At 73.7% G+C, this 57,671-nt stretch carries 47 protein-coding genes and 1 pseudogene (1 of these 48 running past the window's edge); 14 read left to right on the plus strand and 34 right to left on the minus strand.

The features are described 5' to 3' along the window. The 3 genes and pseudogenes from Voc01_RS26730 to Voc01_RS26740 all read right to left on the minus strand — a co-directional run. A pseudogene (locus tag Voc01_RS26730) lies at positions 1-871 on the minus strand (hypothetical protein); the annotation flags it as partial. After that, positions 868-1,206: a hypothetical protein gene (locus tag Voc01_RS26735; RefSeq protein ID WP_203930315.1), complete on the minus strand. Its 339-nt coding sequence runs from the start codon at positions 1,204-1,206 to the stop codon at positions 868-870. The pseudogene Voc01_RS26730 and the gene Voc01_RS26735, both read right to left, overlap by 4 nt. A gap of 760 nt (positions 1,207-1,966) precedes the next feature. Then, positions 1,967-3,733: a hypothetical protein gene (locus Voc01_RS26740; RefSeq protein WP_203930316.1), complete on the minus strand. Its 1,767-nt coding sequence runs from the start codon at positions 3,731-3,733 to the stop codon at positions 1,967-1,969. Positions 3,734-3,864: 131 nt separating this feature from the next. Here Voc01_RS26740 and Voc01_RS26745 point away from each other — a divergent pair, with 131 nt between their 5' ends. Both Voc01_RS26745 and Voc01_RS26750 read left to right on the plus strand, forming a co-directional pair. Continuing rightward, the gene (locus Voc01_RS26745) at positions 3,865-5,001 is read left to right on the plus strand and encodes an endo-1,4-beta-xylanase (RefSeq protein WP_239160508.1); all 1,137 of its coding nucleotides are present in this window, start codon (positions 3,865-3,867) and stop codon (positions 4,999-5,001) included. Then, positions 4,998-5,990 carry a glycosyltransferase family 4 protein gene (locus Voc01_RS26750; RefSeq protein ID WP_203930317.1) on the plus strand — a complete coding sequence of 331 codons (993 nt, stop codon included), beginning with the start codon at positions 4,998-5,000 and terminating at the stop codon, positions 5,988-5,990. Before Voc01_RS26745 ends, Voc01_RS26750 begins: the two co-directional genes overlap by 4 nt. Here Voc01_RS26750 and Voc01_RS26755 read toward each other — a convergent pair. The 5 genes from Voc01_RS26755 to Voc01_RS26775 all read right to left on the minus strand — a co-directional run bounded on the left by Voc01_RS26755 (position 5,960) and on the right by Voc01_RS26775 (position 15,256). Continuing rightward, positions 5,960-8,869 (minus strand): glycosyltransferase, encoded by a 2,910-nt coding sequence (locus Voc01_RS26755; RefSeq protein WP_203930318.1) that lies wholly within the window; start codon positions 8,867-8,869, stop codon positions 5,960-5,962. The two genes, Voc01_RS26750 and Voc01_RS26755, sit on opposite strands and share 31 nt — an antisense overlap. Then, positions 8,866-10,422, minus strand: a complete 1,557-nt coding sequence (locus Voc01_RS26760; protein WP_203930319.1) for a lipopolysaccharide biosynthesis protein — start codon at positions 10,420-10,422, stop codon at positions 8,866-8,868. The genes Voc01_RS26755 and Voc01_RS26760 overlap by 4 nt, the downstream gene beginning before the upstream one ends. A 69-nt stretch (positions 10,423-10,491) precedes the next feature. After that, the gene (locus tag Voc01_RS26765; protein WP_203930320.1) at positions 10,492-10,743 is read right to left on the minus strand and encodes a phosphopantetheine-binding protein; all 252 of its coding nucleotides are present in this window, start codon (positions 10,741-10,743) and stop codon (positions 10,492-10,494) included. Continuing rightward, the gene (locus Voc01_RS26770; protein WP_203930321.1) at positions 10,740-13,757 is read right to left on the minus strand and encodes a non-ribosomal peptide synthetase; all 3,018 of its coding nucleotides are present in this window, start codon (positions 13,755-13,757) and stop codon (positions 10,740-10,742) included. The genes Voc01_RS26765 and Voc01_RS26770 overlap by 4 nt, the downstream gene beginning before the upstream one ends. Continuing rightward, on the minus strand, positions 13,754-15,256 hold the full coding sequence (locus Voc01_RS26775) for a class I adenylate-forming enzyme family protein (RefSeq protein WP_203930322.1): 1,503 nt from the start codon (positions 15,254-15,256) through the stop codon (positions 13,754-13,756). The genes Voc01_RS26770 and Voc01_RS26775 overlap by 4 nt, the downstream gene beginning before the upstream one ends. A 48-nt stretch (positions 15,257-15,304) precedes the next feature. Here Voc01_RS26775 and Voc01_RS26780 point away from each other — a divergent pair, with 48 nt between their 5' ends. Continuing rightward, on the plus strand, positions 15,305-16,453 hold the full coding sequence (locus tag Voc01_RS26780) for a glycosyltransferase (protein ID WP_203930323.1): 1,149 nt from the start codon (positions 15,305-15,307) through the stop codon (positions 16,451-16,453). On the opposite strand, the gene Voc01_RS26785 is transcribed toward Voc01_RS26780, so the two are convergent. Next, complete coding sequence (locus Voc01_RS26785) at positions 16,435-18,018, minus strand: tryptophan halogenase family protein (RefSeq protein ID WP_275423758.1); 1,584 nt, start codon at positions 18,016-18,018, stop codon at positions 16,435-16,437. The genes Voc01_RS26780 and Voc01_RS26785 overlap by 19 nt on opposite strands. A gap of 193 nt (positions 18,019-18,211) precedes the next feature. Between Voc01_RS26785 and Voc01_RS26790 the strand changes: the two genes are divergently transcribed. Next, complete coding sequence (locus tag Voc01_RS26790; RefSeq protein ID WP_203930325.1) at positions 18,212-18,838, plus strand: DUF6875 domain-containing protein; 627 nt, start codon at positions 18,212-18,214, stop codon at positions 18,836-18,838. Here the strand turns inward: Voc01_RS26790 and Voc01_RS26795 are convergent. The 6 genes from Voc01_RS26795 to Voc01_RS26820 are packed head-to-tail and all read right to left on the minus strand — an operon-like array spanning position 18,768 to position 28,928. Then, positions 18,768-20,255, minus strand: coding sequence for a cation:proton antiporter (locus tag Voc01_RS26795; protein WP_203930326.1), 1,488 nt, complete (start codon positions 20,253-20,255; stop codon positions 18,768-18,770). The genes Voc01_RS26790 and Voc01_RS26795 overlap by 71 nt on opposite strands. Beyond that, positions 20,252-20,824 (minus strand): flavin reductase family protein, encoded by a 573-nt coding sequence (locus Voc01_RS26800; protein ID WP_203930327.1) that lies wholly within the window; start codon positions 20,822-20,824, stop codon positions 20,252-20,254. Before Voc01_RS26800 ends, Voc01_RS26795 begins: the two co-directional genes overlap by 4 nt. Then, entirely contained in the window at positions 20,821-21,894 is a 1,074-nt protein-coding gene (locus Voc01_RS26805) for a class I SAM-dependent methyltransferase (protein ID WP_203930328.1), read from the minus strand. Before Voc01_RS26805 ends, Voc01_RS26800 begins: the two co-directional genes overlap by 4 nt. Before the next feature lie 4 nt (positions 21,895-21,898). Next, on the minus strand, positions 21,899-23,266 hold the full coding sequence (locus tag Voc01_RS26810; RefSeq protein ID WP_203930329.1) for an MFS transporter: 1,368 nt from the start codon (positions 23,264-23,266) through the stop codon (positions 21,899-21,901). Further along, on the minus strand, positions 23,263-27,549 hold the full coding sequence (locus Voc01_RS26815) for a non-ribosomal peptide synthetase (protein ID WP_203930330.1): 4,287 nt from the start codon (positions 27,547-27,549) through the stop codon (positions 23,263-23,265). Before Voc01_RS26815 ends, Voc01_RS26810 begins: the two co-directional genes overlap by 4 nt. Beyond that, positions 27,546-28,928, minus strand: coding sequence for an FAD-dependent oxidoreductase (locus Voc01_RS26820; protein ID WP_203930331.1), 1,383 nt, complete (start codon positions 28,926-28,928; stop codon positions 27,546-27,548). Before Voc01_RS26820 ends, Voc01_RS26815 begins: the two co-directional genes overlap by 4 nt. 495 nt (positions 28,929-29,423) lie before the next feature. On the opposite strand from Voc01_RS26820, the gene Voc01_RS26825 reads away from it, so the two are divergent. Further along, a complete protein-coding gene (locus tag Voc01_RS26825; protein WP_203930332.1) occupies positions 29,424-30,764 on the plus strand; it encodes a condensation domain-containing protein in 1,341 nt (446 codons plus the stop codon). Positions 30,765-30,816: 52 nt separating this feature from the next. Here Voc01_RS26825 and Voc01_RS26830 read toward each other — a convergent pair whose 3' ends face one another. After that, complete coding sequence (locus tag Voc01_RS26830) at positions 30,817-31,593, minus strand: hypothetical protein (RefSeq protein ID WP_203930333.1); 777 nt, start codon at positions 31,591-31,593, stop codon at positions 30,817-30,819. 69 nt (positions 31,594-31,662) lie between these two features. Between Voc01_RS26830 and Voc01_RS26835 the strand changes: the two genes are divergently transcribed. Beyond that, on the plus strand, positions 31,663-32,100 hold the full coding sequence (locus tag Voc01_RS26835) for a hypothetical protein (protein WP_203930334.1): 438 nt from the start codon (positions 31,663-31,665) through the stop codon (positions 32,098-32,100). Between the two features lie 2 nt (positions 32,101-32,102). Continuing rightward, on the plus strand, positions 32,103-32,234 hold the full coding sequence (locus Voc01_RS54160; protein ID WP_275423759.1) for a hypothetical protein: 132 nt from the start codon (positions 32,103-32,105) through the stop codon (positions 32,232-32,234). Between the two features lie 16 nt (positions 32,235-32,250). Here Voc01_RS54160 and Voc01_RS26840 read toward each other — a convergent pair whose 3' ends face one another. Beyond that, positions 32,251-32,583, minus strand: a complete 333-nt coding sequence (locus Voc01_RS26840; protein ID WP_203930335.1) for a hypothetical protein — start codon at positions 32,581-32,583, stop codon at positions 32,251-32,253. 120 nt (positions 32,584-32,703) lie between these two features. Here Voc01_RS26840 and Voc01_RS26845 point away from each other — a divergent pair, with 120 nt between their 5' ends. From Voc01_RS26845 to Voc01_RS26860, 4 genes are all read left to right on the plus strand, one after another. Continuing rightward, positions 32,704-35,820 carry an AfsR/SARP family transcriptional regulator gene (locus Voc01_RS26845; protein ID WP_203930336.1) on the plus strand — a complete coding sequence of 1,039 codons (3,117 nt, stop codon included), beginning with the start codon at positions 32,704-32,706 and terminating at the stop codon, positions 35,818-35,820. An 84-nt stretch (positions 35,821-35,904) separates the two neighbouring features. Continuing rightward, positions 35,905-36,816 carry a hypothetical protein gene (locus tag Voc01_RS26850; RefSeq protein ID WP_203930337.1) on the plus strand — a complete coding sequence of 304 codons (912 nt, stop codon included), beginning with the start codon at positions 35,905-35,907 and terminating at the stop codon, positions 36,814-36,816. Between the two features lie 94 nt (positions 36,817-36,910). After that, positions 36,911-38,137 carry a hypothetical protein gene (locus tag Voc01_RS26855; RefSeq protein WP_203930338.1) on the plus strand — a complete coding sequence of 409 codons (1,227 nt, stop codon included), beginning with the start codon at positions 36,911-36,913 and terminating at the stop codon, positions 38,135-38,137. Next, the gene (locus Voc01_RS26860; RefSeq protein WP_203930339.1) at positions 38,134-38,973 is read left to right on the plus strand and encodes a patatin-like phospholipase family protein; all 840 of its coding nucleotides are present in this window, start codon (positions 38,134-38,136) and stop codon (positions 38,971-38,973) included. Before Voc01_RS26855 ends, Voc01_RS26860 begins: the two co-directional genes overlap by 4 nt. A 5-nt stretch (positions 38,974-38,978) precedes the next feature. Here the strand turns inward: Voc01_RS26860 and Voc01_RS26865 are convergent, their stop codons facing one another. The 3 genes from Voc01_RS26865 to Voc01_RS26875 form a co-directional block, all read right to left on the minus strand. Beyond that, positions 38,979-39,524 (minus strand): TlpA disulfide reductase family protein, encoded by a 546-nt coding sequence (locus Voc01_RS26865; protein WP_203930340.1) that lies wholly within the window; start codon positions 39,522-39,524, stop codon positions 38,979-38,981. Positions 39,525-39,531: 7 nt separating this feature from the next. After that, positions 39,532-40,080 (minus strand): carboxymuconolactone decarboxylase family protein, encoded by a 549-nt coding sequence (locus Voc01_RS26870; RefSeq protein WP_203930341.1) that lies wholly within the window; start codon positions 40,078-40,080, stop codon positions 39,532-39,534. A gap of 101 nt (positions 40,081-40,181) precedes the next feature. Next, on the minus strand, positions 40,182-40,793 hold the full coding sequence (locus tag Voc01_RS26875; protein ID WP_203930342.1) for a MarR family winged helix-turn-helix transcriptional regulator: 612 nt from the start codon (positions 40,791-40,793) through the stop codon (positions 40,182-40,184). Between the two features lie 49 nt (positions 40,794-40,842). Between Voc01_RS26875 and Voc01_RS26880 the strand changes: the two genes are divergently transcribed. Then, positions 40,843-41,610 (plus strand): SDR family NAD(P)-dependent oxidoreductase, encoded by a 768-nt coding sequence (locus Voc01_RS26880; RefSeq protein ID WP_203930343.1) that lies wholly within the window; start codon positions 40,843-40,845, stop codon positions 41,608-41,610. Positions 41,611-41,662: 52 nt separating this feature from the next. Here the strand turns inward: Voc01_RS26880 and Voc01_RS26885 are convergent, their stop codons facing one another. The 3 genes from Voc01_RS26885 to Voc01_RS26895 are packed head-to-tail and all read right to left on the minus strand — an operon-like array spanning position 41,663 to position 44,242. After that, positions 41,663-42,145 carry a phytanoyl-CoA dioxygenase family protein gene (locus tag Voc01_RS26885; protein ID WP_203930344.1) on the minus strand — a complete coding sequence of 161 codons (483 nt, stop codon included), beginning with the start codon at positions 42,143-42,145 and terminating at the stop codon, positions 41,663-41,665. Between the two features lie 7 nt (positions 42,146-42,152). Further along, the gene (locus tag Voc01_RS26890; RefSeq protein WP_203930345.1) at positions 42,153-43,676 is read right to left on the minus strand and encodes a glycerol-3-phosphate dehydrogenase/oxidase; all 1,524 of its coding nucleotides are present in this window, start codon (positions 43,674-43,676) and stop codon (positions 42,153-42,155) included. Beyond that, positions 43,673-44,242 carry a TetR/AcrR family transcriptional regulator gene (locus Voc01_RS26895; protein ID WP_203930346.1) on the minus strand — a complete coding sequence of 190 codons (570 nt, stop codon included), beginning with the start codon at positions 44,240-44,242 and terminating at the stop codon, positions 43,673-43,675. The genes Voc01_RS26890 and Voc01_RS26895 overlap by 4 nt, the downstream gene beginning before the upstream one ends. A 17-nt stretch (positions 44,243-44,259) precedes the next feature. Between Voc01_RS26895 and Voc01_RS26900 the strand changes: the two genes are divergently transcribed. Continuing rightward, complete coding sequence (locus Voc01_RS26900) at positions 44,260-45,798, plus strand: FAD-binding oxidoreductase (RefSeq protein WP_203930347.1); 1,539 nt, start codon at positions 44,260-44,262, stop codon at positions 45,796-45,798. Between the two features lie 126 nt (positions 45,799-45,924). On the opposite strand, the gene Voc01_RS26905 is transcribed toward Voc01_RS26900, so the two are convergent. The 5 genes from Voc01_RS26905 to Voc01_RS26925 are packed head-to-tail and all read right to left on the minus strand — an operon-like array spanning position 45,925 to position 52,349. Next, positions 45,925-46,572, minus strand: coding sequence for a VOC family protein (locus tag Voc01_RS26905; protein WP_203930348.1), 648 nt, complete (start codon positions 46,570-46,572; stop codon positions 45,925-45,927). 29 nt (positions 46,573-46,601) lie between these two features. Further along, on the minus strand, positions 46,602-48,194 hold the full coding sequence (locus Voc01_RS26910; RefSeq protein ID WP_203930349.1) for an FAD-dependent oxidoreductase: 1,593 nt from the start codon (positions 48,192-48,194) through the stop codon (positions 46,602-46,604). Next, complete coding sequence (locus Voc01_RS26915) at positions 48,191-49,423, minus strand: MFS transporter (protein WP_203930350.1); 1,233 nt, start codon at positions 49,421-49,423, stop codon at positions 48,191-48,193. Before Voc01_RS26915 ends, Voc01_RS26910 begins: the two co-directional genes overlap by 4 nt. Further along, complete coding sequence (locus Voc01_RS26920) at positions 49,423-51,543, minus strand: MMPL family transporter (protein WP_239160509.1); 2,121 nt, start codon at positions 51,541-51,543, stop codon at positions 49,423-49,425. Before Voc01_RS26920 ends, Voc01_RS26915 begins: the two co-directional genes overlap by 1 nt. 23 nt (positions 51,544-51,566) lie before the next feature. After that, a complete protein-coding gene (locus Voc01_RS26925) occupies positions 51,567-52,349 on the minus strand; it encodes an alpha/beta fold hydrolase (RefSeq protein ID WP_203930352.1) in 783 nt (260 codons plus the stop codon). Positions 52,350-52,463: 114 nt separating this feature from the next. Between Voc01_RS26925 and Voc01_RS26930 the strand changes: the two genes are divergently transcribed. After that, complete coding sequence (locus Voc01_RS26930) at positions 52,464-52,667, plus strand: 2TM domain-containing protein (RefSeq protein ID WP_203930353.1); 204 nt, start codon at positions 52,464-52,466, stop codon at positions 52,665-52,667. 27 nt (positions 52,668-52,694) lie between these two features. Here Voc01_RS26930 and Voc01_RS26935 read toward each other — a convergent pair whose 3' ends face one another. The 6 genes in view from Voc01_RS26935 to Voc01_RS26960 are tightly spaced (at most 44 nt apart) and all read right to left on the minus strand, a layout consistent with a single transcriptional unit that may run on beyond the window. Beyond that, entirely contained in the window at positions 52,695-53,486 is a 792-nt protein-coding gene (locus Voc01_RS26935; protein WP_203930354.1) for an MBL fold metallo-hydrolase, read from the minus strand. Beyond that, positions 53,476-54,267, minus strand: coding sequence for an alpha/beta hydrolase (locus Voc01_RS26940; RefSeq protein WP_203930355.1), 792 nt, complete (start codon positions 54,265-54,267; stop codon positions 53,476-53,478). Before Voc01_RS26940 ends, Voc01_RS26935 begins: the two co-directional genes overlap by 11 nt. Next, positions 54,264-55,097, minus strand: a complete 834-nt coding sequence (locus Voc01_RS26945) for an alpha/beta fold hydrolase (protein ID WP_203930356.1) — start codon at positions 55,095-55,097, stop codon at positions 54,264-54,266. The genes Voc01_RS26940 and Voc01_RS26945 overlap by 4 nt, the downstream gene beginning before the upstream one ends. A gap of 2 nt (positions 55,098-55,099) precedes the next feature. After that, on the minus strand, positions 55,100-55,903 hold the full coding sequence (locus Voc01_RS26950) for an alpha/beta fold hydrolase (protein WP_203930357.1): 804 nt from the start codon (positions 55,901-55,903) through the stop codon (positions 55,100-55,102). Positions 55,904-55,911: 8 nt separating this feature from the next. Continuing rightward, positions 55,912-56,595, minus strand: a complete 684-nt coding sequence (locus tag Voc01_RS26955; protein WP_203930358.1) for an alpha/beta fold hydrolase — start codon at positions 56,593-56,595, stop codon at positions 55,912-55,914. Positions 56,596-56,639: 44 nt separating this feature from the next. Then, positions 56,640-57,671 carry the 3' portion of an ATP-binding protein gene (locus Voc01_RS26960; RefSeq protein ID WP_203930359.1) on the minus strand. It continues 1,614 nt past the right edge of the window, so the window shows 1,032 of its 2,646 coding nt (coding positions 1,615-2,646); its start codon lies beyond the right edge, outside the window; it ends in the stop codon at positions 56,640-56,642.

Here is a 57,671-nt window from a genome sequence, read left to right on the forward strand (position 1 = left end):
CTACCGGCACCCTGTGCTCGGCCAGCAACTCGGCCACCTGCCGGGCCGGGACCGGTTCGGCCTTCCCCTCGGTCGCCGTCTCGAAGAACAACATCCCCTGCTGACCGGCGAACGTCGGAATGTCCACCGGGTCGAAGGTCAACCGCCCGGCCCGGCGTCCCTGCTCCAACGTCCGGTGGTCCCCGAACAGGCCGTGAACGTCGAAGTGCACGACCTGGAACCAGCCCGTCCCGTGCACCTGCGACCTGGCCTGCAACGCCGCCCGCAACGCCGCCCAGGTGCCCGGCCGGACGAACTCCACCGTCACCGGCACGTGGGCCTGCCGCAGCGCCTCCAGCAACGGCCGCGACACCGTCCGGTACCCCACATCCTTCGGCCCGTCCGGACGTGCGGTCACCACCAGGATGTTCACCGCAGGCCGGTCGGCCGGCAGGTCGAACCGGTCCTCGAAACCGGCCACCCGCCGGATAACCGGCATCCGAACCCCCAGCGGCGTGTCCAGCTCCGGATCGCGCAGCGTCTCCCAGTGCAGACGCTGTAAGCCGGCCGAGCCCACCACCTCGATCCGGCAGCCCTCGAACGCCACATCTTTCAGCCGCCGGTAGCGGTACCGGGCCGCCTCCGACGCGAACACCTGCCCGAACAACACCCGCCCGTACTCGACCACCGCGGCTGCGGCGTTGTCGCGACGGTCCCAGTCCAGGAACGGAAACCGAAGATGCTCCTCGAAGTACCAGACCAGCTCCTCCTCCCTGGCCGCATCGAACGGATCCGACACCACCGCCTCGAACACCGCACCGTCGATCGACACCTCGACCGTGAACGAGCCGTCCGTACCAGCAGACCGCTCCCGGATCTGAATGATTGTCACGACTGGGCCGAACGCGTCCGCACCACCAGCACCCGATCACCGTTCGGAGTCGTCGACTCGATCAACTCCAGATCCAGCACCGGCGCCGGCTGCGCCGACGACCGCACCACCAACCGCCGCACCAACTCATACAAGGCCGTACTCGCTAGATTCACCGCCAGCGGCACCACCACCAACTCAACTAGACCGGGCACGAATACCCGCCCGCCCGAGCCGCCGTCGCCGACCGACGCCGGACCCACCGCCGCCGCTTCCGGATCATCCCGCCACACCGCAGCAAGATCCTCCGCACGCACCCCAACCGCGGAATCCACCGCCACCAGCAAACGATCCACCAAGACCTCCCAGAAACAAACCAGCCACCCACCCAACCACCCGGCAACAGCCCACAGGAAGGCTCATCACTCCACCGATACCAACCAGACGACCATCAACCCACGCCGATCATCCCGACCAGACATCCGCTCATCGGCATGAGCGGAAGGCGGCGATGTGCCTTGGTGATCGGAGCCGGGTCCTGATCGTCGCTGTCCGTGGCCGGCGGCGGCCAGTTTGAGCATGCCGCCCTGATGCCGTGGCCAGGGTGCGTCGAGACAAGCAGTCGGTGACTATCGAGGTGATGTCGGGGTATTCGGCCGGAGTTTGTGATCACGGCGACGAGTACGCCGACCAGGATGAATGGTCCGACTGCGATGTGGTCGGTTGATATTTTTCGCGTCCGGCGAGCGACCCCAAAGTCAGGATCAGTGCGAGGGCGAGGGGTGGTTGTGACGAGCGCGTCGAGTCCGAGCCCTTTGAGGTTCAGGCCGACCACGACGGCCAGCATTCCGTCGCCGCGACCCCATTCCCAAGGTCTTTGAGAGGATCGGAACCAGGTAGAGCACGCCGGGAACGAGGCCGCCGAACAGGGCCAGCCACAACCTCGCGGATGTCGGCGGCGATGGCTGCGGGACTGAACGGGCCGAGGCTGCCGAGCCAGGCTGCGAGGGTGAGTGTGTCCGGTAGTCGGAGGACTGCGAGGTCGATCAAGGCGAGCGCAATGCTGAGTACCCAGCTCGATGTCGCTGCTGGTATCAGTCCGAGGAGTATTGCTACTTAGGGGGTCTGCGAGCGGACGTCGTTGAGCGTCTTCAGGACCGGGTCCTGCAACGGCTTGGACGTGTTGCCCTGCACGATGACCACCCACTGCAGCGGGCCGCCGGCCGTGGTGCCGAAGTAGTGCACCATCGTGAACTGCACGCGCCCGTCGCCGTAGTCGACGGCGACGAACTTGGTCGTCGGATCGGTGGGAGCCAGCACGCCGTCGGGCTTCCAGGGGGTCATCGTCTCGAACTGGGCCTGCTCGGTGGCGTCGCAGCTGTTGACGCAGCGCCGGACCACGAACGCCATCACGGTGTGGTTCGGCTGCACGCCCCAGGTGCAGTTGTGCGCCTTGTAGCCCGGTTCGCCGACGAAGTACTGGCAGGCCGCGTCGGCAGGCGTGCGGAACGCGAACGGCCAGGTCTCGAAGTCCTGGACCCGCGTCGCCTCGCCGGCCTGCCAGGTGCCGCCGAGCACCGCCACCGGTGCCGCCGCCTCCTGGAAGGTCGGCCGCGGGATCGGCGTGGGGCTGGGCGAGGGTGACGGCGACGGGCCGGCCGTCGGGGCCGTCCCGCCTCCGGTGTCCGTGGCCCGGCCGGGCAGGACGAAGGCGGCGGTCGCCGCACCGGCGGCGAGAAGAAGCACCACCCCGGCGACCACCGCCATTCGCATGCGGTTGCGGGCCCGGCGGCGCCGCCGGTCGGCCAGGTCCTGCGCGGTCGGCAGCGGCGGAATGTCGGGCGAACGCACCGGTTGGCCCTGCCCGTCCCAGGGCTGCGGCGCCACGCGGACGGTCTGCTCCTGCCCCCACGGCGGGGCGGGCTCCGCGGGCGGGGTGGCGGGCCCGTGCTCAGCGCCGGCGGCGACCGGGGTCGCCGACTGCTGACCCCACGGCAACGGCGGGGCATTCGCGGGCGGCGCCGGCGCCGGGTCGGGCACCTGCCCCCACGGCGCCGCCTGCTGCGGGACGGGCTGCGCGGCCGGCTGCGGGGCCGGCTGCTGCGGGATCGGCTGCGGGACGGGCTGTGCGGCCGCCGGCTGCGGAACCGGCGGCGGAGTGTCGTGGACGGGAGCGGTCATGGGTTGCGCCGGGGGAGGGGGCGCGACCGTGGACGGCCACTGCGCGGCAACGGGCGACCCGGGCGGAGCCACAGGCGCTGTCGGAGGCACGGGCGCTGTCGGAGCCACGGGCGCTGCCGGAGCCACCGGTGCACCCGACCCGCCCGGCGAGGCACCCGGCATCCACGGCATCGCGGCCGGCGATCCGGTCGGCGTGACAGGAGCGATGGGAGACCCGGCCGGCACCACCGGCGACCCCGGCGGTGCCACGGGCGACCCCGGCGGTGCCACGGGCGACCCAGGCGGTGCGAAGGGCGCCCCCGGCGGCGGGACCGGCATCACCGGCGACGCCACGGGTACCGCCGGCGCCACCGGCGCGATCGGTGAGCCGGGCGCGGCCGACGGAAGCGCCGCGGCCAGTTCCAGGAGCCGTTCGACGAACGCGTGGCTGCGAGGGTCCGCCGCGAGGGCCGCCCACGGCTGCACGCCGATGGCGTCCTCGGCCAGCACGGTGACGTCGGTGACGTCGGGGCGCTGGGCCCACCGGACGGCGTCGACGAACAGGGCGCGTGCGGCCGGGTTGTTCATCGCGGCGGGCGTCACCAGCACCATGATCGCCGGCTGGTCGCTGGCGGACCGACCGTCCCAGACCTCCACGGTCGCGGCCTGACGGACCGGGCGAACCCACTGGAACGTCTGTCCGACCTGCCCCGATGACTGCATCCCCGCCTCCAACGCACCCCTGTCGGATATTCTCTCTCATCGACGCCATCCACCGACATGGACGACCGTGCGTTGAGGTGCCGAAACGGCCGGACGAGCCTACCCGCCGCCGCAAGGTATGGTCGCTGTCGATGCGTGTACCGATGCCACCGCGCCACCTCCGGCTTCCGGTGTGGGCGCTGACCAGCGCGACGGTCGTCGTCGTGCTCATCGGTGCGGCCGTCGGCGTCGCGCTGCTCAGCGGGGCGGCCATGACCTCGGAGACGACGCGAAGCAGCCTCAACGAGCGGGCGACCGGCCTGGGCAACGGGCTGCGGCACCGCGCCCACGCGAGCGGCCTGAAGATCGGCGCTGCGGCGCAGCCGACGGCGCTGGCCGGCAACGAGGGGTACCGGACGGTGCTGTCCCGGGAGTTCGACAGCGTGACGTCGGAGAACCAGCTCAAATGGGACATCATCGAGCCGTCCCGCGGACTGTTCGACTGGTCGAGCGCCGACGCGTTGATCGGGTTCGCCGAGGCCAACGGGCAGAGCGTCCGGGGGCACACGCTGGTCTGGCACGACGCGCTGCCGGGCTGGCTCGCCAACGGCAGCTTCAGCCCGGAGGAACTCCGGAACCTGCTGCGTGACCACATTCACGCCGTCGTCGGCCGGTACAAGGGCCGCGTCGACGCGTGGGACGTCGTCAACGAGGCGGTGGCCGACAACGGAGGCAGGCTGCGCCGGTCACCCTGGATGGACGCGCTCGGACCCGGCTACATCGCCGACGCCCTGCGCTGGGCCCACGAGGCCGACCCCGCGGCCAGGCTGTACATCAACGACTACGCCGTGGAAGCGGCGAACATGAAGAGCGACGCGCTGTACAACATCGCCGCGGGACTGCGCCGCGACGGCGTGCCCCTGCACGGGGTCGGGTTCCAGTCGCACCTGGCCCTCGGCGCCGACCTGACCACCCTCGGCGCCAACCTCCGTCGCTTCGCCGACCTCGGCCTCGACGTCGCGATCACCGAGATGGACGTGCGGCTGCCGCTGCCGGCCACGGCGGCCCAGCACGCCGAGCAGGCCGACCTCTACACCCGGGTCCTGCAGGCGTGCCTGGCCGTGGAGCGCTGCGTCTCGTACACGGTATGGGGCTTCACCGACCGGTACTCGTGGGTCCCGTACGCCTATCCCGGCTGGGGTGACGCGTGTCTCTTCGACGGCGACTACCAGCCGAAGCCGGCGTACCTGCAGCTGCGCCGCATGCTCGTCGACAGCCCGCGCCGGTGACCGGCGGGGAACAGCCGGCTCTGCGCGTGCTGCACGTCACCAACATGTGGCCGGTCGAGGACAGCTTCCGCGGCATCTTCGTGCGCGAACAGGTCGACGCGTTGCGGGCGGCCGGGGTGCACGTCGACGTCGAGGTCGTCGCGCAGGCCCGCGGTCGTCGGGACTACCTGTTGGCCGCGCCGCGGATCCGCCGGCGGGTCCGCGACGGCCGTTACGACCTCGTGCACGTCCACCACGGCATGACCGCGCTCGCGACCCGGCTCGTCGGACCGGTGCCACGGATCCTCGCCCTCTACGGGCACGACATCAACTGGCACTGGCAGCGCTGGATCACGCGGCTGGGCTGGGGTGGCGTCGCCGACAAGGTGTACGTGTCGCGGCGGATGGCGGTCGCCGCGGGCGACCCCGACGGCGAGGTCATCCCGAACGGCGTCGACTTCGGCCTGTTCACCCCGGTCGACCGCGACAAGGCACGCGCGGGCCTGGGTTTCGCCGCCGACGAGAAGGTGATCCTGTTCGGCGGCGTGCCGGAGAACTGGGTCAAGGGCCACGACGTGTTCACCGATGTCCTCGGCGGGCTGGCCGCGCGGGGGATCAGGGCACGCGAGCTGGTGCTCGCCGCGCCCGGGCAGAGCCGGGCCGACGTCGCACCGAAGTTCGCCGCCGCCGACCTGCTGCTGTTCACCTCGCGCCGGGGCTACGAGGGGTCACCGACGGTGGTCAAGGAGGCGTCGGTGATCGGGCTGCCGGTGGTGACCACCGACGTCGGCGACGTCGCCGAGGTCCTGGCCGGGGTGACGCCGTCGGCCGTCGTGCCGTGGGGCGCCACCCGCGCGGAGCTGGTCGACGCGCTGACCGCGCGGGCCGTGGAGGTGCTGGCCGACGGCCGCCGGTCCAACGGTCGCGAGGTCAACGCCCGGCTGGACTGGGCCATCGTCGCCCACCGGGTGGTCGCGTACTACCGGCGGGTGCTCACGTCGTCGCGCTGAGGGTCGCGCTGCCGCGGGATGGTCACGGCCGCGGTCGGCTGCGGGCCGGGCTCCGGTCGAGGTGACCGGCGCAGCGCCAGCCGGTCGACCAGCGCGAGATAGATGAGCTTCTGCTCCCGCCACTGCAACGGCACCAACGCGGCGCCGGCCCGCTCGGCCTGCCTGCGGGCCCGCTCCGGGTCGCCCGCCAGCGCACGCATCGCGGCCAGCAGGTTGTCGACGCTGGCGGGATCGACGAACGTGATGGTGTCGTCGGGGAAGTGCCGCGTGATGACCCGGTTGCGGAAGCTGATCACCGGTACGCCGAGGGCCATGTACTCCATCAGCTTCGTCGGCAGGACCTCGCTGGTCCACGGGTCGAGCTGGCTGGGCAGCACCCCGAAGTGCACCTGCTCCAGGGCCTTCGGGATCGACGTGATCGGCAGGAGGCCGTCGGGCAGGGTGACGATCGTGTCCAGGCCGCCCTCGGTCACCTGCCTGCGCAGGGCGGGGAGGGCGTCGCCGCTGCCGAGGATCTGCAGCCGCACCCGGGGCAGTTCGCGGTGCAGGAGCGCCACCGCCTCGACGAGGTTGGCCAGCCCGTGCCGGGGTGCGAGGAGACCGTGGTAGCTGAAGACGAGGTCGCCGTCGTCGGCGGGCGGTCGGTGCTCGCGGGGCGGGAAGAGCCGCTCGTCGGGGCTGTTGAGCACGACCGTGACCGGCCGTTTCGTCATGGGCCGGATCGTCTCGGCGTACGGTTCGTGGACGGTGAGCACCTCGTCGGCGTACGCGAACGCGGCCCGGGTGCTCAGCTGGATGGCGCGCATCAGGAGCCCGCGCGGCGGGAACTTGGACGCGAACAACTGGGCGGTCAGGTCGTGCACGTCGAGCAGGACCGGCGTCCCGGTGAGCTTCTGCGCCACGGTCGTGAAGATCATGGCCTCGGGCATCGTGTTGGCCTGTACGAGGTCGAACGCGCGGGGCCGGCGGACCAGCCACACGCTGGCCCGCACGAAGAACGCGCCGTAGAGCCGCAGGTACGCCAGCGCCGACTCGCCGCGGTACTTGGAGACCCGCAGGTGGACGACCCGGACGCCGTCGATCATCTCCTCGCGGGGCGCCCCGGGCCGGTGGAGCGCCAGCACGGTGACGTCGTCACCACGCGCGGCGAGCGCCTCGGCCTCGCGCCGCACGCGCGGGTTCGCCTCGTACTCCGACACGATCACCATGCCGACGCGCAGGGGACGCCCGACGCCGCCGGCCGCTGACGCCCGGGGCAGCCCGAGCGTCCACGCGATGCCGAGCACGGTGAACAGCAGCGGCGGGAACAGCGGGTTCTCCAACGAGATCGACAGGAATGCCACCAGCACCGCCACCACCATCGCGGCGACGGCCCAGGGCACGGCCGGCGACGGCAACGCCGGCTCCCCGCGTGCGTCGGTCGGCTCTCCCCGGTCGGTCCGGCGCCGCGCCCGCCGGGCCGCCAGCAGCAACGGTCGAATGAGCAGGAACAGCCACGTGACGTAGGCCAGCACGCCGATCGCGCCGGTCTCGACCCACAGATGCAGCCAGAACGAGTCGACGGTCTCGGTGTAGAAGCCGTGCATGTCGAAGCCGTGCGGACCGAACCGGGTGTCCTCGTTCCATCGCGGGTTGTTCTGGTAGGCCACGTAGCCGCCGAACTGGCCGGTGCCGTAGCCCAGCAGCGGACGGTGCAGCCAGAGGTCGAACGCCTGGTGCGCGTAGAGGATCCGGATCTCCCGCTCCACCGGCGGCCCCGAGGGCTCGACAGCCGACGGCGACGGCTGTGCCGCCGGCGTGGCCGTGCCCGGCGCCGGCGTGCCCGATCCCGCCGCACCCGGGCCGGTCGCACCCGGCGTCGGGGACTGGGCCGTCGGGGACTGGGCCGTCGGGGACTGGGCCGCGGGGGACCGGGCCGCGGGGGACTGGGCGGCCGGGGTCGGTGACGCCCGCTTCCCCGACGGCGCCTGCACCGCGTTGATGAGACCGTCGAGCCGGCGCGACCACTCCGCGCGGTTGCTCGGCGTGACCACCAGCGGCACCGCGGCGAACACGACGACCAGGGCGACGCACGCGTACGCGATCCGCCGACGGGACCCGTTGACCACCGCGACGACGACCAGCCCGGCTAACAGCGCGAGGATCGACTCGCGGGACTGGGTCGCGGCGAGCCCGAGCAGCACCACACCGAGCGCCGCCCACCACCAGGCACGCCGGCGTGGGCCGGTCACCAGGAGCGCGGCGATGCCCAGCGCGGTCAGCGCGAGCAGGTGCCCGAGGTCGTTGGGGTGCCGGAACAGCCCCTGCGCCCGGTTGATGTCGGCCCACGTCATGTCGTTCCAGCCGAGCCACAGGTACGCCGACCGCCCGAACGCGAGCTGCGAGATCCCGGCCAGCGCGTGCACGGCGACGAGCGGGGCCAGCGCGACCAGGAACCGGCGCACCTCCACGCGACCCGGCGTCAGCGCCCGCCACGCGTAGAGGACGACCGCGCCACGCAGGTACACGAAGACGCCCTGCGCGATCAGCGACAGTGACGACCCGTTCACCAGGCCGGCCACCACCAGCACGACGAACAGCACGGCCAGCGCCACGTCGGCGGCGGTCGTGAAGTCGCGCCAGCGGCGGGTCGTCGCGACCTTCACCGCCGTGGCGACGGCGAGCGAGATGTACAGCCCGTTCTTCAGCAGCCGCGGCCACGTCGTCGGCGCGACCTCGCCGAAGCTCGACATGCGCGCCTCGAGCAGCACGCCGTTGAGCCAGCCCTCGCACAGCACGAGAACCACGAGGCACAGCAGCAGTGTCCACAGGAGACCGTCGATGCGGCGCGTCCAGGTGACGGTGCCCGAGGCCCCCGCGGCCTTCACCAAGTCGGTCACGCCAGGTCAGCTCCACGAGGTCGTCGCGCGGCGGTCAACAGGACCCTGCCGTCCTTCGCGAACACCGCGATCGCGAGGAGGCAGCACAGCAACGCGGCCAGCGCGGGGCCGAGCGGACCGGCGTCGAACCGGTCGGACGCGGTCGCCACCGCGAAGGCGCCGCCGAGCGCGAGCACGCCGCGCGCGGCCGTGCCGCGCCAGCGCAGGGCCCAGCGCCGCGCGGCGGTCACCATGGGACCGGCGGAGGTGACGACCGTCGCGACGAGGTACGCCCCGGCGACCCCGGCGCCGCCGAACCACCACCCGAGCGGTGCGACCAGTGCCAGGCCCACCGCGCAGCCGACCACCGAGGCGAGCACCGGTACCCGTGCCTCCCGCATCGTGCCGCTGGCCAACGCGTTGATGGGACCGATCGCGGCGACCGCGACGTAGGTCGCGACGAGCAGCAGCCGCAGCTCCGGCGCGCCGGCCGAGTACTCCGCGCCCCCGTACGCCACGAGGATCGGGCCGGCGAGCGGAAGCGCCGCGGCGAAGACCGGTGCGAGCAGCACCATCGTCACGCGCGTCGACACGTCGGCGCTGCGGCCGACCGCGTCGTCGGCACCGCCGCCGCGGGCGTGCGACATCGCGGGGAACAGCGCCATTCCGAGGACCCGGGGCAGCAGGTAGAGCGGGGAGACGAGCGTCACGGCCGCGACGAGGAAACCGACGCTGCGGGCGTCGGCGAACCGGTCGGCCAGCAGCGGCACGCCCTGTAGCAGGCCGGCCGCGGACCCCGCGCCCACCGCGGCGAGGCCGGCGAACACCAGGATCTCCCGGCGTTGCGGCGCCGCCCGCCGGCCGTCTCCCGGTGGCAGCGCCGCGCGCCGGCCACCGGCCTGCCGGACCGCCGGGCGCAGGCCGAGCCGCGCACCGACGACCACCACCGCGTAGCCGGCGGTGAGTGGCGCGAGGTACAGCGTCGAGCCGGAGAGGACGACCAGCACCGTCGCCACGATGGCCAGGCCGGAGCCGGCCAGCTCCAGCCAGCCGTACCGGGCGACGCGGTCGAAGCCGTACAGGGCGGCCTTGTCGACGCTGTACGCCGAGAACACGGCGGCCAACAGTCCAACGTGGACACTGTCGGCGACGGTCACCGGGAACATCCACCACGCGAGGGCCCCGGCGGTGACGCCGAGGACGACCGCGCAGAGATCGGACACCCGCCGCAGCGAGGTGTATACCGCCACCGCGCCGGCGTCGTCGCCCCGTCCCCGGCCGCGCGCGACGTACTTCGTCATGGCGCTGGCCAGTCCCGCCGGGACGAACAGCGCCACGACGTAGGTGATGCCGATCAGCGACCCGATGAGCCCGTACGCGGCGGCACCGACCGAGTGGCTGACCAGCGAGCCGTGCGCGAGGCGGCTGACACCGAGCACGACGAGCGCCCCCATCGACAGCGCGCCGGCCCGGAGCACCACGCGGACCCCGAGGGAGGCGGTCGGTGCGTGGCCGGATCGGGCCACCTCGATGCCCTGGCCAGCCCGTCCGGCGGCGAGACGCTGGTCGGACATGCCGGGATCCTATCGACACCCGTGTCAGCCCGCCGTCCCAGGCACCCCGTTGGCCGCGCCGTCACCGCGTCATGGTTGGTCCGGCGTCAGGATCTGGGCGACGATGCCGTCGAGCGTGTCGACCGCGACGGCGGCGCCGAGGTCGAGCTCCACGCCGAACTCCAGCTCGACGGCGTCGGCCAGGCGCAGGTAGCCCAGCGACGTGAGGCCCAGCGCGCCCAGCGACCGGCCGGTCACCAACGCGTCGGTCGCCGTGATCGTGCCGTCGCTCGCCGCCTCGACCAGGGTGGCGAGCTGTTCGCGGACCGCCGGCGCGGTCACCGGACCGCCTCCCGGTCGGCGGTGACGAGGGACCCGGCGCACTCGGTCCGGATGTACTCGGCGATCTCGGCGACCGTGGGCGTGTCGTAGAACACGTCCAGCGGGACGTCGGCACCGAGCTGCATCTGGATGCGCGTCATCATCCGGGTGATGGACAGCGAGTGCCCGCCGAGGTCGAAGAGGTCCTCGTCGTCGCCGACGTCGTCGAGCCTGAGGACCTCGCACCAGATGGCGCGGACGGTGTCGGTCACGCCGTCGGTCACGCCGTCGGTGGCCCGGGGTGCGGCCGGTTCGTCGGGACGGTCGGGCCGGCGGACCGGTGCGGGCAGGGCCGCCCGGTCGAGCTTGCCGTTGGCGTTGACCGGGAACCGGTCCAGGACCATCCACTCGGCGGGAACCATCGCCGGCGGCAGGGACACGGCCAGATGCGCCCGCAGCGACGCCGGGTCGGGTGGCGGCCCGGACGGCACGACGTAGCCCATGAGCCACGGGTCGTCGTCGGCGCAGTAGCGGACGGCCGCCTGCGCCACCTGCGGGTGCTCCAGCAGGGTGGCCTCGATCTCGCCGAGCTCGACGCGGTGGCCGCGGATCTTCACCTGGTTGTCGGTGCGGCCGAGGAACAGCACGGAGCCGTCGGCCCGGTACCGGACCCGGTCGCCGGTGCGGTACAGGCGTCCGCCGGGGGTCCACGGGTCGGCGACGAACCGCTCGGCGGTCAGGTCGGGCCGGCCGAGGTAGCCGCGGGCGACACCGGCGCCGCCGACCCACAGCTCGCCGGGCACGCCGAGCGGGACCGGGCGGCGCGCGTCGTCGAGGACGTACAGCGTGCAGTTGGCGACCGGCCGGCCGATGGTGACGACGTCGACCGGCTCGGGCACGTCGGCCATCGTCGTGTACACGGTGGCCTCGGTGGGGCCGTACCCGTTCCACAGCCGCCGTACCCGGGCGCGCAGCCGGGCGGCCAGGGTGGGCGGCAGCACCTCCCCGCCGGACACCGCCACCACCGGTTCCCGCCCGGTGGCGCCGAACCCGCCGTCGAGGAGCATCTGCCATCCCGACGGGGTGGCCTGCACGTGCGTCACGCCGCTGTCGTGGATCAGGCGGACCAGCCCGGCCGGGTCGCGGGCCTCGCGGTCGGTTGCGATGACCGTGCGCCCACCGGTGACCAGCGGCAGGAACAGCTCCGCCGCGCAGATGTCGAACGACGCCGACGTGTGCGCCAGCCACACGTCGTCCGGGCCGGCGTCGAGGAGGTCGCGCAGCGCCAGCAGCAGGTTGGCCAGCTGGGCGTGGGGAACGTCAACGCCCTTGGGACGCCCGGTCGAGCCGGACGTGTACAGCACGTAGGCGGTACCGTCCGGCCGGTCGTCGGCCGGCACGGGCGTCGTCTCCGTTCCCGGACCGTCGACGTCGGTGAGCACCACGGCGGGCGCCGCGTCGCGGATGATGTGGTCGCGCCGGGCCGGTGGATACGCGGGATCGACCGGCACGTAGCCGGCACCGGTGCGCGCCACCGCGAGCAACGCCACCAGCAGGTCGAGCGACCGGTCGAGGCACACCGCCACGAGCGTGCCCGGTCCGGCGCCGCCGGCCCGCAGCCGGGCGGCGAGCCGCCCGCTCGCCGCGTCGAGGTCGGTGTAGGTCAGGCGCCGCCCGGCGCACTCGGCGGCCACGGCATGCGGCGCGGCGGCGACCCGGGCGGCGAACAGCGACCCGAGCGTCGCGTCGGACGGGTACGGACGGGCGGTGGTGTTCCACCGGCGCAGCACCAGGTCCAGCTCGTGCGGTGGCAGCATCGGCAGCTCCGCCACGGCCGCGTCGGGCTCGCGCACCGCGGCGTCGAGCAGCGTCCGCAGGTGCGCGCCGATCCGTTCGACGGCGGTGGTGGGGATCGCCGCCGGGCTGTGGCGCAGGCTCACCTCGACCGCGTCGGGCGCGTCGACGAGCTGCAGGTGCAGCGCGTTGCGGGCCGATCCGGAGAACATCGTCCAGTGGACCGTGGTGCGCAGCCCGGCGAACTCCGGGTCGGGCCCGCGTCGCCGGTAGCTGACCGACACCGGGGTGAGCGCGGCCCGGGGACGGACCCGGCCGACGGCGTGCGGCACCGGCACGGCCCGGTACCGGTACGCCGCGCGCAGTTCGGCGCGGACCGCGGTGGCGAGGTCGGCGAACGTGACGTCGGCGGGGGCGGTGACCGTCACCGGCAGCTCGTTGACGAAGTGGCCGATGGCGCCGGCGACCCCGGGCGTGCGGGTGGACACGTCGACGGCCACCGGCAGGTCGGTGTTGCCGTAGCGGCGCAGCACCGCGTGGAAGGCGGCGACGAACAGCTCGAACCGGGTCACCCCGAGCTTGCGCACGCCGCGGTCGACCGCCTCGGTGAGCGCCGGGTCGAGGGTGAATGTGACCTCCGCGCCCGGCTCCGCGCCGACCGGCTGGTGGTGCAGCTCCGGGAGCACGAGGTCGGTCGGGTCGCGCCAGCGTGGCGCCCAGAACCGGCGCGCCGCCTCGAGGTCGGCCGCGACCCGGACCCGCTCGTCCGCGGCGTGGGAGGCGGCACCGGGTTCCGGTGGGAGCGCGACACCGGAGTAGGCGCGGGCAAGGTCCCGCACGAGGATGTCCTTGGACATGCCGTCGAAGACCAGATGGTGCGCCACGAACAGGAGCAGGTGCCGCTCCGGGCCGTCGGCGGCCAGCGTGATCCGGACGAGTGGACCCCGCGCCAGGTCGAACGGGGCGGCCACCGCGTCGGCGACGGTCGTCTCGCCGAGAACGGTGCGGTGCACCCGCGGTGGGACCGGCGAGGGCACCAGCGCGGTGGCGCCGTCGACCTCGACGACGGCGCTGCGCAACGGAACGTGTCGGGCCAGCACGGCGTCGCAGGCGGCCACGAGCGCGGCCGCGTCGAGCGGACCGTCGAACCGGATGCCGAGCGCCATGTGGTAGCTCGCGCCGGCACCGCCGGCCCGTTCGGTGAGCCAGATCCCGTGCTGGGCGTCCGTGGTCTGTGTCATGCGCCGTCTCCCAGAATCGTTGCCGCCAACTGACGTTTGAGCACCTTGCCGCCCGCGTTGCGGGGTAGGGCGTCCACCGTGACCATCCGGGCCGGTAGCTCGTGCCCGGCCAGCCGGTCCTTCAGGAACCCGCGCAGGGCGGGCAGGTCGAGCGGGTCCCGGAGCACCAGCGCGGCGGCCACGACCGTGCCGAGCACGGGATGCGGCACGCCGACCACGGCGACCTCGCGCACCGCCGGGTGCTCGTGGATCGCGGCCTCGACCTGGAGCGTGGACACCTTGTACGCGCCCGTCTTGATGACGTCCTGGTGCCGGTCGACCAGGTACAGGTGGCCGTCGGCGTCGAGGCGGCCGAGGTCGCCCATGCGGACCCACCCGTCGTGGAACACCTCGCGGCTGGCGGACGCGTCGCCGTAGTAGGCGCGGGAATGCGGCGAGCGCAGCCACACCTCGCCGGTCTGCCCCCTCGGCACCGGGCGGCCGTCGGGGTCGGTGATGCGCAGCGAGCCGCCGGACGGGCGTCCCACCGAACCGGGACGCCTCGGATCGAACACCATCGTGGTGTGCGCCGGCGCCGCCTCCGTCGAGGTGTAGGAGTTGACGACCGTCGCGCGGGGGAACGCCGCGACGAGGGCCGTGGCCACCGCCGGGGGCAGAGCCGCCGCGGTGGAGCCGATCAGCAGGACGCTGGACGTGTCGAAGCGGTCGAGGACCCCGGACGCGAGCAGTTCGATCGCCATCGACGGAACGAGGAACACGGTGCCGACCCGGCGCGACTCGACGAGGCGGGCGAAGCGCATCGGGGTGAACTCGGGGAGGGTCAACGCGGCCGGATGCGCGTCCAACGCGTGGCGCAGCATGGTCTGCGCGGCGTTGGTGCCGATCGGGAACGCGTGCAGGAAGTGCATCGAGTGCGTCATCGGCCGGCGGCGGGGGTCGCCGGTGGCGCCGGCGGTGAGGTTCGCGTGGGTGGCCGCGACACCCTTGGGCCGGCCCGTCGTGCCGGAGGTGTAGAGGATCTGCGCCAGGTCCGTCGGCTCCGGCGGCTCGAGGTCGGCCGGTGCACCGGTCACAGCGCCTGTCGTGCCACCGGCGGTCAGGTCGCCGACACCGCACTGCCAGACGCCCGTGTCCACGGGGTCCGAAGCGTGCAGCACCCCGACGGCCGCGCAGTGCCCGACGACGTACCGCAGTTCGGCCGGCGGGAGCCGGTCGGAGCAGGGCACCGCGACCGCGCCGGCTGCCAGGACGCCGCAGTAGGCCACGGCGAAGTCGGTCCAGTGCCGGGCGCCGAACCGCAGCACGACCCGGTCGCCGCGCCGGACCCCACGCGCGCGCAGTCCGCCCGCGAGGGTCAGGGCGTCGCGGTGCCACCGCGCGAACGTGAGGCCGCCGACGCCGTGGGTCTCGATGGCGACCCGCTCCGGGTCGGCGTCGGCGCGGACTGCCAGCTGTGCCGGGACCGTGCGGGGCGCCGGCGGCCGGTTCGCAGTCGACATGCGGTTTCTCCATGCATAGATTGCAATGTTTATATATATATTGCTGGGATGCGGACAGCGTTACTGCTTGTCGGGTCGATCGATCAGCCGGGCGGCATGGGGATGCGGTGGCGCGCCCTGTACGAGGCGATGGGCGGCCCGGCGGGCTGCCGGCTGTACGAGGTCGTCTGCGACCGCACGACCATCTGCCACGACCGGTGCGCGGTCTCCGGGGCCGCGCACCGCCGGCCGGGGCACCGCGGCTCCTACTTCGACCGCCCCTTCTGCCGCGGCTGGCTCGACCGGCTGGTGGGGCGGATCGCCGCCGACGGCGTCACCACCGTGGTGTGCAGCGGGCTGAACACCTACCGCTACGTCACCGGGCTGGCCGGCCGGACCGGAACCCGCCTCGTCTACGACATGCACAACGCGGAGCTGCCGCTGCACCGGTCGATCAACGCGGCGATGCTGGCCGGTGCGGCCGGCACGGTCCAGTACGGTCCCATGCCCCTGGACCTCGTGGAGTTCGCCGAACGCGCGGCCCTGACCGCGGCGGACGAGATCTGGACCTGCAGCGACCGCGACCTGGCCGACATCGCCGAGCTCTACCCGACGGCCGCCGCGACACCCACCCGCGTGGTGCCCAACGTCGTGACGGTTCCCGCGCCACCGCACCCCGACGGGCCGGCACCCGCACCGCGGCGCGTGGTGTTCACCGGACGCATGGACTACTACCCGAACCTGGTGGCCGCCCGGGCGGTGGTCGACGACCTCGCCCCCGCGCTGCTGGCGGCCGGGCGCACGGTTCCCGTCGTGGTGTGCGGCGCGGTGCTCGACGAGTGGATCCCCGCCGACGGCCTGCCGCCGACCGTGCGGCTGGTCAGCGACCCGCCCAGCACCGCGCCGCTGGTGACCGGCGGCGTGCTGGTCGTGCCGCTGACCCTCGGCGGCGGGAGCCGGTTGAAGATCCTGGAGGGGTTCGCCCTGCGGGCGCCGGTCGTGTCCACCGCCAAGGGCGTGGAAGGGCTCGACGTGACGCCCGGGGTGCACTACCTGCCGGCGGAGACGCCGGCCGGGTTCGCCGACGCCGTCGGCCGGGTGCTCGACGACGAGGACCTGCGCACACGGCTGGTCGAGTCGGCCGCGCACCTGGTGCGCGACCGGTACTCGATGCCCGCGCTGCGTGCCTGCCTCCACGGCTACAGCCCGGACTGCTGACGGCGCATCCGGGAGAAGTACTCGTGCTGGCTCGGCAGCGCGCGCACCAGCTCGTCGGCCTTGTCCCGCAGGGCCTGGAACTCCTTGCGCGCCGCCTGCTCGTCGGCCAGGCGCAGTGCCGGCGACGGGCGCAGCGGGATCCCGCCGGTACCCAGCAGGATGCACATGTACGAGTACGGCGGCAGGCCGTGGTAGTAGGGGAACACGGTTTCGGCGTCGGGCAGCTTGGTCTGCCACAGCTCCAGCCGCTCGGCCAGCCCGTCGGGGATCACGCGGGTCTTGGCGTCGCGCCAGTAGGCGTTGTCGTCGCGGGCCGCGCCCTTGTAGTGCAGCACGAGGAACTCGCGTACGCCGTCCATGCAGTGCGCGATCGCCGAGTTGTACATCGTGCGCAGCGTCGGGTTCCAGTCGGGGCCGGGGAAGAACTTCACCAGCTGCTCGATCGCGTGGTGGATGAAGAAGATGCCGGTCGACTCCAGCGGCTCGACGAACCCGCTGGACAGCCCGACCGCCACGACGTTGTTGACCCACGAGTTGCGGCTGCGGCCGATGCGCATCCGGATGTGGTTGGCCGGCACGTCGGCGGCCTCCGGTCCGACGAACTCGCGCAGGACCCGCTCGGCCTCCTCCGGCTCGCAGTAGTCGCGGGCGTACACGTATCCGGTGCCGATGCGGCCGAACAGCGGGATCGTCCAGATCCAGCCGGCGTCCTGCGCGGTCGCCGTGGTGCACGGCCGGATGCCGCGGGCGGCCATGTCTAGCGGCACCTGCAGGGCCACCGCGCTGTCGTTGGGAAGCGTGTCCTGATAGGACACGAACGGCTCCGCGAGCTTCTTGTTCAGCAGCAGGGCACGGAAGCCGGTGCAGTCGACGAACAGGTCGCCGGTGAGGTCGCCGTGTTCGCGGGTCCGCACGTGGGTGACCCAGCCGCGCCCGTCGACGGCGACGTCGTCGACGTCGTCGACCACGTGCCGCACGCCGCGCTGGGTGGCGTACCCGGTGAGGAACTTCGCCAGCAGGTGCGCCTCGAAGTGGTAGGCGTACGGGATCTGCGCGCCCTGGTACGCCGCGATCGTGCTGCGGGCGTTGCCGTCGCGGCGCTCGACGAAGTCCTGTTCGAACAGCCGGCCGTCGAGGTGCCGCGGGTTGCGTCCGGCGTCGCACAGCGACGCGATGACGAAGCAGTCGCGGTCGAACCGGTCGGTCACCGGCTCCCGCAGCCACCAGTCGGTGAGCGGGAACCCGTCGACGGAACGCATCTGCTCGAACGGGTGGTAGAAGTGGTGCCCCGGCCGCCGCCAGTTCTCGAAGCGGACGGCCAGCTTGTACGTGGCGTTGCAGGCGGGCATCCACTCGGTCTCGTCGAGCCCGAGGAAGTCGAAGAAGTGCCGGATGTCGCTGAACGTCGCCTCGCCGACCCCGATGGTCCCGATCCGGCCGGACTCGACGAGGGTGATCGACACGCGGTCGCCGAATGCCGCGGCGAGATACGACGCCGTCATCCATCCTGATGTGCCCCCGCCCACGATGACAATCGAACGGGGTGCCGGGGAGTCTGTTTCCATGGTGCCCTTTCTAGTCGATATTTCCGAGCCGGGTCAAGGGTCTATTGAGATAGACGAAACTGGATGGTCTTCAACGTAAAGTACCAGCTCAACACCGCTGAGAATGCGTGAGAAGCCGTGGAAAAAGAGTCGTCAATACCCTTATGATTCAGCGAGATCGAACCCCCGGAAATGCGTGCGGAAAGGTGGAACATTGTCTACCGGTGCCGAGGAGAGAATTGAGCTGGCGCGGCAGTGGATCACTGCTTTCACCACGAACAGACACCCCGATCTGGGCCGGGACGGCGTCGTGTGTCCGTACACCACGAGGGCGCTGCGCCGCCGGTACCTCACGTTCCACGCGTTCGACGCCGGCACCGGCGACGACGCGATGGTGGCGTTCGTGCGGCGGCTGCGCGACGACATCGCCGGCCGCGCCGGCGCACTCGGGTCCGACGCCGTGTACCTCGTGCGGATCGCCGTGCCGTACGGCCTGCCCGACGCCGACCTGAAGGCGATGGTCGGCCGGGTCCACGCGCGCACGCGCGCCGAGTTCGTCGAGGGTGGCTACATGGCCGGTGACTTCTGGCCCGACCATGCCGCGGGCGGGCTTCACAACCCGGCCTTCCGGCCGTTCGCGAGCCCGTTGCCGCTGTTCGGGGTGCGCCACATGGTGACAGCGGACCTCGCCTTCTTCTGCATGCCGGACGTCCCGCCGGACGTGCGGGTGGACTATCTGGCCCGCTACCGCCGCGTCTTCGGTGACGGGCTCAACGCCCACTGGACACAGCGGCTGGTGGAGGCCGAGACGCGGGCGCGGCGGGAGCAGCGGGCGGCGTGACCGTCGCCTCCCGCGGCGGCCCGCCGGCGCTCCCCGCCGCGGCCGGGCCGCCGAGCACAGTCATCAGCGGCCCGGTCATCGCCGTGGTCGCCAGCGCGACGAGCACCAGCACGGTGAGACCGAGGTCGTTGATGAGGTGGTACTGCCAGCCGATCGCGGCCACCACGATCTCGGTCACGCCGCGGCAGTTGAGCAGGGCACCGAGCCGCAGCGACTCCCGGGCCGGCAGCCCGGCGAGGCGGGCTGCGCCGCTGGCACCGAGGAACTTGGCACCGCACGCGGCGGCGACGACAGCGGCGAGGAACAGCCACCGCACCGGGTCCGCGCCGAGCAGCCCGACCGACGTCGCGAGGCCGACCCCGGCGAAGAACAGGGGCAGCAGCACTGCCATCGCGAAGCCGCGCAGCCGGTCGTTGAGGTCCTCGACCACCGGCACGTCGCGGGGGACGAGCACACCGAACAGAAACGCGCCGATCACCGGGTGCAGCCCGAGCACCTGCGCGCCGGCCGCGTAGGCGATCGCGCCGCCGAGCAGCACCGGCAGCAGGATCTGCGCGGCGTCGGCGCGCCGGCCGGCCCACCGCACCGCCACGGCCAGCGCCGGCCGTACCCACAGCACGCTGACCGTCAGCGCGGCGGCGATCGCGACGGCGGTGACGGCGGCGGTACCCGCACCCGACGGGCCGGCCGCGCCGAGCAGCGCGGCGAGCCCGACCCACAGCACCACGTCGCCGACGGCCGCACTCCGCAGCGCCAGCGCGCCGAGGCCGGTGCGGATCAGGCCGAGGTCGGTGAGGATGCGCGCCAGCACCGGAAGCGCCGTGATCGACAGCGCCAACGCGAAGAACAGCGCCGTGACGACCGGCCGGTCCGCCGGGCCGGCGACCGACCCGGCGCCGAAGACGCCCATCACGGCCAGCCCGGCCGCGAACGTCAGGCCCATCGACCCGGTCACGACGATGGCGACGGTGCGGTGCCGGGCGGCCAGGTCGCCGGTGCGCAGCTCGCAGCCGAGCAGGAACATGAACGTGACGAGCCCGAGCTGGGCGGCCAGACCCAGCGCCGACCGGACCTCGGCGGAGAACAGGGTCGCGAGCGCCGACGGCCACAGCGCGCCGAGCACGGACGGCCCGAGCAGGATCCCGCCGAGCACTTCGCCGACGACCGCCGGCTGGCCGAGCCGGGTGGCCGCCGCGCCGAGCAGGTGGCAGACGACCACGACCACCGAGGCGGCCAGCAGGAACCGGGCCAGCACGCCGTGTTCCGGTCCGCTCAGCAGCCGCGGGGTCACCAGCACGAGGACCGCGGCGGCCAGCAATGCCGCGACGGTGCTCGCGAACCGCCGCGGCCACCGCCCGCCCGCCCGGCGGGGCCACCACGCCACGGCCGCCCGTGGCCCGGTGGCCGGGGTGTTCACGCCGACTCCCGGTGGGCGACCGGTTCGGCCGCGCGGCACAGCGGAACCGGTTCGGTCGCACGGGACACCGGAACCGGTTCGGCCGTCAGGGACACCGGCCCGGGCCAGGCGGAGAACTGCCGCCGGCCGTAGAGCAGCGGGTCGCCGCCGGTACAGGAGACCGCCTCCACCTCGCCGAAGACGACCTCGTGGTCGCCGGCGGTCACCGTGCGGCTGACCCGGCACTCCGCCGCCGCCACCGTCTCGGCCAGCCACGGCACCCCGGCCGTCGGCGAAGGGCACCACCGGACGTACCGGAACCGGTGCGGCACCGGCGCGGCGAACAGCTCGGCGATGGGACGGGCGCGGTCGGCCAGCAGGTTCACGGCGAACCAGCCACCGGCGACGGCAGCCGCGAGCGTTCCACTGTGGACGTTCAGGCACACCAGCAACGTGGGCGGGTCGACCGTGACGCTGCTCAGCGACGTGCACGTCATGCCGTGGGGGCTGCCGTCCGGGTCGACGGCGGTGACGACCGCGACCCCGCTGGGGAACGAGCTCATCAACGACCGGAACGCGGCACCGTTCATCCGGACCCACCACCCCGGCGGCGGGCCATCAGCAGCACGTGCGTCGGTGACCGGTGCAGCGGCAGCTCGCGCGGCGGATCGCACCCGGCCTCCACCAGCCAGGTGGCCAGCGTCACCGGCGGGTAGACCTGACCACCCTGGGTGTGCCACAGGTTCAGCGCGAAGCACCGCGTGAACGCCTGCTCCACGACGCCGGCCCGGGCCTGCGGTTCGGTCTCCAGCACGGCGACGATGCCGCCGGGCCGGGTAGCGGCCACGGCGGCGCGCACGAGGTCGCGGGCGCGGTCGGGGTCGAAGCCGTGCACCACGTTGAACAGCAGGACGACGTCGTGACCGGCGCCGCCGCCGACCCCGTCGGTGAGGTCCCCGTCGGTGAGGTCACCGCCGTGGAACGCGACCCGGTCGGCGAGGCCCTCCGCGGCGACGACGTCCCGACCGATGTCCACGGCGGCCGGCAGGTCGACCACGGTGGCGGTCAGCGCCGGGTACCGGCGGCAGAACGCGACGCTGTACCAGCCGTGCCCGCCGCCGAGGTCCAGCAGCCGGGAGGCACCGTCCGGCACCGGCATCCGCTCGACCACCTCGTCGGCCAACCAGCCGGCGAGACCGCGTTGCAGCCGCTGGAACCGCTCCAGCCGGTCGGGATCCTTGACCAGCCAGGCGTGGAAGTCGGCGCGGGGTGCCCGGCCGCGCAGCACCGAGGGGAGGGTGCCCCACAGCTCGGTCACGATGGACACCCACAACGACAGGACACCGGCGTACCCGCCCGAGGCGCCCAGCCACCGCTCGGTCGCCGGCCGGTTGGCGTAGCGCCTGCCCTCCCGGTCCAGGTAGCCGACCGCGACGAGCGTGTCGAGCAGGACGGCCAGGCCGTCGGGCCGCAGGCCCAGCGCGGCCGCCAGGTCGTCGGCGTCGCGGGGCTCCGCGCCGAGGGCCTCGAAGACACCCACCTCGACCGCCGTCACCGCGGCCTGCGCGGCCATCAGGCCCACCAGGTCGAGCATCGGCGTCGGTGCGTCCGCCGTGCGCAGGTAGGCACGCACCTCGTCCGGGGGAAGGTCCAGCGGCATCGCGTCACCTCACTGCGGTCGTCTCGGCGGGCTCGTCTGCGGGCTCGTCTGCGGGCTCGTCTGGAGGCGCGGTTTCGGGGACCGCGTCGGGCAGCTCGGTCTCCAGGCGCCGCAGGCGCGGCACCGTCGCCACGACCACGGCGAGAACGACGAGCAGCCCACCGGTCACCAGGAAGAGCGCGGCGATGCCGCGGCCGGGACCGACGCCGACGAGCCGGCCCACGGTGGCGGCGAGCGACCCGCCCGGTTCCAGCGCGGGGTTCGTGAGGTTCTCGGCCACCGGAGCGGCGAGCAGGTACGCGACCGGGGTCGCGGCCTGGGTGAGCGTGTGCACGGTGCCCATCACCCGGCCGAGGGCGTGCTGCTCGACCTTCAGCTGCAGCACCGTGTGCGCGCAGCCGTTGACGACCGGCAGGGTGAACAGGAACACCGGGGCCATCAGCCCGATCAGCAGTGCCGACGGGCGCAGCGAGTGCGCCGCCATGGCCAGGCCGCCGATGAGCGTGAACACCCAGACGCCGGTCATCTTGCGGCGGGGGCCGCCCCAGACGCCCATCGTCATCGCGCCGACGAACAGGCCGCTGCCGCCGGCGAACATCAGCACGCCGAGCGTCGCCGCGCCGGCGAAGGACAGGATCAGCGGCTGCACCAGCACACCGGCCGCGGCGAACGCGAACGTGAACGCGGTCAGCACCGACACCAGCCCGGGCAGGCCGGTGTGGCCGCGCAGGTACCGCAGGCCGTACATCAGGTCGCTGCCCAGCGACGGGAGCTCGGCCGGCCGCTCGGGCCGCAGCACCGCGCGGGGCAACCGCACGACGCACAGGGCACCGATCGCGATGACGAACGTGACGAGGTCGATGACGATGACCCCGCCCATGCCGACGGTGGCCAGCAGCGCGCCCGCGCCCAGTGGCGCCGCGATCTGCGCGGCCCAGGCCGCCTGCATGAAGCCGTTGGCCCGGCCGAGGTGGCGCTTGGGGATCAGCAGCGGCGTCATCGCCTGGTACGCGGTCTGGTGGAACGTGCCGCACGCGGCACCGACCGCGCCGGCGACGTAGAGGTGCCAGACCTGCAGGTGCTCCGACACGTAGAGCACGCCGACGGTCGCCGTCGCCGCGGCCGTGAGGCAGTCGGTGACGACGAGCACCACGCGCCGGTCGAACCGGTCGACCGCGACGCCGGCGAACGGCCCGATCAGCATGCTCGGCAGCACCGACGTGACCATGATGAGCGCGAACCCGGTCACCGAACCGGTCGTCTGGTACACCCAGACGCCGAACACGAACCCGGTGAGCGCGGACCCGACGCCCGACAGCACGGAGGTCAGCCAGACGCCGACGAACCGGACGACGTCACCCCGCGCCGTCATGACAGCGCACCCAGCTGGCGCCGCAGCAGCGCCCGGTCCGCCGGCGGGCACACGATGCCGGCCTCCGCCAGGATCCGCCCGGTCGTGGAACAGTCGAACCGTGGCCGCCGGTGCTGCGGCGGCTCCTCCGGAAGGTCGACGAGGAACGGGTCCAGCGGCACGGTGTCACCCCGGTCTCGAACGGCGAGGATCCGGGCGCGCCAGTCGGGCCAGGGGACCAGGCGCACCGGGTGCCCGTGCTCGCGCAGCGCGGCCGCGATCTCGGCCTGGCTGATCGTCGCGGTGTTGAAGTAGTGGTGGTCGCCCGGGTCACGCCGGGCGGTGATCAGGTGGGCGATGCCGGCGGCGACGTGGTCGACCGGCGCGAGGTCCTCCTCGTACGCCAGGTCGGGCACGGCACCGACCTGGACGTAGGTGGCGAGCGTCCGGTTGAAGTGGTCGTCCGGGTTCGAGCGTCCGGTGCGGCTGTGCCCGCTGATGCGGGCCGGCCGGTGGACCGTTGTCGGGATACCGCGTCCGCGGGCCAGCCGGACGAGCGCGTCGGCGACCCACTTGCTCTGGTTGTAGCCGCCGTACAGGCCCGTCGGGTCGTCGGGCGGGTCCTGTTCGCCGACGGGCGCGTCGACGTACGCCTTGCCCAGGTAGACGCCGAGCGTCGACACCAGGTGCAGCGGGATGCCGCCGCCCAGCGCCGACAGGCGCAGCAGGTCGACCGCACTGTCCACATTGGTCGGTCGCAGCCGGTGGTACGGCTCACCGAAGTTGACCAGCCCACCGTTGTGGCAGATCACGTCGACGCGGGCGGCCAGGTCGGCGAGGGCGGCGGCGTCGAGCCCGAACCGCGGGGTGCCGAGGTCGCCGGCCAGCCCGACGATCCGGTCGTCGGTGGGCGCGTCGAGGCCGTAGCGGCGCAGGGCGTCGCGGATCCGGTCGGCCGCCCGGTGGTCGTCGTCGGCGCGGGCGAGGCACAGCAGGGTCGCGCCGGTGCGGGAGAGCAGTTCGGCCACCAGGTGCGCGCCGAGGAAGCCGGTGCCGCCGGTGAGCAGGATCGTGGGACGGTCGGGGACCGGCCGCCGCGCGCCGGCCGGCACGATGTCGGCGGGGAGCACGACCTCGGCGCGCAGGTCGGGCTCGGCGTGCTCGACCGGCCCGCCGGTGACGAGCGCGGCCAGGTCGGCCAGGTCATCGGTCTCGAACATCGACCGCAGCGGCAGGGTGACGCCGAGCCGGCGCCGCACCTCGGCGAGCAGCCCCGCCATCAGCAGCGAGTGGCCGCCGAGGGCGAAGAAGTTGTCGTGCCGGCCCGGGTACACCCCGAGCGCGTCGGCCCAGATCTCCGCGATCGCGGTCTCCGCCGGTCCCCTCGGCGGCTCGGCGGACGCGGCGTCGGCGGCCGGGGGAAGCGCGGCCTCGTCGAGCTTGCCGTGCGCGGTGCGGGGAATGACCGGGACGGCCGTGTACACCGCGGGGACCAGGGCGTCGGGCAGCCGTCCGCGTAGGAACGCCCGCAGCCCGTCCGGGACGTGCCCGTCGTCGGTGACCACGTACGCCAGCAGCCGGTCGGCACCGGGCGCGGCGACGACCGCCACGTCGGTGACCGACGGGTGCGCCACCACGGACGCCTCGACCTCGGCGGGCTCGATCCGGTGGCCGTTTATCTTGACCTGCCGGTCGATCCGGCCGAGGAACTCGAGCGTACCGTCGGACCGGCTGCGCACCAGGTCGCCGGTCCGGTACATCCGGCCGGTGCCCCGGAACGGGTCGGCGACGAAGCGTTCGGCGGTCAGGTCCGGCCGGCCGAGGTAGCCGCGGGCGAGGCAGTCGCCGCCCAGGTACAGCTCTCCGGGCGCGCCCACCGGTGCCCGGTTGCCGTAGCGGTCCAGGACGTAGGCCCGCACGTGCGGCAGCGGCCGGCCGATCGGCAGGTGGGTGGCCGGGTCGCCGGTGGCCCTTGCCGCTGCGGCCGTTCCGGCGTTTCCGGCGGTTCCGGTGGTGGCCGCCGGGACGTGGTGCGTGGTGGCGCAGACGGTCGCCTCGGTGGGGCCGTAGTGGTTGAACAGCTCAACCCGGCCGCCGGTCACCGCGGTCCAGGCGTCGACAGCGGTCGTCGGCACCCGCTCGCCGCCGACCATTACCGTCGAGACGGTCCAGTCGCGCGGCGGTGGCGCGGACCCGAAGTCGGTGGTCCAGCGCCGCCACAGCGACACCGGCACGTCGATCGCGGTGACCGCGTGCCGGGCGGTGAACCGCAGCAGCTCCGCTCCGTCGAGGGACGCCGGCCGCGGGTGCAGCACGAGGGTGGCGCCGCACGACAGCGCCGGGAACACGTCACCGACCGAGGCGTCGAACGTCAACGGGGGCACCATGAACAGCGCCTGTGCCGCGTCGAGCCGGTGCACGTCGACGAAGGCCCGCGTCAGGTTCGCCAGCGTCGCGTGGGTGACCTGCACGCCCTTGGGCCGCCCGGTCGACCCGGAGGTGTAGACGACGTACGCGAGCTGGTCCGGTCGCACCGACGTCTCCACCACACCGTCGGCACCATCCGATGTGGACAGTACGGTGCCGGCGAAGCCCGCGAGCGTCGCCCGGTCCGGTGCGTCGGCGACCGCGACGCCCACCCCGGCGTCGGTGAGGAGGTCCAGGACCCGGGCCGGCGGGTGGGTCGGGTCGATCGGCAGGTACGCGCCGCCGGCGCGCAGGACGGCCAGGATCGCGACGATGGTGCCGGTCCGGGACGGGGCGAGCACCGCCACGACCGACTCCGGGCCGACGCCGTGCCGCCGCAGGAGCGCGGCCAGCCGCGTACTCCGCTGTCGCAGCTCGGCGTAGGTGAGCGAGCCGGTGTCGCTCGACACCGCCAGGGCATCCGGACGCTGGCGGGCGATGTGGTCGGTCACGGCCACGAACGGTGGACCGTCCACCTGGGACAGCTCGACCCCGTCGTGCAGGTCGACCTCCCACAGCCGCCGCTCCGGATCGGTGGTGAACGCGGTCAGCAGGCGCACCACGTGGTCGCAGAACCGGTCGATCGTCGCCGCGCCGTACAGGTCGGCCGCATAGTCGACGGTCACCTCGACCGTCTCGCCGTTGAGCACGATCACCGTGAGGTCGAAGCGGGCCGGCGGCGCGCCGAGCTCCCACCGCTCGGTGGTGAGCCCCCGCGGCAACGGCGGATCGTCGAACCCCCCGGGTTCGACCACCAGCATCACCTGGAACAGCGGGTTGTGTCCGCGCCCGCGCGGCACCCGGAGCGCGTCGACGACCGCGTCGAAGGGCAGCAGCTTGTGCCCGAGTCCACGCAGGACGGTGGTGCGGGCCGTCCGCAGGACCTCGCGCAGCGTCGGGTTCCCGGTCGGCCGGACCCGCAGCGCCAGCGTGTTGGCGAACATGCCGACGGTACGTTCCAGCGCGGGCGTGTGCCGGGTGTCGGCCGGGGTGCCGACGACGACGTCCTCCTCGCCGCTGTGCCGCGCGAGGGCCGCTGACACGGCCGCGAGGTACAGCGTGAACGGGGTGCACCGTTCGGCGCGGGCCAGCGCGCGCAGGTCCGCCGCGAGGCCGGCGTCGAGCACCCTCGTGTGCCGGCCGGATGTCAGGCTCGGGGTCTGCGGGCGCGGCCGGTCCGTCGCAACGGTGCTGAACCGTGGGGCGTCGGCCAGATGGGCGCGCCAGTACGCCAGGTCCGCATCCCGACGGTCGAGGGCGGATCCGGCGAGCCAGGCCGCGTAGTCGGGGAACTGGGGCGCCGGCGGCGGCTCCGGCGGACCGGCGCCCTCGGAGACCGCCCGGAAGTGGTCGAAGAGCTCCGACAGCACCACGCCGGTGCCGGCGCCGTCGATGACGATGTGGTGCACGCACACCACGAGGAGGTGGTGGTCGGCGGCGAACCGGTACAGGGCGGCCCGCAGCAGCGGCGGGCTGGTGAAGTCGAACGGCCGGCGGATGAGGGCCGCGGCCAGCTCCCCGGCCCGCCGCTCGCGCTCGCCGGCCGGGACGTCGGTGAGGTCGACGACGTCGAGCGGGTCGGCGGGTCCACTGTGGACGAGCTGGCGGGCCCGCCCGTCCACCTCCACGATCGCGGTGCGCAGGGCCTCGTGCCGGCGGACCACGGCGGCCAGCGCGTCGCCCAGCGCGGCGACGTCGAGGGGACCGCGCAGGCGGTAGCCCCACCAGTTGTGGTAGGTGGAGCCGCCGAACCCGGCCCGGTCGAGGAACCACAGGCGTTCCTGGGCGGGGGTGAGAGGAACCGGCGCGTCGGACACGCGGCGCGGGATGTCGGTCACAGGGTCCCCTTTCGCATGCGACGTAGCGCGACCGTCGCGGCGACAGCGCCCGCACCGACAGCGCCCGCACCGACCACGGCCGAGGTGAGAAGCGCGTTCTGCCGCCGGGACCGGCGCAGCGCGTCGCCGTACGGGGTGGTGCTGTGCGAGACCATCGCGTACAGCGGGCGCCACGCGGTCGGGAAGAGCCGGTTGAGCCACAGGTCGGCCCGGGATCTGGCGAGATGCCACGGTGACCGGACCCGGTCGCGCAGCTCGACGAAGTTGCGCATCGACAGGTCGGCCAGGACGTCGGTGTGCGCGCGGCGCAGCCCTTGGAACTCGGCGAACGCGGCGGCCCGGTCGTCGGGGTGGCGGTGCAGGCACTCGTCGAGCACCAGGCAGTCCTCGAACGCCGCGTTCATGCCCTGGCCGTAGAACGGCGTCACCGCATGGCAGGCGTCGCCCACGAGCACCGCGCGGTCGCGGTCGTGCCAGGTGTCGGTCCTGATCGTGACCAGGTGCGCGACCGGGTGCGCGTCGTACTGCGCGGCGAGGTCGGGGATCAGCTCCGGCAGGTCGGGGAACCGCGCCGCCAGGAACGCCGCCGCCGACCGCGGGTCGGACAGGGTCGCGAAGCTCGACGCGCCCTCCAGCGGCAGCAGCAGCGTGCAGGTGATCGAGTTGTCGATGTTCGGGTGCCCGACGACCAGCCCACCGTCGCTGGGCCACAGGTGCAGCGCCTCGATCGGGGTCCGCGCCGACCCGTCGTCGTTCGCCGGGATCGTCAGCTCCTTGTAGCCCCAGTCGATGAACTCCCGGCGCAGGCTCGCGGGCCGGCCGCGGTGCAGCTGCTGGCGGACCGCGGAGAACGCCCCGTCGGCGCCGACGATGAAGTCGCCGTGGTGGGTGCGCGTCGCGCCGGTCTCCGCGCCGGTCTCCGCGCCGGTCTCCGCGTCGGTGACGGTCACAGTGACGTTCGCGGTGTCGACCGAGACGCAGCGCTGACCGAAGTGGAACCGGACGCCGGCGTACTTCTCGGCGTTGTCGACGAGGACCGCGTTGAGCTCGTTGCGGCGGATGGAGTGCAGCACCTCGTCGGGCCGGGTGCCGTACGCCTGGAAGGCGAGCGTGCGGTCGGGGCGGTGGATCATCCGTCCACGCATCACCACCAGCCGTCCGGCGAGCGCGTCCCAGAGGCCGACGCGGTGCAGCGCGCGGATTCCCCGCGCCGACATGCCCAGGTTGATCGACCGGTCGCCGCCGCTGGAGACCGCGCCGCGCGGGTCGCCGCGCCGTTCGACGACGGTGACCTCGTACCCGCGACGGGCGAGGTAGACGGCGAGCAATGAACCGGACAGCCCCGCGCCGACAATGAGCGCGCGTTGGCACCTGGGCACGGACGACCTCCGAAAGGACCGATTCCACCCGTGAAACGGGACGGTGGGAACGTGGCAACTCGGCGCCGACAACGCTGGGGCGCGGCCTAAGGAGTGGGGTGAACCGGTTCAGTGGACAGCGATTCTGTCGACCCGCGTCGACGTAAGTCAAGGGCTGAAAGTGCACATCAATTCACGGTGGATGCAATGGTGGGCTATGCCTGGCTATCGGGCGGAGGGGTGCGTAAATGGCTATCGGTCCCGGTACCGCCCTTTCAGCCCGAATAGCGATGACAGTAAACGCGCGTGAACTGGAGATATCGATGAACATGAGATTGTGTCCCACGGCGTGGGAGGGTGTGACCGCGCTTGTCAAACATCGCCATTCGGCTGATCCGTACCCACTGAAAAGTCGATTAACATCGTTCATCACCGGACGCTCAGCGCAATTGCGGATCATGACTGAAGTGAATGGTTGGAATCAGCTGTCAATTGGTGTGAAAGGATGTGCCGGGCATGACCACCAGCTATGTCCCGACGGGTTCGTCGGACCTGCTCGTCGCGCGTTTCGCCGGTGGCCGGTCCGGTACCGAGGTCATGACCTGGGGTCAGCAGTGCATGTGGATCGCGACCGCGAAGATGGGCCCGGCCAACTACTTCCTGAACATGCGCCGGCTGGTGCCGTTGTCGGTCCGCGCCGGGATCCGGCCCGCCTCGGTCGCGACGGCAGTCGGGGAGCTGATGGGGCGGTACGAGGCCCTGCGGACCCGTTACTCCACAGTGGACGGTGAGTTCCGGCAGACCGTCACCGACGTCGGTGAGCTTGCGCTGGAGTCGGCCGAGGCCGACGGCACGGGCGACCTCGACGCGGTCGCCGACACCATGTGCGACCGGATGTGGCGGCGGCCGTTCGACTACGACAGCGAGCTGCCCCTGCGGGCCGGTGTGGTCACCCGCGACGGCATCGTCCGGCGGATCGCGCTGGTGTTCAGCCACCTGTCGGTCGACGGCTACGCGATCGACCTGCTGCTGCGCGATCTGCGGCTGATCCTGCTCCGCGGACGGCAGCCCGCGTTCACCGGCTGGCATCCGCTCGACCTGGCCCGCGCGGAGGCGACCACGCGGGCCGCGGCGAACGCCCGCGCCGTGCGGTACTGGGCCGACCGGTACCGCGTCATCCCGCCGACCATGTTCCCGGAGGTGGCCGGGTTCGCCGACCCGCCGTTCCAGCGGTACCTGCTGTCCTGGCCGGCCCTCGACGCGGCCGTGCGCGAACTGGGCCGCCGCCACCGCACCAACACCTCGACGGTGCTCCTGGCCGCGACCGTCGACCTCGTCGGCCGGCTGACCGGGCACGACACGGTCGCGGCGCAGATCCTCGTGAGCAACCGGTCGCAGCCGGGACACGACGCGCTGGTCGGCACGCTGGTCGAGGGCGGGCTGCTCGTCGTCGACGTCGCCGACCGTCCCCCGCTGGCGGACCTCATCCCCCGCACCTGGCAGGGCGCGCTCCGCGCGTACCGCAACGCCTACTACGCACCGGTCGACCGCGAGGACGCCACCGACCGGGTCAGCGCGGAGCGCGGCACCGAGATCGAACCGTACTGCTGCTTCAACGACATGCGCCAGGGCGGCGACGACAGCGCGCCGGCCGCCTCCGTCGACACCGGCGGACCCCCGGTGCTGGTGGTCGAGGAGCCACCGAAGCGGATGCACTGCCGCTTCTGCGTCCAGCTCGACCACACGCCGGCCGGGCTCGGCGTGCGGCTGCTGGCCGACACCCGCTACCTGCCGCCGGACGCGATGCGCGGGTTCCTCCACGAGCTGGCCGACCGGGTCGTGGCCGCCGCGTCCTGAACGCTACGCCGGCACCCCGTCGGCGCCGGCACCCGTCGACGGCCGAGACCCGTCAGGCGCCGGACGGTTCGGTCCAGGCGGTCGCGACCGCGCCACCGAACTGGTGACGCGTCTCCGCGAACGACGACTGGGACAGGGTGCTGGCGTTCACGCCCTGGCTCGCGGCGTACGCGGTGCCCTGGTCCTGGTCGAGGGTCTCGAACCACATCCGTTCGCCGCCGGACACGACACCCATGCCCCACCGGGCGGGCAGGTCGGCAACGGCGGCCGTGAAGACAACGAGCGGCTTCATGTCGGCTTCCTCCTCCAGGTCGGGGTCGGGCAGGGGAGTGGTCGGGCGGAACGGTTCGAAGTAGCGGACGAACAACGACGTCTTGTCCTGGCCCTCGGAGTCGCGGAAGTAGGAGATGTGCGTGTGCGACTCGTGGTCGTCGCTTCCGGAGTCGGGGAGGATGCCCAGCGCGTCGTACCTCGTCACCCCGCCGGAGGGTGAGCGGCGGCCGATGATCTCGCGGATGTTGCGCGTGTCGGCCGTCCCCGCGCGGCACTGCGCGATGAGCCAGGAGGTCAGCTCGTACAGCTCCCGACCGGACAGGCCGCCGATGTCGAGGGCCATCGCGGCGTTGCTGCCCGGCCGGTCCAGGTCGGTCTGGCGCTTGGAGTAGTCGGTGTGCAGCTTCCCGATCCGGGCGAGCACGTCGTTGCCGACGTGGTAGCCGCCCTTCGACCGGTGCGACTGGTCACCGACGATCCCGATCGAGGCACCGGGGATCCCGCGGCTGATCAGGTAGTTGCGCGCCTGGGTCAGGGCCGGATCGGGGTAGCTCATCGACCTCCACCTTCCGCGGTTGGTCCGCTGGAGTTTACGCATCGCGCCGACATGTGCCAGCGTGAGGCGATGATGACGCTGCTACCGGGTCACGGCGTCGACCTGCCGTGGGCGGGCCGGTCGCTGCGGTTCGGCATGACGCTCGACGCGGTCCGCGGCGGTGTCGAGCCGCACGCGGACCTGCGCGACGCGTTCGTGTGCGGCTCGGGGTGGGCGAAGGAGTTCGCCGCCGGCGGCCTACGGGTCTGCGTCTTCGCCGACGAGGCCGGCGCCCTGTCCGGGGTGTCCGCGACCCGCGCGCCCGACGACACGGCCCACATGCCGGTCGGCCTCCACGACATCGACCTGTTCGGATGGCCGGTCGGCGAGGTCCTCGACGCCCTGCGCGACACCGGCCGGCGCGTCCGGGCGACCCGCACCAGCGCCTGGGTCGACGGCGACCTGCACCTCGACTGGGCCCGTCACGCGACGTTCGTCGGCCACCTGTGCCTGTACGCCCTCCGCTGAGGATGAGGCGCCGCCGGCCGGGCACGGGCACCGTCGAGGTCGCGTCCGCGCACCGCGAGCACGGCCGGAGCATCAGCCCCGGTGAGGCCGTCGCCATCGACCGGATCACGGCCGCGGTGGGCGCGTCCGCCTGATCCGAAAGCGCGGGACCTACGGCTCGCCCGCGTCGCGGGCGACCAGCGCGTCGAGCTGCCGCAGCGTGGTCCGTGCCCGCCCGGCGGCCAGCGACACGACCTGCGGGTCGAGGGCCGTCCCGATGTTGACCGTCGTCACCGGGTCCCACGGCGGGGCCGGCTGCGCCAGGTGGGCGACCAGCGGGTTGAGGTCGGGGTCGAACACCGCGTCGCCGACGTTCGGGATGTGGTCGAGCGTCACCGGCGCCGACCGGTGGTAGCCCGTCTCGCCGGCCCGGTACTCCGGTCGCGGCGTGGTCGCGGTGCAGTGTGCCGGGTCGCACCAGCTCGGATGCTCCAACTCCGCCACCGGATCCTCCCTGTCGCCCGCGCCCCCGCGTCGGCCGTCCCCGCGTCGGCTCCCGCAGGGTGAACGAGACACCCGCCGCCCGGTGACGACCGATCACTATGCTGGGCGCCGGGGGTGGCCATGATCGATGCGTACTTCCGCATCCTCGGCCCGCTGGAGGCCGTCCGGAACGGCGCGCCGGTGCGCATTCCGTCCCGCCGTCAGCGCACGGTCCTGGCGACCCTGCTGCTCGACGCCGGCCGCACGGTGTCGGTCGACCGGTTGACCCGCGCGGTCTGGGGCGAACGGAGCCCCGACACCGCGCGCACCCAGATCCACCACTGCGTGTCGCTGCTGCGGCGCCGGCTCGACGCACCCGACCTGATCGGCACCCGGTCCGCCGGCTACCTGCTCGCCGCCACCGCCGACCACCTGGACGCGCTGGCGTTCGAGCGCTCCGTCCACACGGCCACGCAGCTCACCGCGCGGCACGAACCGGCGGCGGCCGCCGACGAGCTGCGGCGCGGGCTGGCGTTGTGGCGGGGCCCGGTGCTCGCGGAGCTCGACAGCCCGCTCGTCGCCGCGGCCGTGCGCCGGCTGAACGACCGTCGCCTGGCCGCGTGGGAGCAGGTCGCCGAGCTCGAGCTGGCCCTGGGCCGCGAGCACGCGCTCGTCGTCGACCTGCCCGGGGTGCTGGCCGAGGCGCCGATGCGCGAACGGCTCGCCGAGCACCTGATGGTCGCCCTGTACCGGTGCGGCCGCCAGGCCGAGGCGCTGGAGACCTACCGGCGGGTCCGGTCCGCGCTGGTGGAGAGCCAGGCGCTGGAGCCGGGCGCCGGCCTGCAGGAGCTGCAGCGTCGGATCCTCACCCGCGATCCGTCGCTGCGGGACGCGGAGGCCACGCCGGCGCCGCGCGGACCGCACGGTCCGTCGGTGGGGATCGCGTCGGGACCGGCGCGGGCCGCGTCGGTACCGGCACACACCCCGTCGGGACCGGCACAGCTGCCGCCGGTGCCCGGCGACTTCACCGGCCGCGAGGTGCCGCTCGAACGGATCACGGCGACGCTGGGCCGACCGCGGTCGGCGCTGCCGGTGGTGGCGATCAGCGGGCCGCCCGGCATCGGCAAGTCCACGCTGGCGCTGCGCGCCGCCGACCTCGTCCGTGGCCACTTCCCCGACGGCCAGCTCTACGTCGACCTCGCGGGTGCGCGGCCCGACGCGCTGGAGCCGCTGGCCGCGCTCGGACGCTGCCTGCGGGCGCTCGGCGTGCCCGACTCCGCGCAGCCGGAGAGCCTCGACGAACGGGCCGCCGCGTTCCGTGGCCGGCTGGCCGACCGGCGGATCCTCGTCGTCCTCGACGACGCCGGCTCGGCCGGGCAGGTGCGTCCGTTGCTGCCGGGCGCGGCGACGTGCGCCGTCCTGGTCACCTCCCGGCAGCGCCTCAGCGGGCTGGCCGGCGCCACGCACGTCCCCCTGGAGACCTTCACCCCGGCGGAGGCCGCGGGCCTGCTCACGCGGGTGGTCGGCGCCGACCGCGCCGACGCCGAGCCCGACGCCGTCGAGGAGATCGCGCGGTTGTGCGGGCACCTGCCGCTGGCGGTGCGGATCGCGGCGGCGCGGCTGGCCTCCCGGCCCGGGTGGCCGCTGTCGCGGATGGTCGAACTGCTCCGCGACGAGGTGGCCCGGCTCGACGAGCTCGCGGCCGGTGACCTGCAGGTGCGGGCCAGCCTGACGGTGGCCTACGAGGCGCTGCCGGCCGCCGCCCGGGCGGTGTTCCGGCTGGCCAGCCTGCTGGACGCGCCCCGGTTGCCCGTCTTCGCGGTCGCCGCCGCGCTCGACTGCCCGCACCGGCAGGCACGGGCGCTGCTGGAGCTGCTGGTCGACGCGTCGCTGCTGGAGCCCACCGGGGGCCGGTACCGGTTCCACGACCTGATCCGCCTCTTCGGCCGCGAACGGGCCGTCGCCACCGACGACGCGGCCACCCGGTCCGGCGCGCTGCGCCGGGCCTTCGGAGCCTGGCTGGCGTGCCTGGAGACGATGGTCGACCGGCACCACACGGGCACCCTCGCGCTGATCCGCACGACGGCGACCCGGTGGACGCCGGCGGGGACGACGTCCGGACCGGTGCCGGGTGTGGATCCGATGACCGGGGAGGACGACCCGGTCGAGTGGTTCGACGCCGAGGCGGCCGCGCTGCCGGCGGTGATCCGGCAGGCCGCCGCGCTCGACGAGGCCGCTGTCGCGTGGCACCTCGCCGCGGCCGCGCAACCGTTCTACGAGCTGCGCGGCGGCTACGCGGAGGCGCTGGAGTGCCACCGGGTCGCGCTGGAGGCGTGCCTGCGCGCCGGCGACCGGCTCGGCCAGGCCGTGATGCTGCGCAACCGGGCCGACCTGTGGATCGAGCGCCCGGGCGCGGACCGCAACGACAAGGTCCTCGACGCCCGGTCGGCGCTCGAGCTGTTCCGGGACCTCGGCGAGGAGCGGGGACTGGTCGACGCGCTCACGCTCTGCGCCGACAACTGGCGCGTCTTCGGCGACCACACCACCGCCGGACAGCTGCTCGCCGAGGCCATCGACACCGCCGCCCGGATCGGCTACCCGTTGGGCGAGCGCAACTCGCTCCTGCAGCTCGCCATCATCGAACGCGAACGGGGCCGCCCCCACGTCGCGCTGGCGCTGGCCGAGCGGTACCTGGCCCTGGTGGAAACCGGAACGAGCCGGCGCGACCACAGCGTCGCGCTCAACGTGGTCGGGCTGATCTGCGGGGTGGTCGGCCGGGTCGACACCGCGGAGCGGCTGTTCGTGCGGGCGCTGGAGATCTCCCGGGACGCCGGTGACCGCGCGCAGGAGGCCTACACCCTCGTGCGGCTGGGCCAGCTCCTGGCGCCGCAGAAGCGCCCGGAGGCGCGCGACCTGCTGACGCGGGCGCTGGAGACCTGCCGCTCGATGGGCCTGCGGTTCGGCGAGGCGATCGCGCTGCACGGCCTCGGCGAGCTGGAGCTGGCCCACGGGCACCCGCGGCGGGCCGTCCGGCACCTGGAGCGGGCCACGGCGATGGTCTCGGACATGCGCTCGGCCTTCCTGCGGGCGGTGATGCTCACCGACCTCGGCGAGGCCCGGGCGCGGACCGGCGCCCACCGGGCGGCCCGGCGGGCGTGGACCACGGCCGCCGACCTCTTCGACGGGCTCGGCAACACCGCCGGGGTGCACCGCGTCCGCACCGCGCTCGACGCCCTCCCGCAGCCGCCGACCCGGTAGCGGATCGATAGGGATCCGGTCGCCGCCTCGATCACACTCTGACCCGGAGCGGATCGGGCCGGATGTCTACGGGGGACAGTCAGGGTGGATGTGATCGCGACCGATGGCGGGCGCCGGTTGACGGTGTCCGGGAGCTATCTCGACGAGGCCCGGGAGTGCCTGACGAACGCCGGGCGCGACCAGTGCCTCGTGCTGATCCGGCCGGGGGAGTACCCCGGGCTGCGGGCCGCGGCCGTCGACGTCCTGGCGGCGACGTTCCTGGAGAAGGACGGGGTCGAGCCGGAGTCCTACGCGCGGCACCTGGCCGAGCTCGAACCGCAGCACTTCGTGCTGCTGCTCAAGGACGGACCGGCGGGACCGGTCCCGGTCGGCGCGGCACAGATGTCGGTGCACGAGCGTCGGCCGCCCGACAGCGTGCGCGACATCGGGACGGTGTTCGGCCACGACGTCACCGAGGTCTGCGCCAGGACGGTGGCGCCGAGCGGCCGCACGCTGCCCGACCTGTCCGCGGACCTGCGGTCGGTGGCCGGTGTCGAGGCGCTCGCGGTGTGGCCGGAGTACCGGGTGGCCCGGGCCGCACCGTATCCGCACCTGTTGTACGCACAGGTGATCCGCTACCTGGTGCACCGCGGCGTCCGGTACATCACCGCGATCCTGGACATGCGCCGGGGCGAGGTGTTCACCCAGCTGCAGAGCGCGTTGCGGGGACCGTTCACCGCGTACGGCGTGCCGATCCGGCCCCGGGTCTACTGGACCGAGGGGCGCTGGGCGCACCTGTGCAACCGGGAGGTCCCGCTCGACGCCGACGGGCAGCCGCTGGTGTCCGTGCCCAACTGCAGCGCGCCCGCCTACATCGAGGTCGCGTCGTGGCTGGACCGCATCCGCGCCGGCGACCTGCGTGACCGGGTCGCCTACAGCCGCATCGTCGGTGACGGGCTGACCCGGTACGCGGCGTTCGACCCGAGCTTCGAACGGGACCTCGTGGCGTCGACGTGACACCGGCTCCGGGGCAGCGCGGGTTGCGCCGGTCTGGTAAGACATCGGTCTCCGCGCCGATGTGGCGCCTCAGCCCGCAGAGGTGGGATCACCAGTGACGCCGCCGCCGAACCAGCCCGGGTCGCCGGAACAACCGGAACAGCCACCGCAGCACCAGCCGGACCCACCCCAGCCGTCCCAGCCGGAGCCGTCCCAGTCGGAGCCCTCCCAGTCGGAGCCCTCCCAGCCGGAGCCGCCCCGGCAAGATCCGTCCCAGCCGCACCAGTACCAGGCCGGGCCGCCGCCGCAGCAGCCGTCCGCCGCTCCGGGCGGGTGGGATCCGGCCGCGCCGGGCGGGTGGGATCCCGCCTCGGCGTCGGGGGTGCCGCACGGCGGGTACGCCGTGCCGCCGCCCACGTTCGGCTACCCCACCGGCGACCCGGTCTTCGACCCGCTGATCAGCCCCGACTACAACGGATGGTTCAGCCGCGCGACGGCACTGGTCAAAGCCGGCTGGCGCCCGCTGGCCGCGCTGCAGGCGATCGGCGTCGTGGCGGTGATGGTGGTGCAGCTGCCGGTCATCCTGTGGACGGTGTCGGTCGCCAGCGACCTGTCGTACACCGTGGAGGACGACCCCACTGGCACCGCTGACCTCGGTCCGCTGTTCGGCGTGATCGGGCTGGCCCTCGCCGGTGGGTTCCTCTCGATCGTGGTCGCCGCGCTGGTGACGCTGGCGAGCATCCGCGTCGGGGTGGCGGTCGCGACCGGCGCCGAGCCGAACGTCGGCGAGGCGTTGCGCGGCTCGATGGGACGCATGTTCCCGTTGCTCGGGTGGCAGATCGTGGCCGGGCTCCTCATCGTCGTGGGCGTGTGCGCGTGCGTCCTGCCGGCGATCTACCTGTACGTGGTGTTCATGACGGTCCCGGCGGTCGTCGCGTTCGAGCGGACGAACGTCATCTCCCGGTGTTTCCAGCTGTTCCACCGGGACCTCGGGGCGGCCGTGGCCCGCCTCGCGACGATCCTGGGCTTCACCATCGCCGCCAGTGTCCTCGGCGGGATCATCGACGCCATCATCAGCTCGGCCACCGGCGCCTCGGCCGGCCAGTTCGAGGCGGTGCCGAGCGACGTCACCACCGGCGCGCTGATCGGCGGCTACCTGCTGTCGACCCTCGTCGCGGCGCTGATCGGCGCGGTCGCGGCCGTGTTCACGTCGCAGCTGACCCTCACCGCCTACGCCGACCTGCGTGCCCGCGTCGAACCGCTGTCGACGCCGGTGCTCGCGTCGGAGCTGGGCCTGCAGCCACCGGCGACCGCGGCGGGGCCGGCCCCCACGACCTGGTGACGCGCGCCCTGGTACTCGGAGGCGGCGGCATCACCGGGATCGGGTGGGAGATCGGTCTGCTCAGTGGGCTCGCCGCCGCCGGCCTGGACGTCGACGCGCCCGACGTCGTCGTCGGCACGTCCGCCGGATCGGTCGTCGGTGCCCAGCTGTGCGGCGGCGTCCCGCTCGAGGAGCTGTACGAGCGTCAGCTGGCGCCACCGGCCGGCGAGCTGGCGGCGACCCTGGGGCCCCGCGTGCTGATGCACCTGGCCGCCACCGGCCTCGGCCGCGACGCCCGGGCGGCCCGTGCCCGCCTGGGCCGGCGGGCGCTGCGCGCGACGACCGTCCCGGAGGCGGAGCGCCGGGCGGTCATCGCGGGCCGGCTCGCGCGTCACGAATGGCCGGAGCGGCCCCGGTTGCTGGTCACCGCGGTCGACGCCGAGACCGGCGAGGCGGTGACCTGGGACCGCGACAGCGGCGTGAGCCTTGTCGACGCCGTCGCCGCGAGCTGTGCGGTACCGCTGGTGTGGCCGCCGATGACGGTCGGCGGCCGGCGCTACATCGACGGCGGTGTCCGGTCGTCGACCAACGCCGACCGTGCCACCGGATGCTCCCGGGTGGTGGTCCTGGCGCCGGTCACCGCGGCCGTCCGGCGGTCGGGCCGGGTGTCGCGGCAGCTGGCCTCGCTCGGTCCGGACGTGCGTGCGGTGGTCTGCACGCCGGACGCGCGGGCGCGGTCGGCGGCCGGTCGCAACGCCCTGGACCCGGCCCGGCGGGCGGCGGCCGCCCGCGCCGGTCGCCGTCAGGCGGCCGAGCTCGCACGGGCGGTCGCCGCCGTGTGGGACCGCAACCGGTAGGGGGCCTACGCCGCGACCTCACAGGCGTCGTCGGTGCACCCGGCGTGCGGGGTCGCGGTCGCGGTGTCGTCGCGGTCGTCGCCGTCGGAGCGGTGGTCGGCGTTGGAGCGGTCGGCGAGCAGGCCGCCCAGGGCGAGCCCCATGGTCAGCTCGTCGGGGGCGCCGAACAGGTGCTGCCGCACCTGGCCGCCCGCGTCGAGCAGAAGGATGCTCGGGGTGCCGCGCAGCCCGAGGCGCCGCATCGTGACCGGCGCGCTGTGCCCGTCCTCGTGCTCGTCGACGCCGACCGGGAACGTGACGTCGAACTCGTGGAGGTAGGCGGAGAGCGACTCCGGTCGCATGCCGTCGTGGTGTTCGAAGACGGTGTGCAGACCGACCACCGTGAACCGACCCCGGGACTGGCGGTGGAGCTTCTCGACGACGGGCGTGGCGCGGTGGACGCACGACGGGCACAGCATCTGGAACGCGTACAGCACCACGGGTCTGCCGCGGAGGTCGTCGAGCCGGACCGGCTCCGGTGTGTTGAACCACCTGCTGACGGACAGCGTCATGGCCGGGTCAGTGGTTGACGGTGGCACCGGTGACCGCCGGGAAGTCGAGCGTGGTCTGACCGACCGAGTTGAAGTAGTTGGTGAACGTATTGAGGGCGACCGCCGCGACGATCTCGCCGATCTCGCCGTCGGAGTAGCCCGCCGCGCGGACCGCGGCCAGCTCGTCGTCGCTGACGAAGCCCCTGGTCGCGATGACCGCCTTCGCGAACGTCAGCGCGGCCTGGACCTTCGGGTCCGACGCCCGGGCGTCACGCCCGGCGACCAGGTCGGCCTCGCTGAGCCCGGCCCGCCCGCCGAGCACGGTGTGGGCGGCGAGGCAGTAGCCGCAGTCGTTCTCGACCGCCGCGACGAGCGCGATCTGCTCCTGCACCGCGGCCGGCAGGCGGCCCTTGGACAGGGCGCCGCTGAACTGCAGGTACGCGTCGAGGACGGCGGGGGAGCCCGCCATCGCCCGCATCATGTTCGGCGTGGTTCCCAGGGCGCGCTCGACCTTGGCGAGCAGTGCACGGGCGGCCGGCTCGGCGGTGGCCGGGTCGACGGTGGCGAGACGTGGCATGACGGACCCCTCTGTTCGTCCAGTGCTGTTGGCACTGCCATCATTTGGCACTGCCAACAATATCGGGACGACGGCGGAGCACAAGGGGCTGTGACGTGGATCTAGTCGCGGGCCTCGTGGTCGGGGCAGGCCACCCGCAGCTCGGCGTCGCCGAACGGCGCGTCGACGAAGGCGCAGTGGTGGGGGCGGCCGGTGCCGGCCGGATGCGCGTCGGGCACGAAGAACCGGCACGTCAGGCACATCCGGGAGATCGGGATCGCCCGCCGGTCCTGCAGCTCGCGCATGAGCGTCACGGTGCCGCGCAGCATCGCGGCGAGGTCCTCCGGCGCCAGAGCCGCCACGGCGCCCTCGAGGGTGCGCGACACCTCCGACAGCCGGGCCGCCTCGGTGCGGCCGGCGGCGGTCAGCGCGAGCCGCAGCGCCCGGGCGTCGGCCGGGTCGGGCGTCGTCTCCACCAGTTCCTTGCGCCGCAACGCTTTCACCGCATCGGAGACCGTCGGCGCCGTCGACGCGAGCGTCTCGACGATCTCGCCCTGCCGCAGCGGGGCGCGGCTGTCACCGAGCAGGGCGACGATGTCGGCCTGCAACGGCGACAGGGTGTGCGGACCGGCGTTGCGCCGGGCGTCCATCCGTACGGCCTGGCCCAGCCGGGCCAGGCCGATCAGCAGCTGGCTGGCCGGGGGAGGACCGGGCACCTCGGTTTCGTCCGGCACCCGCCCAGCGTAACGACCATGGGTCGGCGTTTCGTGCGACCGTGTACCCATGTCGGTACTGGAGTCGTTCGGGTTGGCCGGTCGGGTGGCCGTGGTGACCGGTGGCAACCGCGGCCTGGGCCGCGCGTTCGCGCGCGCGTTGGGTGAGGCCGGCGCCAGCGTGGCGCTGCTGGTCCGGGATGTCGACGGCGCGGCGCCGACCGTGGAGGAGCTGGAGGCGCGGGGAACGCGGGCGCGGGCGTTCCGGGCCGACGTCACCAGCGGCCCGGAGGTCCAGCGGGCGGTGGGTGAGATCGTGGACGCGTTCGGCCGCATCGACATCCTCGTCAACAACGCCGGCACGTGCGTACACCGGCCGGCGCTGGAGGTCACCGACGCCGAGTGGAACGAGGTCATGGAGACCAACGTGACCGGCGTCTGGCACTGCTGCCAGGCGTTCGGCCGGCACATGGCGCAGCGGGGCGGCGGCACGATCGTCAACATCGGCTCGATGTCGGCGCTGATCGTCAACCGGCCGCAGTGGCAGCCGGCGTACAACGCGTCCAAGGCGGCGGTCCACCACCTCACCCGGTCGCTGGCCGCGGAGTGGGCGCCGCTGGGGATCCGGGTCAACGCCCTCGCGCCCGGATACGTCAAGACCGAGATGGCACCGGTCGACGAGCCGCGGTTCCGGCAGCACTGGATCGACGACGTCCCGATGCGGCGCTACGCCACCCCGGAGGAGATCGCGCCGAGCGTGGTCTACCTGGCCAGCGACGCGTCCGCGTTCATGACCGGGTCGGTCCTCGTCATCGACGGCGGTTACACGGCCTTCTAGCGGGCGCACCCGCCGTCGCGGTCGGGGCGGAGGTGGGGACGGGCGAGGTCGGTCACGCCGAGGTGGGCGTACGGGTCGGTGCCGGCGACCATGACGATGTCGCGGTGGTCCCACTCGGCGAAGGAGACGCCGTCGGGCGCGCCCACCACGGCAGCCGCGACGTGGCGCTCATGTAGTGGTTGACCAACGCCCGCCGCAGGCCGCGCCGCCCGGTGTTGGGCAGCGACCGGTGCAGCAGGTAGCCGTTGAAGAACACGACGCCGCCGATCACCCGCACCAGAACGTCCACAATGGACGGAAGTGCCATGGCGGCGGCCATCACCGGCGACAGCTCGTGCGGGTAGTGGACGCACAGGTACCGGCGGATGACGTCGTCGTCGGTGTCGCCGGGCGTGGGCGGAACGAGGCCGTCGACGGGGCCGAGGCCGCCTCGGCAGATGCGCAGCGCCTCGGCGCGGAGGCCGTCGACCTCGGCCGGGGTCAGCAGGCCGGGCACGACCGCGCACCCGTTCGTGGCGTACCCGGCCAGGTCCATCTGACCACTATGCGGTGAGCAGCGCGGTACGCGCCGCCGGCAGTGCCCGTTCCCGGGTGGCCGGCACGAGCCCGATCCGGGTGCGGCGGTCGAGCAGGTCGGCCTCGTCCAGCGCCCCTTCATGCCGGACGGCCCACAGGAGCTCGGCCGCGCTCACGCCGGTCCCGTCGGCAATGGGCGCGAGCAGCGCCGCGTCGCCCGCGGCCCCGGCCACGACGGCCGCCGCCTCGACTCCGTACCGGGCGACGAGCCGGGCCGGCGCGTCGACGCGGGCCAGCTGATCCGGCGCGCCGGCACCGACGAGCGGCAGCCGGGCCGTCCGGCACCGGCCGGCGGTCAGCCCCGCCGCGGTGACCGCCGCGTCGACCGCGTCGCGGGCGGTGCTGCGGTAGGTGGTCAGCTTGCCGCCGACGACCGTGGTGACGCCGGCCGGCGAGGTGGTGACCTCGTGCCGGCGCGACAGTTCGGCGGTGCGCACCGCCGTTCCGGCCAGGAGCGGACGCAGCCCGGCGAACACGCCGACGACGTCGGCCCCGGTGACGGCCGTGTCCAACCCGGTGGCGAGCACGTCGAGCAGGAACGCGATCTCGGCCGGGCTCGCCGCGGGGACGTCGTCGACGGGACCGTCGACCGGCTCGTCGGTCAGGCCGGCGTAGACCAGCCCGTCCGGCTGCGGGAGCGCGAACACGAACCGGTTGCGTTCACCGGGCACCGGCACGATCAGCGCGGCCGTGGGGTGCCCGAGGGTCTCGGCGCGGAGCACGAGGTGCGTCCCGCGTGACGGTCGCAGCCGCACCGTCGGGTCGAGCCGCCCCGCCCACACGCCGGTGGCGTTGACGACCGCCCGGGCCCGCAGCTCGTGCCGCTCACCGGTCGTCGTGTCGCACACCGACGCGCCGCGGGCGTGCAGCTCCTCGACGCGGCACCGGGTCAGGATGCGGGCGCCGTGGGCGGCGGCGGTCCGTGCCAGGGCGACGACGAGCCGGGCGTCGTCGACGAGCTGGCCGTCCCACTGCACGATCCCACCGCGCAGCCCGGCGCGACGGACAGCCGGGACCCACCGGGTCACCTCGGCGGCGCCGACGCCGCGCGACCGGGGGAGCACGGCGGCCGGTGTGCCGGCGACGACGCGCAGGGTGTCGGCGGCCGCGAAGCCGACCCGTGTCAGCGCCGCCCGCCGCCGCGAGACCGACGGGGTCAGCGGCAGCACGAACGGCAGCGCGGTGACGAGGTGGGGCGCGGTGCGCCGCAGGAGCACGTCCCGTTCGACGGCGCTGCGGTACGCGAGCCCGACGTGGCCCGTGGCGAGGTACCGCAGCCCGCCGTGGACGAGCTTGGAGCTCCACCGGGAGGTGCCGAACGCGAGGTCGTGCGTGTCGACGGCCGCGACGGTCAGGCCGCGGGCGGCCGCGTCGAGGGCGACGCCGGCACCGGTGACGCCGAGGCCGACGACGAGCACGTCGACGACGGTGCCGGCGGCGAGGTCGGCGAGCTCGCGCTGCCGTCGGCCGGCGTTGAGGGAGGCACTCACGGCGCCAGGTACCGGTCGAGCAGCGCGCGCAGCTGCGCGTCGAGGTCGGCGACGCCCACGTCGTCGGCCATCGTGTGGGCGGAGAAGACGAAGCCGTGCGCGCTGAGCAGCAGGGTGCGCGCGATCAGCGCCGGGTCGCCCGTGCGCAGGGACCCGTCGGAGCGGCCCTCCCGGATGGCCGCGGTGAGCCGGTCGAGGATGCGGTCCTGGCTGGTGCCGCGCCGGTCGACGAGGTAGGGCAGCAGGATCTCCGGGTCGAGCTCGACGATGCGCCGGAACACCGGGTGCGACCGCAGCGCGCCGACGCCGTGGACGATGCCCTCGACCAGGCGTTCGCGGGCGGTGCCCTCGACGGTGAACCGGAAGAGCGTGCTCCACTCGCGGGTCATCAGGTCGCCGATCAGCGAGCCCATGTCGGGCCAGCGGCGGTACACCGTCATGCGGGAGACCTTGGCCCGCCGGGCGACGTCGGTCAGTGTCGTGCGCCGGAGGCCGACGGCGAGGACGCAGGCGCGGGCGGCGTCGAGGATCAGGTCGTCGGGCCCCCTGTGACACTCTGACGTCATGTGTCACAGTGTAACGCATGGATGTCCCCTCCTTCGCGCGCTGGGGCGACGCCGCCGACGCGGTCGCTCTCCCCGACGGCGTGCGTGAGCTGCTCGGCCTGCGCGAGCCCGCGCCGCCCGTCGCCCGGCCCGCGCTGCCGCCGGTGCGGCTGCCCGCCGACGTCCTCGACGCTCTCGCGGCCGCCTGCGCCGACGTCGCGACCGGCGACGCCGCCCGCCTCGCGCACGCCGCCGGCCGGTCCACCGAGGACCTGCTGCGCCTGCGTCGCGGCGAGGCCGACGGTGCGCCCGACGCGGTGCTGCGCCCCGCGGACCACGCCGAGGTCGCCGCGGTGCTGCGGGTCGCCACCGTCCACCGGGTCGCGGTCGTGCCGTTCGGCGGCGGCACGTCCGTCGTGGGCGGGCTGCGTCCGGTCGCCGGCGGGTTCGCCGGCACGGTCGCTCTCGACATGGGACGCATGTGCGGGCTGGTCGACATCGACCACGTCTCGCGTACGGCCACGCTGCAGGCGGGCCTGCGGGGACCGCGCGCCGAGGAGCTGCTGGGCGACGCCGGGCTGACCCTGGGGCACTTCCCGCAGTCGTTCCAGTTCGCGAGCCTCGGCGGCTACGCGGCGACCCGGTCGAGCGGGCAGGCGTCGGCGGGCAACGGCCGGTTCGACGACCTCGTGCTCGGCCTGCGCGCCGCCACCCCGACCGGCGACCTCGACCTCGGCCGCGCGCCGCGGTCGGCCGCCGGTCCCGACCTGCGGCAGCTGCTGCTCGGCTCGGAGGGCGCGTTCGGCGTCGTCACCGAACTGACGCTGCGGGTACGGCCCCGGCCCGACGCGCACTCGTACGTGGGCTGGTCGTTCCCGTCGTTCGAGGTGGGCTCGGCGGCGCTGCGGGCGCTGGCGCAGGACGGCCCGCTGCCGACGGTCCTGCGCCTGTCCGACGAGACCGAGACCGCCGTCGGCGCCGCCACCGGCGCCGGTGCGGCGACCGGCTGCCTGGCGATCGTCGGGCTGGAAGGCCCCGCCGACGACGTCGCGGCCCGCGCGGCCGGGGTCGAGCGGCTGCTGCGCGCCCACGGCGGCACCCCGCTGGGTGGGGAGCCGGGCGCCGCCTGGCTCGACGGCCGCTACCGCGCGCCCTACCTGCGCGACGCCCTGCTCGACGCCGGCGCGCTGGCCGAGACCCTGGAGACGGCGACGTTCTGGAGCCGGCTGCCCGGAACCTACCGTGCCGTCCGGGAGGCGCTGGTGACCGCTCTCGGTGCGGGGGCGCTGGTCCTGTGCCACATCTCCCACGTGTACGCCGCGGGCGCGTCCCTGTACTTCACGGTGGTGGCGCCCCAGGCCGACGACCCGGTCGACCAGTGGCGCACCGCGAAGGCCGCCGCGAGCGACGCCATCGTGGCGTCCGGCGCCACCATCAGCCACCACCACGGCGTCGGCACCGACCACCGGCCGTGGCTCGCGACCGAGATCGGGCCGGTCGGTACCGCGATGCTGCGGGCGGTGAAGAACGCCGTCGACCCGGCCGGCATCCTCAACCCCGGCGTGCTCATTCCGTGACAGCGTGCGTCCGCCGGCGCGGCTCGGATCATGAGCGGGTGGGAGGTTATCAACATCAACAAGCGTTTTTGATGTTGATAACCTCCCACCCGGCAGATCAGGGTAGGCGAACAGGTGCCCGACGTCTTATCGGTCGGCGTCGGTTCCGGCCGGCGCGGGGGTCTGCGCCATGATGGCGAGCGGGTGGCCGTCGGGGTCGGTGAAGAACGCCATCCACTCCTCCACGCCCGACCCGTGCTTGTGGATCAGGTGCGGGACGTGGCTGAACTCCACCCCGCGCGCGACGAGGGTGTCGTGGGCCGCGTGGATGTCGCCGACCCGGAAGTAGAGGATCGACGGCTGGCCGCCGCCGTCGGGCTCCTCGGCCGCGCTGAGCATGAGCCGGGTCCCGCCGCAGTCGAAGAAGGCCAGGTCGCCGAACGTGTACAGGTGCGGCAGGCCGAGCACCTCGCCGTACCAGCGCGCCGCCACCGCGACGTCGCTGACCGGACGGGCGATCTGGCCGATCGCGCCCAGCCGGAGCTCACCGGACATGCTCATCCCTCCCGATGCCGAACCGGCGGGGACGCCCCGCCAGGCACGCAGGGCCGCCCGGCCGGGCAGGCCGAGCTTCGCCACCGCGTTGGCGGTGTGGAACTTGACGGCGTCGAGGCTCACCCCGCGCCGCGCGGCGATCTGACGGTTGGACATCCCGTGCCGCACGGCGTCGACGATCCGCCACTCCGCGGGCGTCAGGACATCCGGGTGGCGGGGACGGCCCCGTCGAGCACTCACGCCACCGACCGTAGCGGCCGACGGCCCGATTAACCCTCCCCCCGCAGGACGCGATGGACGGAGGAGACGGCGCCGGCGCCGTCGCCCACGGCGGTGGCCACGCGTTTCGTCGAGCCGGAGCGGAGGTCGCCGACCGCGAAGACCCGGGGTGCGCTCGTCTGGAACGGCAGGGAGCCGCGGTCGGTGACGACGAACCCGTCGTGGTCCGTGGCGACGCCGGCGAGCCAGTCCGACGCCGGGTCGGCCCCGATGAAGCAGAACAACGCGCGGCTGGGCAGGCGGGCCCACCGTCCACCGGACCGCTCGACGACGACCGACGTGAGCGTGCCGTCGCCGGCCAGTTCCCGGACCGCGCCGCCGGTGTGGACCTGGATCCGCGGATGCGTCCCGATCCGGTCGGTGAGGTACGACGACATCCGGGCACCGAGGCGCTCCCCGCGCAGGATCAGGTCGACCGTCGCGCCGCGGGCCGCCAGCGACAGGGCCGCCTGGCCTGCCGAGTTGGCGCCGCCGACCACCGTCACGGGGGCGTGGGCGAAGCTCCGCACGTCCTGTTCGGTGGCCGCGTACCGGATGCAGCCCGACCGCTCGAACTCCGTCCACCGTGGAGTGTCCAGGCGCCGGTAGTGCGCGCCGGTGGCGGCGACCACCGCGCGGCAGGCGATGCGTTCGCCGTCGGCCAGCAGGACCGCCGGCCGCCGGCCGTCGGCGAGGTCGAGACCGGTCACCGCGCAGGGCGCGTGGATGCGGACGCCGAACTTGAGTGCCTGGACCATGCCCAGCCGGGTCAGGTCGGCGCCGCTGATGCCCTGCGGGAAGCCCAGGTAGTTCTCGATGCGGGCACTCGTGGCGGCCTGGCCGCCGATGCCGCCCCGGTCCAGCAGGACGGTCGTGAGGCCCTCGGACGCCCCGTAGACCGCGGCGGCGAGGCCGGCCGGGCCGGCGCCCACGACGACGAGGTCGACCGGGTCACCGCCGGGCCGGTAGGTGAGACCGAGCGCCTGGCCGACCGTGCCCGGCGTGGCCCGCCGCAGCGGCGATCCGTTGACGGTCGCCGCGGGCAGGTCGGCATGCGTCAGCCCGCCCGAGGCCAGCACCGACCGCCCGGCGGGCGAGTCCGCGTCGTGCCACGCGTGCGGCAGGAGCATCTGGGTCAGGTAGGTGCGCAGCCGCAGCGTCGCCGCCTCGTCCGTGCGGCCGACGACCGTCAGCGCGCTCCCGGCGGCCGTGCGGAACACCTCGCGCCGCTCCCGGAACGCCGCGAGCAGGAGGTCGGCGATGTCGTCCTGCTCGGCGAGGACCCGGCGCAGCGCCGCCGCCCCGATCCGCACGACGGTTCCGGCGGTCACCACCCGCGCCGTCAGGTAGACCTTCTGCCCGGTGAGTAGGTTGAGCTCGCCGAGGAAGTCGCCCGGGCCGCCGCGGTAGATCAGACGCTCGGGCTCCGTGGCCGTCGCGTCGCGGAGGATGTCGACCGCGGCGGTGAGGACGAGGAAGAAGTCGTAGGAGTCGTCGCCGGACGTGTAGAGGTTCCGGCCGGAGTCGACGTGCTCGACCTGCCCGTAGGTGGCGAGCCGGCGGAACTGCTCGTCGTCGAGGACAAGCCCCCGGGGCGCCGTCACGTCGCGTCGGCGGTGGTGAGCGCGGGAGCCCGCGCGACGGTCACGACGTACAGGAGCAGACCGGCGGCGGTCATCGCGAACCCGGCCCAGACGGTCGACAGCGTTCCCCACCCGGCGTCGAGGGTGACGGCGCCGCCGACGGCCCCGAGCGCGTTCGCCAGGTTCAGCGCCGCGAGGTTGAGCGCGCCCTTGAGGGTCGGCGCACCGGGGGCGAACCGGGTCAGCCGCACCTGGATGGTGGGGATCGCGGCCATCATGGTCGCCCCGACGCCGAACAGGCACGGCAGCAGGACGGCGACGGTGCTCCCGCCCACCCCGATCAGCGCGAGGAGCGCCAGCGCACCGCCGTAGCCCCAGATCAGCCCGCGGTGGTCGTACCGGTCGGCGACGCGTCCGCCGACGTGGTTGCCGACGGCCATGCCGACGCCGAAGACGGCGAGCGCGACCGGGATGAGCGAGGCGTCGCGCCCCGCGGCGTCGGTGACGAACGGTCCGATGAACGTGTACACGGCGAAGATGCTGGAGATGCCCAGCGCCGCGACCGCGACGATCAGCCAGACCCCCCGCTGACGCAGCGCGTCGACCTCGTTGGCGATGGAGCGCCCGCGCAGGGCCTCGGTGCGCGGCAACCAGGCCACCAGCGCGGCACCGGCGAGCAGCCCGATCGCGGCGACGGTCCAGAACAGGACGCGCCAGCCGGCGTTCTGGCCGACGAGCGTGCCCACCGGCGACCCGACGACCGCGGCGACGGTGAGGCCGCTCATCACCGTGGCGAACGCCCGGCCGCCGCGGCCCGGCCCGTACACGTACGCGGCGACGACCGCACCCGCGCCGAAGAACGCGCCCTGCACGGAGCCGGCGACGAACCGGTAGACGACCAGCGAGGTGATGTCCGTCGCCACCGCCGACAGCACGTTGCCGACCAGGAACAGCCCGACCAGCCCCAGCAGCAGGGTCCGCCGGTTGACCCGGGCGGCCAGCACGACGATCGCCGGCGAGCCGACCATCACGCCGACGGCGTAGGCGGTGATCGCGTGGGTGGCCACCGGGATGATCACGTCGAGGTCGTCGGCGAACAGCTGGATGATGCCGTTGCTGCCGAACTCGCCGGTGCCGATCGCGAACGTACCCAGCGCGAGCGCGAACAGCGCCAGCCGCGGGCTGCGCACCGCCGGGGTGTGCGTCCCCTCCGCAGCGACGCACTGTTCGTGGTAGGCGTGCCGGTGCATCACGGGACCTTCACCGCCACCGGAACCGGCGCGTCGTCGGACTCCCGGAAGCCGTGACGTTCGTAGAAGCGCCGTAGCGGCGCCGGCGCCCACCAGTTCGCGGTACCCAGCAGCCGCATCGTCGCGGGTACCAGCAGCGCCCGCACGATCGTGGCATCGACCAGGACGGCGATCAGCAGCGCCACCCCGATCAGCTTGATGAACGTGATCCCCGAGATGGAGAACAGCCCGATGACGACGAGGATCAGCAGCGCCGCGCTGGTGATGATGCGGCCGCTGCGTTGCAGCCCGACGGCGACCGCCTGCGGGTTGTCGCCGGTGCGGTCGTACTCCTCGCGGATGCGCGACATGAGGAAGACCTCGTAGTCCATCGACAGCCCGAACACGACCGCGAGCACGAGGATCGGCTGGGTGGCCTCCAGCGTCCCGGTGGAGGTGAAGTTCAACAGGCCGCTGAGGTGGCCGTCCTGGAAGATCAGCACCAGGGCGCCGAACGAGGCGCCGAGCGACAGGACGTTCATCAGGATCGCCTTGACCGGCAGCACGAGCGAGCCGAAGGCGAGGAACAGCAGCAGGAACGTGGCGCCGACGATGATCAGCGCCATCCACGGCAGCCGGTCGGCCACGGCGTCGAGCTGGTCGGCCAGCCGCGCGGTCAGGCCACCGACGAGCACCTCGCCACCGGCCGGCGGCGGGACGGCGCGGATGTCGGCGACGAGGTCGCGCGTCTGCGCCGAGATCGGGTCGCTGGCGTAGGTGACGGTGACCCGGAACACCTCGCCCGCCCGCCCGGTGACGTCGGCCGTGGCCACCCCGTCGACGGCGCGGACCGCGGCGACGTAGCGCTCCAGGTCGGCCGGGTCGGGCGCGGTGACGATCGCCTCGATCGGCAGTTGGCTGTTCTGGACGAAGTCGCGGTCGACGGTCTCGGTGACCACGCGGCTCTCCGTGCCCTCCGGGAGCACGCGGGGGTCGATGCCGCCGAACTGCACCCGCAGGAACGGCGCGCCGGCCAGCAGCAGCACCGCGAGCACCCCCACCGCGTACAGGACCGGGCGGCGCATGATGCTGTGCGCCAGCCGGTACCAGAAGCCGTGCTCCACGCCTCGCGTGGACGGCCGGCGCCTACGCACGGACAGCGCGTCGACGCGGCGGCCCAGAATGGCCAGCAGCGCGGGCAGCACGGTCAACGCGGCCACCATCGCGACCAGCACCGCGGACAGGCCGCCGAGGCCCATCGAGCGCAGGAACGTCATCGGGAAGATGAGCAGGCCGGCCAGCGACACCGCGACCGTCACCCCGGAGACCGCGACCGTGCGGCCCGCGGTGGCCATCGTGCGGGCGACGGCGTCCTCCACTCCCGCCCCGTGCGCGATCTCTTCCCGGAACCGGCCCACCATGAACAGGCCGTAGTCGATCGCCAGGCCCAGGCCGAGGATCGTCACCAGGTTCACCGAGAACACCGACACGTCGGTCACGTAGCTCATCGCCCGCAACGCGGTGAACGCGCCGAGGATCGCCAGGCCGCCGATCGCCAGCGGCAGGCTCGCCGCGGCGACGCTGCCGAACACGAGCACCAGCAACGCCAGGAGCACCGGGATGGAGATGGTCTCGGCGAGGGCGATGTCGGCGGCGACCCGCTCGCGGATGTCGCGGCTGACCGCGGTGATGCCGCCGACCCGGGTCTCCAGCCCGGGTGCGGCCAGGCCGCTCTCCACGCGTTCCAGGGCCTCGCCGCGCTCGGTCTCGTCGGCGCCGGCCAGCGTCAGCACCGCGTAGGTGGCCCGCCGGTCGTGGCTCACCAGCCCGGGGCTGTTGGTGCTCCAGTAGGTGACGGTCGCGGTCACGTCGTCCTTCGGCAGCGCGGCCAGCGTCTGCGTCACAGCGGCCCGGAACGCCGGGTCGTCGACCGTCGCGGTCGGGCTGCGGTAGAGGACCACGAGGTCGTTGCCCGAGCGTCCCAACGTCTCCTCCGCGCGGACGACGGAACGCGAGCTCTCACTGGCCGGGTCCTCGAACCCCTCGGTGGTCAACGCGCCGAACACCTGCGTGCCCCAGACGCCGCCGAACGCCATGAACGCCAGCGCCAGGCCGACGACCCACCATCTGCGGCGGACCATCGTCCGCCCCCACCGCTCGAACATCAGCGCGCCGCGCGCTTGATGACGTCGACGGTCGCGTCCGGCTGCGAGATCATCGCGACGTGCGACGCGGCGACCTCGGTGATCCGCGCGCCCGCCCGTCCCGCCATGAACCGCTGCGCCGCGACGGGGATCACCTTGTCGTTGCGGGCGGCGAGGTACCAGGACGGCGTCGTCCGCCACGCCGGATCGCCGGAGGGCTCCTCGAACACCGCCGCGTTCAAAGGCCGTTGCGCGGCCCACATGAACGTGGTCGTCGCCCTCGGCAGGTCACCGGCGAACGCGTCCCGGAACAGCTCCTTGCGGATGTAGGCGTCGGCGCCGGTCGGGTGCGGCCGGAACTCCAGCGCCTCGGGGGTCACGGTGCTGCCCGGGAAGCGGTACTGCAGCGCCGGGACGGTGTCGCCGCGGTCGGGTGCGAACGCCGCCACGTAGACCAGCGCCTTCACGTTCGCGTTGCCGGTCGCGGCGTTGGTGATGACCATGCCGCCGTAGGAGTGCGCGACGAGGACGAGCGGGCCGCTGAGCGTCGCCAGGATGCTCGCGAGGTACGCGGAGTCGGAGGCGACGCCGCGCAACGGGTTCGGCGGCGCGATCACGGGGTAGCCGGCGCGGACGAGCCGGTCGGCCACCCCGCTCCACCCGGAGGCGTCGGCGAACGCGCCGTGCACGAGCACGACGGTCGGTCGGGGGCCCTGGTGCGCCTGTGCCGCGGGCTGCGCGAGCACGGCGCCGGCGGCGGCCGCGGCGCTGCCGGCCAGGATTTTTCGGCGGGTCGTCGTCATGTGGTGTCCTTCGGTCGTCTCCGGCTGGCTGCCGGTGAACCTAGGGACAGGCACTTGACGATCACTGAACGGACGGTTCACTCGTCGGCAAGTCCGCCGACCTAGCGTGCCGGCATGACATCGACGAAGAGCGAAGCAGCCCGGACGTGGGGCCTACGGATCCACGTGCTCTGCTACGTGGTCCTCAACGTGGTGCAGGTGATGGTGTGGTGGTTCTTCGACTCGGACAACCACTTCTGGCCCATCTGGTCGATCGTGGCGTGGGGGGTCGGGCTGGGGTTCCACGTCTGGAGCGAGTCCCGGCCGTCCCGGCACTGACCGGCGCTCACCGGCACCGACCGGTGCTCAGACCTCCACCGGCTCCGGGGCGCCGATCGTCAGCCACCGCAACGCGTCGCGCACCTCGGGCGGGGAGGCCGCGAACGCCCGCTCGACGCCCGCCCGGCCGTCGCGGAAGTGGCTCCAGCCCTCGTAGTGCACGGGCAGGATCGTCCGCGGCCGCAGCTGCCGGCACAACGAGACACCGTCGCGCCCGGTCATCGTGTACCGCAGCGGGCCGGTGACCCCGAACCGCACGCCGCCCAGGTGCAGCAGCACGGTGCCGATGTCGAGGCGCCGGGCCACCTCGCGCACGCCGCGGTAGAGGACGGTGTCGCCGGTGACCCACAACTGGCCGTGCCGCTGGCCCTCCCACGCCAGCGCGAAGCCGACGACGTCGCCGGTGACGGGCCGGCTCAGCGGCGGACCGTGCCGGCACGGCGTCGCGGTGATCTCCAGGTCCGGCCTGCCGGCGGCGGTCAGCCGCGTGGTGTCCCACGGGCGCAGCCCGCGTCCGCGGCCGAGGCGGCGGACGCCGGCCGCGGTGGTCACCACGGTCGACACGGACGGCAGGAGGATCCGGCCGAGGTCGTCGAGGTTGTCGGCGTGGTGGTCGTGGGTCAGCAGCACCGCGTCCACATCGGACAGTGCGGTGACCGGGACCGCGGGCGCGGCCTCCTTGCGGGAGGCCGTGCCCCAGCCGAACGCGTACCGGCGCCCGGGCGGGTCGAAGGTGGGGTCGGTCAGCAACCGCCAGCCGTCCACCTCGATCAGCACCGTGGGACCGCCGATGTGGGTCACGCGAACGTCAGCGGACATGGGTGAGCGCCCACTCCAATGCCTCGTCCGCGATGCGCTCCCAGCCCTTCTGCGCGGGCAGCAGGTGCGCGTAGCCGTCGTACACCCGTTGCTCCGTCACGGTCTTCGGCGACTTGTAGTGTTTGACGTTCGACGCCTGTACCGCCGGTGGCATGAGGTGGTCCTCCCCGCCGGACACGAACAGCAGCGGCGCCCGGTCGTCGTTGTGGTAGTCGACCCACACGTCCTGGTGGCCGGGCTGGAAGTTGGCCAGCACGCTGCCCCACAGGATCCCGCCGTTGGCCGGGACGTGGTACCGCTCGTACAACGCGCGCGCCTCCTCCTCGTCGAACGTGTTGGTGAACGCGTACCGCCACTGCTCGAACGTGAGCCTCACCGCCTTGTGGCGGTTGGCGGGGCTCTTGAGCACCGGGAACGTCGAGCGTACCTGCGACAGCGGCACCACCCGCACCCCCTCGGTCGGCGCCGAGTTCACCGCGACTCCCACCGCGCCGAAGCCGCGGTCGAGCAGCAGCTGGGTGAAGGCCCCGCCGGCCGAGTGGCCGATGATGATCGGTGGCTCGTCCAGCGACCGCACCACGTCCTCGAGCCGGGACATGATCTGCGGGACGGTCACCGCGGCGACCGGCGCGGGATCGGCGTTGAGCGCCTCCACCTCCACGTCGAATCCCGGGTACGCCGGTGCCACCACCCGGTGTCCCCGCGACTCGAAGTGGGCGATCCAGTTCTCCCAGCTCCGGGGCGTCACCCAGAAGCCGTGCACCAGGACGATCGGTTTCATGGCCGGTACTCCTCGAGGAAGGCGAGCAGGTCGTCGCCGAGCCGCTGCTTGTGGGTGTCGGTGATGCCGTGCGGCGCGCCGGGGTACACGGTCAGCCGGGCGCCCTTGATGCGGGCCGCCGACGCGGCACCGCCGACCTGGAACGGCACGACCTGGTCGTCGTCGCCGTGGATGACGAGCGTGGGTACGTCGAACGCGTCGAGGTCGGTGCGGAAGTCGGTGGCGGAGAACGCAGCGACGCACTCGTAGGCGTTGCGGTGTCCGGAGGCCATCGACTGCAGCCAGAATGCGTCCCGGATCCCCTGCGACACCTCGGTTCCGGGCCGGTTGTCGCCGAAGAACGGCCCGTCGGCGAGGTCCTTGTACAGCTGGGACCGGTCGGCGAGGGATCCGGCGCGGATGCCGTCGAACACCTCGACGGGGACGCCGTCGGGGTTGTCGTCGGTGCGGAGCATGAACGGTGGCACCGCCGACACGAGCACCGCCTGCGCGACCCGGGCGGTGCCGTGGCGGCCGATGTAGCGGGCCACTTCGCCGCCACCGGTGGAGAACCCGACGAGGGTGGCGTCGCGCAGGTCGAGGTGGTCGATGACCGCGGCGAGGTCGTCGGCGTAGGTGTCCATCTCGTTGCCGTGCCAGGTCTGGGTGGACCGGCCGTGCCCGCGCCGGTCGTGGGCGACGACCCGGTATCCGTTCGACGCCAGGAACAGGGCCTGCGCCTCCCAGCTGTCGGAGTTCAGCGGCCATCCGTGCGACAGCACGACGGGACGTCCGCTTCCCCAGTCCTTGTAGAAGATCTGTGCGCCGTCGGCGGCGTCGATGTAGGGCATGGTCAGGCTCCCTGTGCGGTCGAGCGGGCGGCGGCGAGGATCAGGTCGACGGTGGTGTCCGGCTTCGAGGTCATCGCGACGTGCGACGCGCGCACCTCGACCACCCGCGCGCCGGCACGCCGGGCCATGAACCGCTGGGTGTCGGCCGGGATCACCCGGTCGTCCTTCGCCACCAGCGTCCACGCCGGGATCGTCTTCCAGGCGGGCACACCCGACGGCTGCCGCAGCGTCGCCAGGTCGGCCGGCCGCTGCGTGGCCGCCATCGCGGCCGCGGTCGACGCCGGCAGGTCGGCGCAGAACACCTCGTGGAACAGCGACTGCTTGATGTAGCCGTCGGGGGTGCTGCCCAGGTTCGGGCGGAGGTCGAGCGCGTCCGGGCCGAGACGGCTGCCGGGGAACTTCGCCGACAGCGACTCCACCGTGTCGCCGGCGTCGGGCGCGAACGCCGCGACGTACACGAGCGCCTTCACGTTCGCGTTGCCGGTGGCGGCGTTGGTGGCGACGAACCCGCCGTACGAGTGTCCGACGAGGACGATCGGGCCGGTCAGGCCGGACAGCACGGCGCGGACGTACGCCGAGTCGGAGTCGACGCCGCGCAGCGGGTTGGCCGGCGCGAGCACCGGATACCCGTTGCGCTGCAACCGCTTGACGACCTCGGTGAACCCGGAGGCGTCGGCGAACGCGCCGTGCACCAGCACGATCGTGGGCTTCGGCCCGGGTGTGCGGTGGGCCGAGGCGGCGGTGCCGGCGGCGAGCGGTGCCGCCGCGGCGGCGAGGGGAACGGCGACGATCGTACGTCGACGCATGGGACCTCCTAGGTCGAGAGTGCCGAGCGGATGACCTCGGCGACGGAGTCGGGTCGGGACAGGACGACGGCGTGCGACGCGTCGACCTCCGTGGTCGTGGCGCGCACCGCGGCGGCCACCCGGTACTGGGCGCGGGCGTCGAGCACCCGGTCGGCCGTGGCGACCAGGTAGTGGGAGGGCACGCGCGCACGCGGGTCCCACCGCTGGTCGAACGCGGCCGCGACCACCGGACGCTGCAGCGCCGCCGCGACCGTGGCGTCCACAGTGGACAGATCCTGCGCGTACACCGACGGGTAGTCGGCACGGCGCAGGTACAGCTCGCCGTCCACGGTCGGCGCGAGCGCCGCCAGGAACCGCGCGGAGAGCAGGGACAGGATCGTCGGGACCGGGACGAGCGCGGCGACGTACACCAGACCGACGACGTTGCCGGCCCGGGTCGCGGCCACCGACGCGACGGCACCGCCGTACCCGTGCCCCACGAGGAGGACGGGTCCGTCGATCGCGCCCGCGGCCGCCGCCACGTGGTGGCCGTCGGATGCCAGTCCCCGCAACGGGTTCGGCACCGCGACGAGCTCGGTGCCGAGGGTCGCCCCGGCCCGGACCGTGCCGGCCCAGGTGCCGGTGTCGGCGAACGCGTCGTGGACCAGGAGCACCGTCGGGGTGCTGCCGTTGCGGAATCTGCGGCTGACCACCGGCTCACCGTAGGAACAGCGGCGGCCGCGTCGCGTACGTACGACTACGTAATTTCGCGGGCCAGCTCGCCGCGCGACCTGATGCCGAGCTTCGGGAAGATCCGCGACAGGTGCGTCGTCACCGTGCGCGGCGACAGGAACAGGCGTTCGGCGATGTCCCGGTTGCTGAGACCCTCCGCGGCCAGCCGCGCGATCTGCAGCTCCTGTGGGGTCAGCGCCGACGCCGCGGCCACCGGCCGGCGCAGCGTCTCACCCGACGCCCGCAGCTCCGCGCGGGCGCGGTCGGCCCACGGGGTCGCGCCGAGGGCGTCGAACGTCGCGGCCGCGGCGCGCAACAGGGGACGGGCGTCGGTGGCGCGCCGTTGGCGGCGCAGTCCCGCGCCGTGGGCCAGTTGCAGCCGGGCCCGCTCGAACGGCCAGCCCGACAGGTCGGCCGCGAGCGCGGCCCCGAACTCTCCGGTCAGCACGGCGTCGGCGAACCGCAGCCCGACCGCGAGCGACGGCGAGCCGCACTCGGCGGCCACCGGCGTCAGCTCGTCGACCAGTTCGCGCAGCCGCGCCTCCTGGCCGCACCGGATCCCCGCCTCGGCCAGGTGCGCGAACATCACGAACCGCTGGTAGGGGTGGTATGCGACGTCGGCCGGGTCGAAGATGCGGTGCAGCTGCCGGAACGCGTCGTCGGGCCGCCCGCCGGCCAGCGCCTCCACCCCGCGGATCATCTGCACCAGCGCCAGCATCGTCAGTCGGCCGGCCGGCAGCAGTACGCTCTCGCCGAGGTCGGCCGCCTCCCGCGCCCCGTCGGCGTCGCCGCGCAGGGCCTGCGCGTGCCCGAGGAACAGCCGCGACGTCAGCATCCACGCCGGCTGGTTCGTCTCGGTCGCGAGGGCCGACGCCTCGGTCGCCAGCGCCGTCGCCGCCGTCGCGTCACCCTGGTAAGCCGCGGCGGAGGCCTGTGCGGTGAGCACCTGGGCCAGCAGCCCGATGCGGCCCTGGACGCGCAGGCCCGCCACCGCCGAGGCGTAGAAACGCACGGCCAGGTCGTGCGCGCCGAGCCCGGCGGCGCCCAGGCCGAGCAT

Source organism: Virgisporangium ochraceum (genome assembly GCF_016863655.1).
Classification (GTDB): Bacteria; Actinomycetota; Actinomycetes; order Mycobacteriales; family Micromonosporaceae; genus Virgisporangium; species Virgisporangium ochraceum.

What these genes read in the sequence shown, in the direction of transcription:
- Voc01_RS26740 (WP_203930316.1), bottom strand. Translation starts at nt 3,733, where the DNA reads ATGCAGTCATCGGGGCAGGTCGGACAGACGTTCCAGTGGGTTCGCCCG.
- Voc01_RS26745 (WP_239160508.1), top strand. Translation starts at nt 3,865, where the DNA reads ATGCGTGTACCGATGCCACCGCGCCACCTCCGGCTTCCGGTGTGGGCG.
- Voc01_RS26760 (WP_203930319.1), bottom strand. Translation starts at nt 10,422, where the DNA reads ATGTCCGACCAGCGTCTCGCCGCCGGACGGGCTGGCCAGGGCATCGAG.
- Voc01_RS26770 (WP_203930321.1), bottom strand. Translation starts at nt 13,757, where the DNA reads ATGACACAGACCACGGACGCCCAGCACGGGATCTGGCTCACCGAACGG.
- Voc01_RS26775 (WP_203930322.1), bottom strand. Translation starts at nt 15,256, where the DNA reads ATGTCGACTGCGAACCGGCCGCCGGCGCCCCGCACGGTCCCGGCACAG.
- Voc01_RS26780 (WP_203930323.1), top strand. Translation starts at nt 15,305, where the DNA reads ATGCGGACAGCGTTACTGCTTGTCGGGTCGATCGATCAGCCGGGCGGC.
- Voc01_RS26785 (WP_275423758.1), bottom strand. Translation starts at nt 18,018, where the DNA reads ATGGAAACAGACTCCCCGGCACCCCGTTCGATTGTCATCGTGGGCGGG.
- Voc01_RS26800 (WP_203930327.1), bottom strand. Translation starts at nt 20,824, where the DNA reads ATGAACGGTGCCGCGTTCCGGTCGTTGATGAGCTCGTTCCCCAGCGGG.
- Voc01_RS26805 (WP_203930328.1), bottom strand. Translation starts at nt 21,894, where the DNA reads ATGCCGCTGGACCTTCCCCCGGACGAGGTGCGTGCCTACCTGCGCACG.
- Voc01_RS26810 (WP_203930329.1), bottom strand. Translation starts at nt 23,266, where the DNA reads ATGACGGCGCGGGGTGACGTCGTCCGGTTCGTCGGCGTCTGGCTGACC.
- Voc01_RS26825 (WP_203930332.1), top strand. Translation starts at nt 29,424, where the DNA reads ATGACCACCAGCTATGTCCCGACGGGTTCGTCGGACCTGCTCGTCGCG.
- Voc01_RS26830 (WP_203930333.1), bottom strand. Translation starts at nt 31,593, where the DNA reads ATGAGCTACCCCGATCCGGCCCTGACCCAGGCGCGCAACTACCTGATC.
- Voc01_RS26835 (WP_203930334.1), top strand. Translation starts at nt 31,663, where the DNA reads ATGATGACGCTGCTACCGGGTCACGGCGTCGACCTGCCGTGGGCGGGC.
- Voc01_RS54160 (WP_275423759.1), top strand. Translation starts at nt 32,103, where the DNA reads ATGAGGCGCCGCCGGCCGGGCACGGGCACCGTCGAGGTCGCGTCCGCG.
- Voc01_RS26845 (WP_203930336.1), top strand. Translation starts at nt 32,704, where the DNA reads ATGATCGATGCGTACTTCCGCATCCTCGGCCCGCTGGAGGCCGTCCGG.
- Voc01_RS26865 (WP_203930340.1), bottom strand. Translation starts at nt 39,524, where the DNA reads ATGACGCTGTCCGTCAGCAGGTGGTTCAACACACCGGAGCCGGTCCGG.
- Voc01_RS26870 (WP_203930341.1), bottom strand. Translation starts at nt 40,080, where the DNA reads ATGCCACGTCTCGCCACCGTCGACCCGGCCACCGCCGAGCCGGCCGCC.
- Voc01_RS26880 (WP_203930343.1), top strand. Translation starts at nt 40,843, where the DNA reads ATGTCGGTACTGGAGTCGTTCGGGTTGGCCGGTCGGGTGGCCGTGGTG.
- Voc01_RS26885 (WP_203930344.1), bottom strand. Translation starts at nt 42,145, where the DNA reads ATGGACCTGGCCGGGTACGCCACGAACGGGTGCGCGGTCGTGCCCGGC.
- Voc01_RS26895 (WP_203930346.1), bottom strand. Translation starts at nt 44,242, where the DNA reads ATGACGTCAGAGTGTCACAGGGGGCCCGACGACCTGATCCTCGACGCC.
- Voc01_RS26900 (WP_203930347.1), top strand. Translation starts at nt 44,260, where the DNA reads ATGGATGTCCCCTCCTTCGCGCGCTGGGGCGACGCCGCCGACGCGGTC.
- Voc01_RS26915 (WP_203930350.1), bottom strand. Translation starts at nt 49,423, where the DNA reads ATGCACCGGCACGCCTACCACGAACAGTGCGTCGCTGCGGAGGGGACG.
- Voc01_RS26920 (WP_239160509.1), bottom strand. Translation starts at nt 51,543, where the DNA reads ATGGTCCGCCGCAGATGGTGGGTCGTCGGCCTGGCGCTGGCGTTCATG.
- Voc01_RS26925 (WP_203930352.1), bottom strand. Translation starts at nt 52,349, where the DNA reads ATGACGACGACCCGCCGAAAAATCCTGGCCGGCAGCGCCGCGGCCGCC.
- Voc01_RS26930 (WP_203930353.1), top strand. Translation starts at nt 52,464, where the DNA reads ATGACATCGACGAAGAGCGAAGCAGCCCGGACGTGGGGCCTACGGATC.
- Voc01_RS26935 (WP_203930354.1), bottom strand. Translation starts at nt 53,486, where the DNA reads ATGTCCGCTGACGTTCGCGTGACCCACATCGGCGGTCCCACGGTGCTG.
- Voc01_RS26940 (WP_203930355.1), bottom strand. Translation starts at nt 54,267, where the DNA reads ATGAAACCGATCGTCCTGGTGCACGGCTTCTGGGTGACGCCCCGGAGC.
- Voc01_RS26945 (WP_203930356.1), bottom strand. Translation starts at nt 55,097, where the DNA reads ATGCCCTACATCGACGCCGCCGACGGCGCACAGATCTTCTACAAGGAC.
- Voc01_RS26950 (WP_203930357.1), bottom strand. Translation starts at nt 55,903, where the DNA reads ATGCGTCGACGTACGATCGTCGCCGTTCCCCTCGCCGCCGCGGCGGCA.